The 57,490-nt window shown below is 64.2% G+C and carries 46 protein-coding genes, 3 tRNA genes and 1 riboswitch (1 of these 50 only partly in view); of the genes, 13 read left to right on the top strand and 36 right to left on the bottom strand.

Translation table 11 applies throughout. From position 1 onward, the window contains the following. The 5 genes in view from PS060_RS08460 to PS060_RS08440 are tightly spaced (at most 10 nt apart) and all read left to right on the top strand, a layout consistent with a single transcriptional unit that may run on beyond the window. Window positions 1–1,360, top strand: the 3' portion of a protein-coding gene (locus PS060_RS08460; protein WP_273982402.1) for a restriction endonuclease subunit S. The gene continues 14 nt to the left of window position 1, outside the view; the window shows 1,360 of its 1,374 coding nt (coding positions 15–1,374); its start codon lies beyond the left edge, outside the window; its stop codon occupies window positions 1,358–1,360. Further along, window positions 1,357–1,716 (top strand): hypothetical protein, encoded by a 360-nt coding sequence (locus PS060_RS08455; RefSeq protein ID WP_273982401.1) that lies wholly within the window; start codon window positions 1,357–1,359, stop codon window positions 1,714–1,716. The genes PS060_RS08460 and PS060_RS08455 overlap by 4 nt, the downstream gene beginning before the upstream one ends. Continuing rightward, complete coding sequence (locus tag PS060_RS08450) at window positions 1,716–2,243, top strand: hypothetical protein (RefSeq protein WP_273982400.1); 528 nt, start codon at window positions 1,716–1,718, stop codon at window positions 2,241–2,243. The genes PS060_RS08455 and PS060_RS08450 overlap by 1 nt, the downstream gene beginning before the upstream one ends. Then, window positions 2,243–3,325, top strand: coding sequence for a DUF4268 domain-containing protein (locus tag PS060_RS08445; RefSeq protein ID WP_273982399.1), 1,083 nt, complete (start codon window positions 2,243–2,245; stop codon window positions 3,323–3,325). Before PS060_RS08450 ends, PS060_RS08445 begins: the two co-directional genes overlap by 1 nt. A 10-nt stretch (window positions 3,326–3,335) precedes the next feature. After that, complete coding sequence (locus tag PS060_RS08440) at window positions 3,336–6,425, top strand: type I restriction endonuclease subunit R (protein ID WP_273982398.1); 3,090 nt, start codon at window positions 3,336–3,338, stop codon at window positions 6,423–6,425. A gap of 239 nt (window positions 6,426–6,664) precedes the next feature. On the opposite strand, the gene PS060_RS08435 is transcribed toward PS060_RS08440, so the two are convergent. From PS060_RS08435 to PS060_RS08405, 7 genes are all read right to left on the bottom strand, one after another. Beyond that, window positions 6,665–10,444: a DEAD/DEAH box helicase gene (locus tag PS060_RS08435; protein WP_273986822.1), complete on the bottom strand. Its 3,780-nt coding sequence runs from the start codon at window positions 10,442–10,444 to the stop codon at window positions 6,665–6,667. After that, entirely contained in the window at window positions 10,437–11,864 is a 1,428-nt protein-coding gene (locus PS060_RS08430) for an EH signature domain-containing protein (protein ID WP_337960240.1), read from the bottom strand. Before PS060_RS08430 ends, PS060_RS08435 begins: the two co-directional genes overlap by 8 nt. Further along, window positions 11,861–12,613: an OmpA/MotB family protein gene (locus PS060_RS08425; protein ID WP_273986819.1), complete on the bottom strand. Its 753-nt coding sequence runs from the start codon at window positions 12,611–12,613 to the stop codon at window positions 11,861–11,863. Before PS060_RS08425 ends, PS060_RS08430 begins: the two co-directional genes overlap by 4 nt. After that, complete coding sequence (gene zorA, locus PS060_RS08420) at window positions 12,610–14,577, bottom strand: anti-phage ZorAB system protein ZorA (RefSeq protein WP_273986817.1); 1,968 nt, start codon at window positions 14,575–14,577, stop codon at window positions 12,610–12,612. Before zorA ends, PS060_RS08425 begins: the two co-directional genes overlap by 4 nt. A 295-nt stretch (window positions 14,578–14,872) precedes the next feature. Continuing rightward, the gene (locus PS060_RS08415; protein WP_337960239.1) at window positions 14,873–16,945 is read right to left on the bottom strand and encodes a DUF6538 domain-containing protein; all 2,073 of its coding nucleotides are present in this window, start codon (window positions 16,943–16,945) and stop codon (window positions 14,873–14,875) included. A 141-nt stretch (window positions 16,946–17,086) separates the two neighbouring features. Beyond that, window positions 17,087–17,160: transfer RNA gene (locus PS060_RS08410), tRNA-Gly, on the bottom strand. 122 nt (window positions 17,161–17,282) lie between these two features. Next, complete coding sequence (locus PS060_RS08405) at window positions 17,283–18,257, bottom strand: CorA family divalent cation transporter (protein WP_273986814.1); 975 nt, start codon at window positions 18,255–18,257, stop codon at window positions 17,283–17,285. A 100-nt stretch (window positions 18,258–18,357) separates the two neighbouring features. Between PS060_RS08405 and PS060_RS08400 the strand changes: the two genes are divergently transcribed. After that, window positions 18,358–19,713 carry a M24 family metallopeptidase gene (locus PS060_RS08400; protein ID WP_273986812.1) on the top strand — a complete coding sequence of 452 codons (1,356 nt, stop codon included), beginning with the start codon at window positions 18,358–18,360 and terminating at the stop codon, window positions 19,711–19,713. Here the strand turns inward: PS060_RS08400 and PS060_RS08395 are convergent. Next, a complete protein-coding gene (locus PS060_RS08395; protein WP_273986810.1) occupies window positions 19,710–20,633 on the bottom strand; it encodes an SMP-30/gluconolactonase/LRE family protein in 924 nt (307 codons plus the stop codon). The genes PS060_RS08400 and PS060_RS08395 overlap by 4 nt on opposite strands. 140 nt (window positions 20,634–20,773) lie before the next feature. Between PS060_RS08395 and PS060_RS08390 the strand changes: the two genes are divergently transcribed. The 4 genes from PS060_RS08390 to PS060_RS08375 all read left to right on the top strand — a co-directional run bounded on the left by PS060_RS08390 (window position 20,774) and on the right by PS060_RS08375 (window position 25,144). Next, window positions 20,774–22,267 carry a CoA-acylating methylmalonate-semialdehyde dehydrogenase gene (locus tag PS060_RS08390; protein ID WP_273986809.1) on the top strand — a complete coding sequence of 498 codons (1,494 nt, stop codon included), beginning with the start codon at window positions 20,774–20,776 and terminating at the stop codon, window positions 22,265–22,267. Next, a complete protein-coding gene (locus tag PS060_RS08385; RefSeq protein ID WP_273986808.1) occupies window positions 22,264–23,223 on the top strand; it encodes a polysaccharide deacetylase family protein in 960 nt (319 codons plus the stop codon). The genes PS060_RS08390 and PS060_RS08385 overlap by 4 nt, the downstream gene beginning before the upstream one ends. Then, window positions 23,220–23,708, top strand: a complete 489-nt coding sequence (locus PS060_RS08380; RefSeq protein WP_273986807.1) for a hypothetical protein — start codon at window positions 23,220–23,222, stop codon at window positions 23,706–23,708. Before PS060_RS08385 ends, PS060_RS08380 begins: the two co-directional genes overlap by 4 nt. 122 nt (window positions 23,709–23,830) lie before the next feature. Next, complete coding sequence (locus PS060_RS08375) at window positions 23,831–25,144, top strand: lipopolysaccharide biosynthesis protein (protein ID WP_273986806.1); 1,314 nt, start codon at window positions 23,831–23,833, stop codon at window positions 25,142–25,144. 40 nt (window positions 25,145–25,184) lie between these two features. Here PS060_RS08375 and gcvPB read toward each other — a convergent pair whose 3' ends face one another. Genes gcvPB through gcvT form a run of 5 tightly spaced genes read right to left on the bottom strand, consistent with a single transcriptional unit; the run spans window position 25,185 to window position 30,502 of the window. Continuing rightward, window positions 25,185–26,741 carry an aminomethyl-transferring glycine dehydrogenase subunit GcvPB gene (gcvPB, locus tag PS060_RS08370; protein WP_273986805.1) on the bottom strand — a complete coding sequence of 519 codons (1,557 nt, stop codon included), beginning with the start codon at window positions 26,739–26,741 and terminating at the stop codon, window positions 25,185–25,187. Continuing rightward, window positions 26,741–28,114 carry an aminomethyl-transferring glycine dehydrogenase subunit GcvPA gene (gene gcvPA / locus PS060_RS08365; RefSeq protein ID WP_273986804.1) on the bottom strand — a complete coding sequence of 458 codons (1,374 nt, stop codon included), beginning with the start codon at window positions 28,112–28,114 and terminating at the stop codon, window positions 26,741–26,743. The genes gcvPB and gcvPA overlap by 1 nt, the downstream gene beginning before the upstream one ends. Window positions 28,115–28,148: 34 nt before the next feature. After that, the gene (locus PS060_RS08360; protein ID WP_273986803.1) at window positions 28,149–28,994 is read right to left on the bottom strand and encodes a hypothetical protein; all 846 of its coding nucleotides are present in this window, start codon (window positions 28,992–28,994) and stop codon (window positions 28,149–28,151) included. Then, the gene (gene gcvH / locus PS060_RS08355; protein ID WP_273986802.1) at window positions 28,991–29,359 is read right to left on the bottom strand and encodes a glycine cleavage system protein GcvH; all 369 of its coding nucleotides are present in this window, start codon (window positions 29,357–29,359) and stop codon (window positions 28,991–28,993) included. The genes PS060_RS08360 and gcvH overlap by 4 nt, the downstream gene beginning before the upstream one ends. A gap of 3 nt (window positions 29,360–29,362) precedes the next feature. Beyond that, window positions 29,363–30,502, bottom strand: a complete 1,140-nt coding sequence (gcvT, locus tag PS060_RS08350; RefSeq protein WP_273986801.1) for a glycine cleavage system aminomethyltransferase GcvT — start codon at window positions 30,500–30,502, stop codon at window positions 29,363–29,365. A 164-nt stretch (window positions 30,503–30,666) separates the two neighbouring features. Continuing rightward, window positions 30,667–30,768, bottom strand: a riboswitch (glycine riboswitch). Between the two features lie 140 nt (window positions 30,769–30,908). Between gcvT and PS060_RS08345 the strand changes: the two genes are divergently transcribed. Further along, the gene (locus tag PS060_RS08345) at window positions 30,909–32,108 is read left to right on the top strand and encodes a cation:proton antiporter (RefSeq protein ID WP_273986800.1); all 1,200 of its coding nucleotides are present in this window, start codon (window positions 30,909–30,911) and stop codon (window positions 32,106–32,108) included. Between the two features lie 109 nt (window positions 32,109–32,217). On the opposite strand, the gene PS060_RS08340 is transcribed toward PS060_RS08345, so the two are convergent. The 7 genes from PS060_RS08340 to PS060_RS08310 form a co-directional block, all read right to left on the bottom strand. After that, the gene (locus tag PS060_RS08340; protein ID WP_273986798.1) at window positions 32,218–33,414 is read right to left on the bottom strand and encodes a serine hydrolase domain-containing protein; all 1,197 of its coding nucleotides are present in this window, start codon (window positions 33,412–33,414) and stop codon (window positions 32,218–32,220) included. A gap of 30 nt (window positions 33,415–33,444) precedes the next feature. Then, window positions 33,445–36,057 carry a methionine synthase gene (metH, locus tag PS060_RS08335; RefSeq protein WP_273986796.1) on the bottom strand — a complete coding sequence of 871 codons (2,613 nt, stop codon included), beginning with the start codon at window positions 36,055–36,057 and terminating at the stop codon, window positions 33,445–33,447. 20 nt (window positions 36,058–36,077) lie between these two features. Next, complete coding sequence (locus PS060_RS08330) at window positions 36,078–37,121, bottom strand: homocysteine S-methyltransferase family protein (protein WP_273986794.1); 1,044 nt, start codon at window positions 37,119–37,121, stop codon at window positions 36,078–36,080. Beyond that, the gene (gene metF / locus PS060_RS08325; protein ID WP_273986793.1) at window positions 37,118–38,050 is read right to left on the bottom strand and encodes a methylenetetrahydrofolate reductase [NAD(P)H]; all 933 of its coding nucleotides are present in this window, start codon (window positions 38,048–38,050) and stop codon (window positions 37,118–37,120) included. The genes PS060_RS08330 and metF overlap by 4 nt, the downstream gene beginning before the upstream one ends. Beyond that, a complete protein-coding gene (locus PS060_RS08320; protein ID WP_443112418.1) occupies window positions 38,047–39,027 on the bottom strand; it encodes an ArsR/SmtB family transcription factor in 981 nt (326 codons plus the stop codon). Before PS060_RS08320 ends, metF begins: the two co-directional genes overlap by 4 nt. 83 nt (window positions 39,028–39,110) lie before the next feature. After that, on the bottom strand, window positions 39,111–40,295 hold the full coding sequence (galK, locus tag PS060_RS08315) for a galactokinase (protein ID WP_273986791.1): 1,185 nt from the start codon (window positions 40,293–40,295) through the stop codon (window positions 39,111–39,113). 81 nt (window positions 40,296–40,376) lie between these two features. Further along, window positions 40,377–41,885 carry a sodium:solute symporter family transporter gene (locus PS060_RS08310; protein ID WP_273986789.1) on the bottom strand — a complete coding sequence of 503 codons (1,509 nt, stop codon included), beginning with the start codon at window positions 41,883–41,885 and terminating at the stop codon, window positions 40,377–40,379. A 109-nt stretch (window positions 41,886–41,994) separates the two neighbouring features. Here PS060_RS08310 and PS060_RS08305 point away from each other — a divergent pair, with 109 nt between their 5' ends. Beyond that, on the top strand, window positions 41,995–43,896 hold the full coding sequence (locus PS060_RS08305) for a beta-galactosidase (protein ID WP_273986787.1): 1,902 nt from the start codon (window positions 41,995–41,997) through the stop codon (window positions 43,894–43,896). On the opposite strand, the gene PS060_RS08300 is transcribed toward PS060_RS08305, so the two are convergent. The 7 genes from PS060_RS08300 to PS060_RS08270 form a co-directional block, all read right to left on the bottom strand. Further along, window positions 43,893–44,789 (bottom strand): NAD(P)H-binding protein, encoded by an 897-nt coding sequence (locus tag PS060_RS08300; RefSeq protein WP_273986786.1) that lies wholly within the window; start codon window positions 44,787–44,789, stop codon window positions 43,893–43,895. The genes PS060_RS08305 and PS060_RS08300 overlap by 4 nt on opposite strands. A gap of 4 nt (window positions 44,790–44,793) precedes the next feature. After that, window positions 44,794–46,347 carry a hypothetical protein gene (locus PS060_RS08295; RefSeq protein ID WP_273986784.1) on the bottom strand — a complete coding sequence of 518 codons (1,554 nt, stop codon included), beginning with the start codon at window positions 46,345–46,347 and terminating at the stop codon, window positions 44,794–44,796. After that, on the bottom strand, window positions 46,344–46,727 hold the full coding sequence (locus PS060_RS08290) for a GtrA family protein (protein ID WP_273986783.1): 384 nt from the start codon (window positions 46,725–46,727) through the stop codon (window positions 46,344–46,346). Before PS060_RS08290 ends, PS060_RS08295 begins: the two co-directional genes overlap by 4 nt. Window positions 46,728–46,731: 4 nt before the next feature. Next, a complete protein-coding gene (locus PS060_RS08285; RefSeq protein WP_273986782.1) occupies window positions 46,732–47,421 on the bottom strand; it encodes a class I SAM-dependent methyltransferase in 690 nt (229 codons plus the stop codon). After that, on the bottom strand, window positions 47,408–48,418 hold the full coding sequence (locus tag PS060_RS08280; protein WP_273986781.1) for a glycosyltransferase family 2 protein: 1,011 nt from the start codon (window positions 48,416–48,418) through the stop codon (window positions 47,408–47,410). Before PS060_RS08280 ends, PS060_RS08285 begins: the two co-directional genes overlap by 14 nt. 148 nt (window positions 48,419–48,566) lie before the next feature. Next, a tRNA-Thr gene (locus PS060_RS08275) sits at window positions 48,567–48,642 on the bottom strand. Window positions 48,643–48,695: 53 nt separating this feature from the next. After that, a tRNA-Cys gene (locus PS060_RS08270) sits at window positions 48,696–48,769 on the bottom strand. 181 nt (window positions 48,770–48,950) lie between these two features. On the opposite strand from PS060_RS08270, the gene PS060_RS08265 reads away from it, so the two are divergent. Continuing rightward, a complete protein-coding gene (locus PS060_RS08265) occupies window positions 48,951–49,730 on the top strand; it encodes an acyl-CoA thioesterase (protein ID WP_273986780.1) in 780 nt (259 codons plus the stop codon). A gap of 37 nt (window positions 49,731–49,767) precedes the next feature. Here the strand turns inward: PS060_RS08265 and PS060_RS08260 are convergent, their stop codons facing one another. The 9 genes from PS060_RS08260 to PS060_RS08220 form a co-directional block, all read right to left on the bottom strand. Next, window positions 49,768–51,381 (bottom strand): PepSY-associated TM helix domain-containing protein, encoded by a 1,614-nt coding sequence (locus tag PS060_RS08260; protein ID WP_273986778.1) that lies wholly within the window; start codon window positions 51,379–51,381, stop codon window positions 49,768–49,770. A gap of 13 nt (window positions 51,382–51,394) precedes the next feature. After that, window positions 51,395–53,515, bottom strand: coding sequence for a TonB-dependent receptor family protein (locus PS060_RS08255; RefSeq protein WP_273986777.1), 2,121 nt, complete (start codon window positions 53,513–53,515; stop codon window positions 51,395–51,397). 130 nt (window positions 53,516–53,645) lie between these two features. After that, window positions 53,646–54,062: a DUF2946 family protein gene (locus PS060_RS08250; protein WP_273986776.1), complete on the bottom strand. Its 417-nt coding sequence runs from the start codon at window positions 54,060–54,062 to the stop codon at window positions 53,646–53,648. An 88-nt stretch (window positions 54,063–54,150) separates the two neighbouring features. Beyond that, on the bottom strand, window positions 54,151–54,969 hold the full coding sequence (locus PS060_RS08245; protein WP_273986774.1) for a crotonase/enoyl-CoA hydratase family protein: 819 nt from the start codon (window positions 54,967–54,969) through the stop codon (window positions 54,151–54,153). Between the two features lie 90 nt (window positions 54,970–55,059). Next, the gene (locus PS060_RS08240; RefSeq protein WP_273986772.1) at window positions 55,060–55,455 is read right to left on the bottom strand and encodes a winged helix-turn-helix domain-containing protein; all 396 of its coding nucleotides are present in this window, start codon (window positions 55,453–55,455) and stop codon (window positions 55,060–55,062) included. Further along, entirely contained in the window at window positions 55,452–55,880 is a 429-nt protein-coding gene (locus PS060_RS08235) for a JAB domain-containing protein (protein WP_273986771.1), read from the bottom strand. The genes PS060_RS08240 and PS060_RS08235 overlap by 4 nt, the downstream gene beginning before the upstream one ends. Window positions 55,881–55,938: 58 nt before the next feature. After that, on the bottom strand, window positions 55,939–56,445 hold the full coding sequence (locus PS060_RS08230) for a hypothetical protein (protein ID WP_273986770.1): 507 nt from the start codon (window positions 56,443–56,445) through the stop codon (window positions 55,939–55,941). 4 nt (window positions 56,446–56,449) lie between these two features. Continuing rightward, complete coding sequence (locus PS060_RS08225) at window positions 56,450–56,794, bottom strand: hypothetical protein (RefSeq protein ID WP_273986769.1); 345 nt, start codon at window positions 56,792–56,794, stop codon at window positions 56,450–56,452. A 27-nt stretch (window positions 56,795–56,821) separates the two neighbouring features. Beyond that, the gene (locus tag PS060_RS08220) at window positions 56,822–57,424 is read right to left on the bottom strand and encodes a hypothetical protein (protein WP_273986767.1); all 603 of its coding nucleotides are present in this window, start codon (window positions 57,422–57,424) and stop codon (window positions 56,822–56,824) included. Between the last annotated feature and the right edge of the window lie 66 nt (window positions 57,425–57,490).

Below are 57,490 nucleotides of genomic sequence, written 5' to 3'. Positions count from 1 at the left end.
CTATCCCGAATACAAGGACAGCGGGGTGCCGTGGCTGGGCGAGGTGCCGGTGCACTGGCCCGTGACCCGCCTGAAGAACTCGGTCGCCGATTGCCGCAACGGCATTTGGGGGGATGAGCCACAAGGAGACGAGAACGACATAATCTGCGTGAGGGTCGCAGACTTCATCCGTGAAACCGCATTGGTCGATCTGACATCGCCCACCTATCGAAACGTCCGCGAACAAGATCGCGAAAGCCGTATCGTTCGACCTGGCGACCTTCTCTTGGAAAAATCCGGCGGGGGTGAGAAGCAAGTTGTCGGTGCAGTGGTTCGATACACGCACTCTGAACCTGCGATCTGCTCCAATTTTGTCGCCCGAATGCAGCTTGCACCGAGCATGTGCTCCTTGTTCTGGGCATACGTCCATGCGGCGGCATACGCTGTGCGCTTGAACTACCGATCGGTGAAGCAAACCTCCGGCATTCAGAACCTCGACCAGACCCAGTATCTCGACGAACTAGCCGCATTTCCTCCTATCGAGGAACAAACCGCCATCGCCGCCTTCCTCGACAAGGAAACGGCCAAGATCGACGCGCTGGTGGCGGAGCAGGAGCGCCTGATCGAGCTGCTCAAGGAAAAGCGGCAGGCGGTCATCTCCCACGCCGTCATCAAGGGCCTCAACCCCGACGCCCCAATGAAGGACAGCGGCATCGAATGGCTCGGCGAAATCCCGGTGCATTGGGAGGTGCGCAGCATTGGATCGGTCAGCACCAAGATAACCAACGGCTACGTCGGGCCAACGCGTGACATCCTTGTGGATGATGGCGTCCGCTACCTGCAGTCACTCCACATCAAGCGCAATCGGATCAACTTCCACTCGCCCTATTACGTCACAGAAGATTGGAGCCAGCAACACGCCAAATCCATCCTGAAAGCCGGGGATGTTCTCATCGTGCAGACCGGCGACATAGGTCAAGTAGCGGTGGTCCCACCGGAATTCGCTGGATGCAATTGTCATGCTCTCATCATTGTCAGTCCGACAGACGGCTGGTTGCAAGGGGAGTGGCTGGCATGGGTGTTGAACAGTCCCTATGGGCTGAACTCGTTGCTCGCGATCCAGACAGGTGCCCTTCATCCGCATTTGAACTGCGGCAACGTGAAGGACGTGGCAATACCGTTGCCGCCGATGGACGAGCAAAGTGAACTGGTCGAGCACATCGAACATCAGACCCGAGATTTCGACCGCCTGATCGATGAAGCTCAATCCGCCATCACCCTTCTGCAAGAGCGCCGCGCCGCACTGATCTCCGCCGCCGTCACCGGCAAGATCGACGTGCGCGGGCTGGTCGATGCCTCCGTTAAAATGGAGACGGCATGACAATCGAAGAAGCCGGAACGACCACCGAAACCACGGAGCCCAAGAGCGGCAAAGCCAAATGGTGGCTGATCGGCACAGCTGGCTTCACGGGCCTGTTCTATGCCGTTTGTGGCTTCTACACCGTGCAGCCGATTGGTGCCCTCCCCGAAGGCGCAACCGCCATCGTCTGGCGCAACAGCGGTGAACCCTTCTTCAACTCTGCGGATGCAATCTGCCTCGAACGGACGGGCGGCGTCTCGCTGATGTGCCGCGCCATGGCGATGGGGCAGGCCCCCACAGATCGCATCATCATCCGCCTGCCCTACCTGCACTTCGCCTACACCATGAGCACCGGCGGGAAGGAGTTCGATAGGTGATGGACGTAGGAAAGATCATTGAGGGTCTGCCGCGCAGAACGCCCGCACAGCGAAAGCAGATGCGTCTCAACGCCATCGAGCAATCAGAAAGTGCCGATCCGAAGAAAGCGGCTGAAGCGCAGCAGTTCCTGTCTGCTTTGGGCGAGATGGAGGCCAGCGAGCACGCCGAGCTGATCGCTGAAGTCGCAGGCATGGAGCCGTCGGCACGGGTCATCAAGGCATTCAAGGCAGAGCCGATGACCGACACCGAGCAGAAGCTGATCCAGGTGCTGCTAGACAACCCGCACTCGACATCTGGTGAGCTCACCGAGAAAATCGGCTGGAAGGGCATGAGCTGGCACCTGCACTTCGGCACCATGTGCGCCAATCGCGGGGTCTATCTCGGTCAACCGCCCAAGGCGATGACGCCGAATGGTAAGTTCTACACCGGCATTCTGGCCGACTTCGACGATGCCACAAGCCGCTTCACCATGAAACCGGATGTCGTCGCCGCCTTTGCGCAGCTGGGGCTGAAGGGGAAACACTGATGCCGATTTACGCGCTGACCGAAAATGAACTGGTGCCGGTATCGGCAACGAGCTTCAGTGCGGAAAACATCCATGAGCGCCGACACATCCAGCAGTTGCTGAAGGCCAACATCAGCGTGCTCGACCCCGGCCTGATGGTGATCGCAGAGGAGTTCGGCGACTGGATCGACAGCTCTCGCCGCATCGACCTGTTGTGCATCGATACGGACGCCAATCTGGTGGTGGTCGAGCTGAAGCGCACCGAGGATGGCGGCCACATGGAGCTGCAAGCGCTGCGTTATGCCGCAATGATCTCCGCCATGACCTTCGAGCAGCTGGTCGAGACCTATGCCCGCTATCTGAACCCCGGGCAGCCAGATCATGACGACGCTCTCACCGGCATCCTGCAATTCCTAGGGTGGGATAGCCCGAACGAAGAGCAGTTCGGCCAGGATACGCGGATCATCCTCGCCTCGGCGAACTTCAGCCGGGAGCTGACTACCACCGTTCTGTGGCTGCGTGACCGCAACATCGACGTTCGCTGTGTGCGGCTTCAGCCTTACCGGCTGGCCGATGGCCGCGTGCTGTTGGATGTGCAGCAGCTGATCCCGCTGCCCGAGACGGCAAGTTTCCAGACCCGTATCGGCGTGAAGCGTCAGGCCGAACGCCGGGAACGAACCGAACGCTATGATCAGAGGATCGAATTCTGGTCAGCGTTGCTACCGTATGCGGCGACGCGAACGCCGCTTCACGCCGGCCGTAATCCGACACGCGAAAACTGGATTGCAGCGTCGGCTGGGCGGCAGGGCTTCTCTTACATCTACAATATCCGCCAGCAGGACTCGCAGGTCCACCTGTGGATCGCCGACGACATTCCTGCTTTTCAGGCATTGCATGAGCAGCGGCCGGAAATCGAGCAGGAGGTTGGTCTGCCAATGATCTGGCGGCAGATCGAAGGGCAGATGGGCACGCTGATCGGCATTCAGGTCGCCGGCGGCTACCGCTCCAATCGCGAGGAATGGCCGGAGATTCACAGCAACATGGTCGATGCAATGATCCGGCTGGAAGCTGCGATGGGGCCGCGGCTGGCACGGCTGCGGTGAGGGGGGCAAGATGAGCCTGCACAAGGAAATCAGCTTCGAGAACGAGATCTGCGATTACCTTGGCGCGGCAGGCTGGATTTACGAGGATGGTGCTGCGGTCCGGTATGATCGCGGGCGGGCGCTCTTTCCTGAAGATTTGCGCGAGTGGCTGAAGGAGACCCAGCCCAAGGTGTGGGAAGCGCTGGAGAAAGCGCATGGAGCCGCCGCCCTTGATGTGCTGGGCGACCGCCTGCGCAAACAGCTCGATGATCGTGGCACCCTCGATGTGCTGCGTCACGGGCTCGAACTCATCGGCGTTCGTGGGCTCGTCAGCCTTGCCCAGTTCGCCCCGGCATCAGGCATGAACCCTGAGATTGTGGCGCGCTATCAGGCCAACCGGGTGCGGGTGATCCGGCAGCTGCGTTATTCACGCGCGAACGAGAACAGCATCGATCTGGGGCTGTTCCTCAACGGCATTCCTGTCTCCACCGCCGAGCTAAAGACGGACTTCACCCAGAGCATCGGCGATGCGATCGACCAATACAAGTTCGACCGGAACCCGAAGAACGAACCTCTGCTGACCTTCGCACGCGGGGCACTCGTGCATTTCGCGGTCTCGAACCGCGAAATCATGATGACCACCAAGCTCGAAGGCGGCAAGACGCGCTTCCTGCCGTTTAACCAGGGCACTGATGGCGGTGCGGGCAATCCGGTCAGCCAGACTGGCCATTCCACCGCCTACCTCTGGGAAGAAGTCTGGCAGCGTGACAGCTGGCTGGAGCTGATCGGCCGCTACATGATCGCCAAGCGCGACAAGAAGAAGCAGATCAGCGCGGTGATCTTCCCGCGCTACCACCAGCTGGATGCCACGCGGAAACTGCGTCAGCAGGTCCGCGCCGAGGGCGCCGGTGGGCGCTTCCTGATCCAGCACAGCGCCGGATCCGGCAAGACCAACTCGATAGCATGGTCTGCGCATTTTCTGGCCGACCTCCATGACGAGGCCGACCAGAAGATCTTCTCCAGCGTGATCGTGGTGTCCGATCGCAACGTAATCGACGCCCAGCTGCAAGAGGCGCTGTTCGAATTCGAGCGCACAAAGGGGGTGGTTGCGACCATTACCAGCGACAGCGGCAGCAAGAGCGCCGCGCTCGCCGATGCTCTTGATGCGGGCAAGAAGATCATCGTCTGCACCATGCAAACCTTCCCCTTTGCCCTTGAAGCGGTTCGCGATCGGGCAGCAACCGATGGCAAGAAATTCGCAGTGATCGCCGATGAGGCGCACAGCAGTCAGGCTGGTGAGACTGCCTCTAAGCTCAAAGCAGTGTTGTCGCCGGAAGAGGTGGCCGAACTCGGAGATGGCGGGGAAATCAGCGCCGAAGACGTTCTTGCAGCCCAGATGACGGCGCGGGCTGCGGATGACGGCGTGACCTATGTCGCCTTCACCGCAACGCCCAAGACCAAGACGATGGAGCTGTTCGGCCGCAAGCCGAATCCGACCGCACCGGCAGGCGAGACCAACAAGCCGGCGCCCTTCCATGTCTATTCGATGCGGCAGGCGATCGAGGAAGGCTTCATCCTCGATGTCCTGAAGAATTACACGCCCTACAGTCTGGCCTTCAAGCTGGCGAGCGAGTCTGAGGAGTGGGATGAACTCGAGGTCGAGCGCAGCGCCGCTGTCAAAGGCATCATGCGCTGGGTGCGCCTGCATCCCTACAACATCGCGCAGAAGGTGCAGATCGTCGTCGAGCACTTCCGCGAGAACGTTGCGCCGCTGCTCGATGGTCAGGCCAAGGCCATGGTTGTGCTGGGCAGCCGGCTCGAAGCTGTGCGCTGGCAGATAGCAGTCGAAAGCTACATCAAGTCGCAGGGCTACCGCATGCGCACGCTGGTCGCTTTCTCCGGCGAGGTGAATGACCCCGATCACAAGGGCGAGACATTCACGGAGGCCAGCGCCAGCCTCAATCCCGGCTTGAACGGCCGGGACATCCGCGCGGCCTTTAACGACGATGATTGCAAGTTGCTGCTGGTGGCGAACAAGTTCCAGACCGGCTTTGATCAGCCCCTGCTGTGCGGGATGTATGTCGATCGCAGACTGGCCGGGATCCAAGCGGTCCAGACGCTATCGCGCCTCAACCGCGCCCACCCCGGCAAGGACACGACCTACATCCTCGACTTCGTGAACAGCTCGGAGGAGATTCTCGCGGCGTTCCGGCAATATTACGAAACCGCCGAGATCGAGGCCGCGACCGATCCCAACCTGGTCTATGATTTACGCCAGAAGCTCGATGGCCAAGGCTACTACGACCAGTTCGAGGTGGACCGGCTTGTGGCGGTCGAACTCGATCCCACCGCGACGCAAGGCCAGTTAATTGCCGCAATCGAGCCGATAGCCCAGCGCATGCTCACGCTCTTCAACAATGCGCGCGATCGCCACAAGGCAGCCACCGAGCGCAAGGATATGTCGGCAGCAGGCGAGGCCAAAGAAGAGATGGATGCGCTGCTGCAGGCGCGCGGCGATATGGCAGCGTTCATCCGGATATACGCGTTCCTGTCGCAGATCTTCGACTACGGCAGCACCGAGATCGAGAAGCGCAACCTGTTCTTCAAGCGGTTGGTTCCGCTACTGCAATTTGGCCGCGAGCGTGAAACCGTGGATCTGTCCGGCGTCAAGCTTACCCACCACAGCTTGAAGGATCAGGGCTCGCGTCAATTGCATCTCAGCGATGACAAGGTGCCCCTCCCCGCCATCACGGGGGTAGGATCGGGATCGGTGCAGGAAAAGGAAAAGGCACTGCTGGCGGAGATCATCGCCAAGGTGAACGACCTGTTCGAGGGCGAGCTTACCGATGGCGATCAACTCGTCTATGTAAACAACGTCATCAAGGGCAAGCTGCTGGAATCCGAAGAGCTTCGCGCCCAAGCCATCAACAATAGCAAAGCGCAGTTCGCCAACTCACCCACGCTCGCCGAAGAGTTGGTCAACGCCATCATCGATGCCATGACCGCGCACGAGACAATGAGCCGCCAAGCCTTGAATTCAGCGAAAGTGCGCGAAGGCCTGCGCGATGTGCTGCTGGGCCCTGGCCAGCTTTACGAGGAACTGCGCAAAGGAGGCAAATAGCATCTGTCCCGCAATTTCGATCTTCTTCTAGGGGGCGTAGAGGTAGGAGTTTAGCCTCACTTTGTTGAAGGCTTCACGCATTTCAGCGCCATCAAATATGGGCCGCGCGGCGGCCGGTTCATCCGACCCGCCCGGGCCTTGGGGGATATATTTAGGCTCAGAACTCACTTTTGAAGCTGAAAGACGATGATCGCCCGGATCAACGGGGAACACATGAAGTTGTAAGCTTGCAAACTCGTTCAGCCGGCACCCGGAGGAGCGTAAGTCACCGTGCATTGCCTGCGGTCATTGTAGAGCGCTTCGATGCCCCTGCCTATCGTCAGTTCATGGCGTTTGACCGCACCTCCCGCGTGACGAACGTCCACTTCGATGAAGCGATCGTGGAAATCATCATCCCTAGACCTCTTGCTGCGACGCGCCAGTGCCAGGCGAGGTGCCGCGCCGGCGAAGCTAGTTGAATAGCTGGAGCCAAATTCGCGGCGGCAAGCTACTTCATCGACATCACCTTCAACCTCAGGCGCATACTCAATCACGACGCTCTCAACCGTGCCCGCCACCGACTTGAGGGACTGCAAGAACGCTATCTGCGAACTACGAGCGGAATGGGTGGCAATCGCATATGGATCACGGATAGTGACTTGAGCGATATGGCGACCAGCAAATAGCGCCAGAATTTCGTCGGTTGGTCTCGGTTCCCCTGGGGCTCTGCGCCAGAGCCTTATCTGGGCATCGGCGAGGGCATTGGGCAATGACAGGACACGTCTCGGCTCTACCCTGTCATCAGCCTCAGTCTGTCGCGGCCCAGCGTCTTCTTGATCATTGTCCGGCTCAGCCTTTGCATCGCGTGGGGCGAAACTTTCTTGTTCTGAGTTGTCGGTTACGTTTTCGCTCGGCGTCGGATCAAAGGAGTTCGGCTGCTCCTGCTTCGATGCTTCCTTATCAGATGCCGAGGGCTCGATCCGACTCGGCTCTTGATTTTCTTGGAGGATCTCACGCTCAAGTGAGACCTCGCGGAACAGGTCGCCCAGCTCACCATCGCTGGCGTCAGGCGGAAAGAACAGATCTCGGGTGAGTTTGCGCTTGCGCTCAATGAGCGCGTTGAGACGCAGGTCAAAACTCGACGGTGCAAGATCCGGGTCAGGGTGCACTGCGATAGGCAGATAGACGTGCACATCACGTGTTTGACCGATCCGAAACACACGATCGGTCGCTTGATCCTCTACCGCAGGGTTCCACCAGCGCGAGAGATGTATGACGTGGTTCGCCGCAGTGAGCGTAAGACCTACCCCGCCTGCCTTGGGAGACAGGATCATCACGTCGAATGTGCCGCGGCGCGACTGGAACGCTTCGACCAGCGCCTGGCGCTTGGGGCCTGGAACCGTGCCATTGATCCGTGAAGGGCGAGATGACAGTCCAAATCGGTTGGCTATAAGGCTGGCCAACCTATCCTGCATGGCGAGGTCTTCGACAAAGATAAGTGCTTTCTCTTTTGCTGCGGCGACTTTTTCTAGGATCAAGAGTGCCTGAGCGAGCCGGGCCGAGTCCTCCGCATAAGCATCGAGATCATCTGGTGCATATCGGGGGTCGACGGGATGGAGTGATACGCCACGCATGTTCGCTAGCGTGGTCAGCATCCCACCCTTGCCGAGGTTGCCCGCCGCACCAGCAGCGGCCGCACGTATCACGAGGTCCCGGTAAGCTGCGGCCTGTATGGGCGGCATTTCCTGCTCGAGAACATGCACGGTTTTCGTCGGCATTCCGTCGAGCACCTCCCCCTTCATGCGGCGCAGCATGTAAGGCGGACGGCCAAGGACAGCATCGGTCAGCTGCGCTTTCAGCCTGGCAAGCGCTTCGTTGTCGTCGGATGGATGTCTTTTTTCGAAATCCCGACTGGCACCGAGAAACCCTGGTGCCACGACGTCCATAATCGACCACAAATCCTGAAGGCGGTTTTCGACGGGCGTGCCCGTCATTCCGAGAGTGAATTCGGAATTGAGCGCCTTGGCAGCGCGTGTCATCTGACTGCCCGGGTTCTTGAGCTTCTGAATCTCATCGTAAATGATCAGCCCGAACCGTGTGCGGGCGAAACTGAAGTGATAGTCGCGCAGTGTCTCATAGGTTGTCAGGACCACGCCTGCGTCGCGCCAATTCGCAGCATCGAGGGAAGCCTTGCCCGTCTCGATATCGCGTGCGGCGAAGCTATCTTCGTCTCTCAGAAGCTTGAGGTTGCCACCAAAAGCTGGAACCAGCGGGCCCAGATGAGGCTCGTGAAGATGCTTTTCTATTTCCGTGCGCCAAGTCCCCAGAAGACCGGTCGGGGCCACAATTAGGAAGGGCGCGCGAGACCTCCTTCCAGACGCCGCTTCAGCCTGTAGCCATGCCATGAAGGCGATGGCCTGTATGGTTTTCCCAAGCCCCATATCATCGGCAAGCAATGCACCTGGCCTGCCTGCGAGGCAGCTCTGTGCCAGCCACGTCAGGCCTTCAATCTGGTGCGATTTGAGCGTCGACCGAAGCAAACCGGGAGCTTCAATCGAACGAGTAGGTTGGCTGCCCAATTCCCGGGTCAAACCTGCCGGCGCGTAGTCGACCTCTTCGAAATTGTCGCGAACGACGAGAAATAGCTTGCCTTGCGTCGCCGCGTTCCAATCTGCGTCGTCGGCACTCGCTTGGGAGTCATCGGTAACGTCGCCCTTACTGACGAAGGCTGCTAGACTCGCCAGTGCATCGCGGCTCTGATCATTGACAGGAAGTTTTTTGGGCGGCGGGAGCCCATTTTCGGTCGCGGATTCTAACAATCCCTCGACGTTGACATCGGGCAGATTGGCGTTTGCAGCATCCTCGAGACGTCGGGCGACTTCCGAAATGTTCTCAACGGGTAGGGAGAAATAGTCCTCTCCGATACGCAGCCCGAACCGCTCCGGTATCCAGCTGTTTTTTTGTGACTGGACGATCCATGGCAAGACCGGAGCACGCCATACATCAACGCCAGCAACCCGCGCCGAGAACTGTTCTGTCTCGATGAACAGGTTCTCGAGGCCAATTGCCTCAGACTCGTCTTCCCCGAGTGTTTCGCGCATGACTTTGCGCGGATTGAGAACGAAGGCCCGGCGTTGTGCCTCAGGCGCGTCCTGAAGCTTGCGCACCACATCTAGGGCTGGGCGCAGAGACGGGTCAATGAACAGATATTCGCCGTTCCTAAGGACGTAAACGGGTCGCGCGCCCGACTCACGACGGAATCTGTCACTCGCAAAGAGCCTCTGGGCCGAAGGTGAGAGGATGCTGTCAGCTTCCTCATCGAGCCCTACCCCCTCATCCATCGCAACTGAGACTGATCTTGCACTAAAGAGGACTGGATCGAAATCAGTGCGATCGGGAGTTAACGCCTTAAGCTTGAGCGACAGGCTGGCTGCATAGTGGACCCGAAGGTCTTTGAGATAGGAATCGCTCTCGATGGGAAGCTGCGGATCGTCGGGCCAGTGCTCCCGCAGCTTTGCGAGCGCCTCGAAACGATCGGAACGCTGTAGCGACCGTGTCAGCGGCTCGGCTGCGTTATGCAGCGACCAAAGCGGCTCCGGCACTCGCCGTGGTCCAGTGTCAGTCCAGAGCAGCGCGCCTCGCAGCTGCGATCGAACTGGTTGCCCTCCTGGACGAACCCATCTTACGTTGAGACGAAACTCGTCCTGGTCGATCCGGTTTTGCGGCGACAAATCAAGGGCGAGGGGTGTCGGGGCAGGAAGGCCAATAAGCGCAGCAGTGCTTGCGTTGAGGGAGGCAACAGCACCGGGCTGCAATCTCAGATGATCTTCCTTTAGCAGAACTCCAGCCGAGCCTTCTTCATCGCCCTCATGTGTCGCCTGCAACGAAACTAAAGTTGCTGCAACATCAGGACGAAGACGAACCCAATCAGACAAGGGCACCCTCGTCTTCCCGCGATTGAGGGTGATTATGAGGTCGTCGCCGTCTTCCTGCCAGGCGAAGCCTGGCTGATCTTCCTTACGAAAGGGGTTCTTAAACACCCGATGGCCTCCACGATGGCTTCGGAGAAAAGAAGTTCCTCCCCTCGATTATCTTGGCGAGGTTCTTCTGCCACGTGAACGTGCGCGGTGATGAATGGCTTCCTTGGATTGGAGCGCTGTAGAGCTCGCCATAGCGATAAGCGCTTCTGAAAAGCTCCGGATGGCCCTTATGCTGCCTTTGCCAAACTTGGAATTTCGCGTTGTGGCTCCAATCCACGATTGTGAGGTCCCCAATCCGCAGGATCAATGCGGCGTGCTGGGGGGATTTGTCGAACTGTTTCCCAAACGCCGTGAATGACTTATCTCCGGTCTCTCTGGCAACCTTGCGGGCCAAACTGGCTCCGTCATCGCCAAAGGCGACCCACGCTGCATCGATGCCCGGAGTTGAACCGTCGCTAAGCAGATAAGACATCCAAAAGGCGCGGCGGTATGACCACATAAGTTTGGAGGCGTAGTCAGGCATGAGACGATCGACTATGTCGAGGAACTGAAGGACTGACGCCCGCGTAAGCCAGCGCATTAACACGGCGTATGCGCCCGGCGCTTCATCCATTATCGTGCGCCAGCGGCCCGGCACTGCACGCGGATCTCCGCCACCGAAGCGCTCCAGCATACCAAGTAGTGCCGATTTATGGGCCTCGCTTGGCTCCTCGATTTGCCAAGGGATCAAGCTGGCCTGCACAAAATCAGGCCATGCCCGTTGATAACCGAAATCGCCTGCCTCGTTGCGCGCCCACTCAATCAGGATACGCTGCCCTGACACCGCATCCTGCCCCTTCATCTTCTTCACAAGGTTGCAGGCGAACCGAAATGCAGCTTCGACCAGACCGCCGAAACGACGCCCTGCCGTGTCGAGTCCGGCAGTTCGCAAAACATCAAAAGGTTTGTCTCCGCTTGCAAGGATGCGCCGCGCGAGAACTTCGGGCGAACGAGCGGGATCGAGGAGCGCGAACTCCGTAATCCTATCTGGCCAGTTGTCGTTGTCACGCCAAGGCCATCCAGCGGCAAGAGCTTGAAGGCGGCGGGCGAGCGAAACAACTGCCGAGCTGTCGCGGTCGAACCCGTCGAGATAGGCATCAATCACCGCAAAGAAGGCGGCCCGGCGTCGGTTCCGCTCCACTTCACCCAGCAATCGATCAATGACGGTATCATCCTCAGCTAGCGGGTGTGGGGGATGCAGCACAGTCCGGCATCCATTACGGAGGTCTCTTCGGGCCAAGGGCGGAAGAGGGGGGGCCTTTGCCCATCCAATAAGGCGTTGCTGGAGTTCGCCTATCTGCTCGACTTCGCCCAAATCGGAGGTCCCATTTTGTGAGATTTTCGCGACGCTGCGCCGCAACTTTTCTGGTTGAGTTGCGCCTACGCGCAACCTTGCAGATAGCAGCTTTGGGTCAGCGACTAGGTTGGCAAGGTGGCTCATCGCTTCTTAAGCCTGTCCTCAAGCGATTGCTTTGCTTTACCGTCGTCGGGCGCCATCATGATCAGGCGCAGGTCGATGCGGCGATTTTGCCGCTTTCTTTGCTCCTCGTCTCCCTGTGAGTTGGGAACTGGCCGCATTTCACCATATCCGCTAACGCTCAATATTGGTTCGCAGCGGCCATGCTTGGGAGCGCATAGGTCAATGAGTTCCGGTTCGAACTCAAGCAATGCCCGGAACGTATTCGTCGCACGGACTACGGATAAGTCCCAATTGTCTCGAAGCGTGCCGGAACCTCCGTAGGGATCACTATCTGTGTGCCCCTCCACGTAGACTGACTCGATTAGATGGTTGCTCTCTGGGCACCGGCTGTCGCGGTTCAACCCTTGGCTATAGCAAGGAAGGACGTCGCGAAGCGCATCTGCAAGAGCACTGACTTTCTCCCTACCGTCAGTCTTGATCTGGCTTTGCCCACTGTCAAAAAGAATCGAGTCAGGCAAGCGGAGGACACCATTGTCGCGATCAATGATCACCTCCACGTTTCTTGCCTTTAGCGTCTCCTGCAACTGCTCTAAGATTTCGCTCCTTGTCTTGTCGGATTCGGTCAGCTTCTTTGTTTCCTCTTGAAATTGAAGAGCAAAATACATCAGGAGGATGATGAATATGAAAACCAGACCGACCATTAGATCGGTCATGGAGACGAAATAGTTCTCCTCGTCAGCCAGTTGCTCGTGGACTTCCTCCAAGATCATTCAGCTGGCTCCGGCATGTTCCGCGTCAGCTCAACGAAATCGTCAAGGGATTCAGCATACTCTTCGATCTGCGTGAGGGTATTGCTCAGCCGGCCTACTGCTGCCGCCATTTCTCGGTCCGTTTCCTGTGCGAACTTCCGGAACTCTGTCAGGCTGTCGCCAAGGGTCTCAGCAAGCTTTTCGGTAGCTACAGAGAGAGCGCGATCGACACCCTCGAAACGGGCGCGATAATCATTCCAAGCCGCTTCGGCAGATTGCTGGGTGGTGCGGATTGCTTCCGCTAGTGACCTCATCTCACCGATTGCCGCCACCGCTGCCGCTCGGTCTGACTCAACCGTATCAGCAACTCGCCGCGTAGCTTGATCAATCGAACGTGCGGCCTCGGCGACCGGCCCTGCAGCGCTAGCGAACCCTTGCGCCGCGTCGGTCATGGAGCTTGCCACCGTCCTTGCGCTATCGGTGATACTGCGCATCGCTTCGGCTGTCTGGGCTGCCCTGTCGCTTGACTGACCGAAGCCAACACTTGCACGCTCGACCTGCTGCGCAGCCTCGCCCACTGCCGCGCTAAGTTTCTGGGTGGTCTCTCGTAGCTCTCCGCTTGAGGCCTCGATCGCCTTGCGGAAGGTTTCGCCGCTTGCTTCCACGCCCGTCTTGAGAGTCTTTTCCACTTCCTGCCGAAGGGTTCCAGCAGCCTCGGCTCCCGCATTTTGTAATGTAGAAAGCATCGTCGTCAGCATTGCGGTTGAGCGGCCTTGGGCATCTTCGATGCCAGCCAAGATATCCGCAAGCGCCGCTTGCTGAGCGGCCTGCGCCGCATCGCTTTGTTCGGTCATGCGGGTTCCCATCCCGTCAACCTGTGCTGTGAGGCGATCAAAAGCATCACGGATATCGGAGGCAGCCTTAGCGAAATCCTCCCCCGCAAGTCGGATTTGGTTGGCAGCGTCAGCCCCGCTGTTGCCGACCGATTGGCCGATGGTATCAAGCTTGCTGCGCAGCTCGCCCAGTGTGTCGCTAAGGCCCCGCAACTGTTCTCCACTGACCTTTTCAATCGCTTCGCGGGCACCCGCACCGATCCCCTGAGTGACAGACGTCATATTGTCATTCAGTTGACTAAGTGAGGCAGCAACTGGGGCAATCGCTTGGGTGAACTGGACGCCGATACGTTCCGAAAGTTGTAGAGCTACATCGGTGTTGAAGAATTTCAGCTGGTCGCGTTGTTCGCGCATGACCTCAAGCTGCTCAACAGCCAACCTTTGCGGCGACACATAGAGCAACCCGCGCTCGAGCAGCTCGCAGATCAAATCCAGCTCTCGGCGGATCCTCTTGCTGAGGTTGTATTCTGTGAAGCGTAGCCAGATGGATGCGCCAAGACCCGCCACGGAAGTGAAGAACTTTGCGCCCGCGACGGTCAAGAGGTCTCTGAGCGACCCTTGTGCAGCGGCGACATCTGCCCCCATGTTTTGCGCTGCAGTGTTCAGCGCGACGATCAAACCGAGAAACGTAAGGATGAGCCCCGCGCCGACAAAAATGTTTGAGGCGAAGTGAAGGACCGTCAGCTTTGGGGCTGACCGGTTAAAGAATGCGCTGGGACGATTGGTGTTCCGCACTGGCGAAGCGGTTTCATCGACCATCGACTCCTGGAATTCGCGCCATGCCTGCACAAGATGATGGGCGCCTATCTGGTCAGCTGCCATCGCACTTGCGACCCGAATGTAATTTTCGGAAAAAGAGCGCCTCTCGGCCTCAGGGTCTTTATCGTCACCCAGAGCTGCCTGCAGTGCGTCAACGCGTTCTCGGGCAGCCGCGAGGAAGGGGATAACACTCGCTCGCGCCCGGTGCCGCACAAAGAGCGCAATGGCAAACATGCCTGGCACGAAGACGAAGGGCACGACCCAGCGCTCGCCATAGACGAAGTTCAGGAGGCCCAAGATCGCATCGAGAAGTTGCTCGAGGATTCCGCTCATATCTCTCCAATCGAAAAGCCGCTCTGGAAGCAGTCGTGTGACTGAACTTCTTCGCCAAGCCCGATGGGCTAAATGACTGCCAAACGGTTCAAAAATCAAGCTTGGGATTGGCTAGCCGGTTGCAATGGCTACCCAATCCCGGATGGCCGACATCAGCGGCACTCTCTTCGCCTTATCAGCATGATGGCCGCCTTCACCACAAGTCCAATTCATTGTCGCGCGGGCATAATCTTGCAGGCCTGCGGCTCCAGTCTATGAACGGGTATCGAGCGGTCACCATATCCTTAGCCACCTATCATTGGCAGAATTTTCGCTGCGCGTCGCGCCCGGGGGCAGATCCGACGCGAGAGCGGTGCCGAATATGCAGTAGTTGCACTGTCTTCTGGCGCGGGATGTGCGCAGTTACGATCGGCATTTCGCGCACCATGATATCGAGCCGCTCACGCAGCTCTTTGACCTCACCGAGTGCGAGAGCCCGGCGATCGTATTTTCTGGGCCCAGTCCCCTCACGCGCGTGTCCCATGTGCATGGCCAAGATCTTTTCTGCGACGTCTGGAGCGGCGAGGACACTCTGATTATAAGTGCGCTGCGAGTGATAGTCGGCTTTCTTGCCATCACGCGTTTCGGGCAACGGCATCAGGGCGTGAGTGGCGTCCGCGATATAGCGCCAAGCGATAGCGTAAAAGCGCCTGCCACCTTTCGAGGGAACCTTCTTACCTCCGCCATGATACTTGGCGTCGTCACACCAAAGCTCCGGGAAGACGGGAGTGCATACCCCGGGCACGTGTTTCTGCTCCTTGGCGATCGCCTCGACATACCTCTGCAGGCCCAGGTCGAGTAGCTCAGGATGGAGAGGCATGACCCGGGCGCGCGACTTGTTTTTCAATCGACGTAGCTCGTTCTTTTTCACCACCACGTAGGGCACCTCGCAGTCGAAATTGAAGTCATCGACTTCAAGCCCCGCTCCTTCCTCGCGACATAAGCCTGTGTAGCTCCCGATAAGAGGAAGCCAGTAAGCGGCGTCCATATAGATGATCGGCCGGTTGCTCGGCTTGAGGCGGGCAATGTTGCCTCCGCCACCCTGCCAGAGCGGCAGCGAATACAGAGCCTGCAGATGCTCCGGCGTCCACGGCATCCGGTCTGGATTATCAGGATCATCCTCAACCCGGATGTTGTAATCATTGAAATTCACTTCGAGCCGATCGCCATACTTCAGGCGCCAATGTGTTTTTGCCAGGCGCTGGGAGACGTTCTGGAGGATGCTCAAATCACGATTTATGGTGCGCACGTTACGCTCCTTGCCCGTGTTCGAGGGAATGTTCTTCTCATCGAACGGAATGGCCATCGCACCGCTCTTGTTGAGCTTCCCCCATTTGAAATCGCTGGGAAATTTCGCAACCGTCTTGGCGAAATATTGCGCATCAGCCGCGCTCCAGTCGCGCAGCCTCTTGTCCCCACAGATCCAAGCGGCTCTTTCGCAGACGGCCTCGCGCTGGCCATTGTCCTTCGCCCAACCTCTTTCCGTCTCCAATTCAGCCAGCACTTCGTGCATCACTTCGCTGAAACGCAGATCGCTAGGGAAGGCGTAAATGCTTTCTGGCGCAGACTGATTTGCGGCTGGAGCTGTTGCCGTGACGGGTTGTGGCGCCGGAGTTGAGGAGACTTGTGGCCTATTGCGCTCCATTGATGCTCGTCCGACGATAGCGTCATCCAGAAGCGCCATTATCCCACGCCCGGAAGCATTCACCTCCTCACTGTCGAGGAGCGTGGAACGTCGGTGGGCCTCGGCGTATCCGCTTAAGATCTGCGAACGCGCCTCACGGATCGTGCCTTCGTTCAGCGGCCCGCCGAGTTCCTGAAGGGCCTTTTGGGCTTCGATCCCGCTTACACTCATCGGCGTTACGAGATGTTGCAGCGTCTTACATAGCAGGGCGAATTCTTCACCGCCCCAAGTTTCATCGGTCTCCGCTTCGATCGTCTCGAGATCAATCGCGGCAGCATCATGCGGCACGCGGGCAACGATACGATAGGCCGCCTCCATGATCCGATGCAGCCCGGCGTGCGGCTGTGCGGAACCCATCGGAGCCCTCACATGCGCGGTTGCCCGCGCGAGCTCATCTTCCAACCCTTTGCGGAAGAGGGCCTCCTGCTGGTGGATGGTCAGGTGACCTCGCTCAATTTTCGGCGTCATTAACATGTTCAATTCGTCCCATTTCACGGCCAGCCGCCGGACGAGGCGACGTGCCTCGACAGGGTCGGATGTGCCCAACGCAATGCTTATAGGACGACTACATTTGTAGACGGCAGGCTTTCTTCGCCGAAAATGATACCGGGCTCCGCGGCGCACAAGATAGCTGTGCTGGCCCATGTCAGCGGACCCCTAGGCCAAACGCGTTCGGCCGGATGCCTCCCGTGCCCGGCCTGTGAGAAGCCATGTGAGAAGCTATGGGTGAAGGTGAACGCATTACCGCCTCCGGAATGGCGGTTTTCTGCTGTTTTTTCAGGATTGTGGAGCGGGTGAAGGGAATCGAACCCTCGTCGTAAGCTTGGGAAGCTTCTGCTCTACCATTGAGCTACACCCGCATCGCGCGCTGGTCTGGGATTTTGCAGCGCGGCGGGCCGGTGGGAGGGGTTGCGCCTCGCGATCCGGCAGCGCGCCACTGCCACGATTGCGGCCTTTGGGTCAACCCTGATCTGGTGCGCGGTCAATCCTCCAGCCAGTGGCGACGGGCGAACCATGCCATCACTGCGCCGCCGATCACCACGCAAAAGGCGACCACGCCCCAGAACGCCCAGGGGTCACGCGCGAAGGGGATGCCCTCGACATTCATGCCAAGCAGGCCCGTGACGAAGGTCAGCGGCAGGAAGATGAAGGCCACCACTGCGATCCCGAGGCTGCGCTGATCGATCATCTCGGCGCGCAGATCTGTCAGCTGTTCGTGCAGCAACGCCGCCCGCTCGCGCACGGCCTCCAGCTCTTCGGCCATGCGGGCAAAACGGTCCGCCGCCTCGCGCAGATGCATCCGGTCTTCCCGGCTGATCCAGTCGAAATCGAGCTGCGCCATCTGGCCCAGAGCATCGCGATCGGGCGCAACGAAGCGGCGCAGCACGATAGCCTGTGATCGCAGCGCGGCGATCTTGCGCCGCAACGCGTAGATGTCGCCCCCATCGAGCATCCGCTCGCAATCATCGAGCTGGTCGCCGAGATCGGCGACTTCGGGGTCAAGCTCGGTGCTGATCGCCTGCGCAAGGATCGAAACGAAGTCGCCCCCGTCAATGATCTTGCCCGCCCGCGCCAGCGCTTCGACCTTGGCAAGCGCGGCGAGCCGGTAGCGGCTGACCGATGTCACGCGCGCGCCTTCGACCCAGACGCGGATCGACACCAGCCCGTCGCTGCCATGCGCCGCATCGCGCGCGGTGCCGCGCAGGTTGATGAGCACCGCATCGTCGACTTCATCGCAGCGCGGGCGGGTCTCGCTCGCCAGCAGTGCGCCGGCGGCCATGCGCGGGACATAGGCGGGCAGGTGCATGGCCTCGGCCGACCCGGTGCCCTCGGCATGGAGCCACACGAACCCCGGCCCGGCATAGCTGGCGACCGCATCTGCGGAAATGTCGGACACCACGCCGCCTTCGACAAGCAAGGCCTGAAGGGCGAGCGGAGCAGGATCGGGCGCTGACATCGCCGCTGGTGTTAGCCGCCTCCCCCCCTTTGCCGCAAGCGCTTGATCCGGAGGGCGCGCTCGGCCAGTGTCGCGGGCGAAACGCTAGGGGTTGATGGACATGATCGGACGGGTTTTGGTTTCCTGCGCGATGGCGGCGGCGCTGGCGGTTCCGGCGCTGGGGCAAGCGGCGCCGGGCCTGAGCCAGACCGAAGCAGACGCCCCGGCCATGCCGGCGATACTCGGCCCCCGCGGGCGGGCGGAGCTTGAAAATCGCATTCTTGCCGAACGGCTCGACACCCTCATCCCCCAGATCATGCGCGCCGAGGGGATCGACCTGTGGCTGCTGATGGCGCGCGAATATTTCGAAGAGCCCGTGGTCGCCACCATGCTCGATGCCGAGAATATGCACGCCCGGCGGCGGACGATCCTGATCTTCTTCGACCCCGGCAATGGCAAGCCGGTCGAGCGGCTGACGGTCAGCCGCTATGGCCTTGGCGGGCTGTTCGCGCCTGCCTGGGATCCCGACAAGCAGCCCGACCAATGGCAGGCGGTGGCCGAGCTGATCGCGGCCCGGAACCCGGCAAAAATCGCGATCAATTCCTCCGATCTCTACCAGTTCGCTGACGGGATGACGCTGAGCCAATACGACAAGTTCATGTCGGCCCTGCCTCCGGCACTGCATGAGCGAGCGGTGAGCGGAGAGAACCTTGCGATCCGCTGGCTGGAAACGCGCACGCCGGCCGAGATGGAGCTCTATCCCACCGTGGTGCGCATCGCCCATTCCGTGATCGGCGAAGCGTTTTCGCGCAAGGTCATCACGCCGGGCGTCACCACCGCCGAACAGGTGCAATGGTGGTATCGCGACCGGCTGATGGCGCTGGGCCTGACCCCGTGGTTCCACCCCTCGGTCGCGATCCAGCGGCAGGGGGTCAAGGGAATGCTGGAGGGCGATACGGTGATCCAGCCGGGCGACCTCTTGTGGACCGATTTCGGCATCACCTATCTGCGCCTCAACACCGATACCCAGCACCTGGCCTATGTGCTGAAGCCGGGCGAGACAGAGGCACCGGCGGGCCTTCGGGCGGGGCTGGCGGGGAGCAACCGGGTGCAGGATTTCCTCACCCGCGCCTTCAAGGTCGGCATCAGCGGGAATGACGCGCTCGCGCAGGCGCGGGCGGATAGCATCGCGGCGGGGCTCGATCCCTCGATCTACAGCCATCCCATTGGCCACCACGGCCACGGCGCGGGGCCAAGCATCGGGTTCTGGGACAATCAGAAGGCCGATCCGCGCGGGAGCGGCCCGATCCGGGCCAACACCGCGTGGTCGATCGAGCTGACGTCTTACGCCGCCGTGCCCGAATGGGGCGGCCAGCGGGTCGATTTCCGCACCGAAGAGGACGCCTTCTTTGATGGTACAAAAGTGCGCTACATCGACGGGCGCCAGACCGCGATCACGCTGATCCCGTCAGACTAACGGCTCGACGAACCCACGCCCCTCGCCCGCGTCTTGACCCGGTACACGTCGGTCAGCGCGGTGATGTAGAGCTCCGAAAGATCGGCCCCGCCCCATGCGAGGTTGGTTGCGCGCTTGGGTGTGGCGAGGCGTTCGATCACCTGCCCGCGCACGGGATCGACCACGCAAATGCCGCCGGGGCAGGTGAACCACACGCGCCCTTCACTATCGACCCGCACCCCGTCGACCCGGCCCGGCTTGCTCTCGTCGGTCACATCGACCACCAGCCGCTTGCCCGAGGCGGTGCCATCGGCGGCCAGATCATAGGCCCACACCGTCTGCGTGGCAGTGTCGCCGACATAGAGCACCCGCTCGTCGGGCGAGAGCGCAAGGCCGTTGGGGCGGCTCAAGGCATCGTCGATCAGCACCATCCGCCCGCTCGTCTCGTCGTAGGCAAAGACACCGGAGAAACCCACCTCGCTCGCCCGCTGGCCGAGGCCATAGGGCGGATCGGTGAACAGGATCAGCCCATCACTACGCACCACCACATCGTTGGGGCTGTTGAGCCGCTTGCCCTCATAGGCGGAAACGATCACCTGCCGCCCGCTCTCCGGCGTCCAGCGGGTGAGCGCGCCGCTGCCATGCTCGGCATTGATGAGGCGGCCTTGCCGGTCGAAGGTGTGGCCATTGGCATTGGCAGACGGGGCATAAAGCTTCTGTGCCGCCGCCTCGCCCGGCACCAGCACGTGCACCGCGTCACCCGGAATGTCGCTGAAGATGATCCGCGCCCCGTCCCATGCCGGCCCTTCGGTGAAGGTGTAGCCGGTGGCGGCCAGTTCGAGCGTTGCGGGGAGGATCAGCCCGCCGCTGTCCTCGGCCAGAGCGCCGCTCGCCATCCATGCTGCTGCCAGCAGCGCCAATCCTGCCCGAAGCCTGCCCATTATCCCCGTCCCTTGCCGTGTCTGGCACCCACCGTGCCCTGCCGCGCCCCGCCGCGCCAGCACTTTTGAGGGGAGCCGCAAGGGTTGCATGGCGCGCCCTCGGGGGGCATTGGGACGGCAGAGACAGGAGACCCCATCCCATGCGTCAGATCGACCACTTCATCGTCGGCGATACGCCTACCCCCACCCGCAAGCACGCCATCTGGAACCCCTCGACCGGCGAAGTGCAGGCCGAGGTCGCGCTGGGCGATGCCGCGCTGCTCGCCCGCGCCGTAGAGACCGCCAAGCGCGTCCAGCCCGCCTGGGCCGCGACCAATCCCCAGCGCCGCGCGCGGGTGATGTTCGCCTTCAAGGAACTGGTCGAGACTAATATGCAGAGCCTCGCCGAAATGCTCTCGTCCGAACACGGCAAGACCGTCCCCGACGCGCGCGGCGATGTGCAGCGCGGGCTTGAGGTGATCGAATATGCCTGCGGGTTGCCGCAGATCATGAAGGGTGAATACACCCACGGCGCGGGCCCGGGGATCGACGTCTATTCGATGCGCCAGCCGCTCGGCATCGGCGCGGGGATCACCCCGTTCAACTTCCCGGCGATGATCCCGATGTGGATGTTCGGCATGGCCTGCGCGGCGGGCAATGCCTTCATCCTCAAGCCCTCCGAGCGTGACCCGAGCGTGCCGGTGCGGCTGGCCGAACTGTTCCTTGAAGCGGGCGCGCCCGAGGGCCTGCTGCAGGTCGTCCACGGCGACAAGGAGATGGTCGACGCGATCATCGACCACCCGGATATTGCCGCGATCAGCTTCGTGGGTTCCTCGGACATCGCGCAGTACATCTACGCGCGCGGCTCGGCCAACAACAAGCGCGTGCAGGCCTTCGGCGGCGCGAAGAACCACGGGATCGTGCTGCCCGATGCGGACTTGGATCAGGTCGTCACCGATCTGACCGGGGCGGCCTTCGGCTCGGCGGGCGAACGCTGCATGGCGCTGCCCGTGGTGGTGCCGGTGGGCGAGGAGACGGCGGAGCGGCTCAAGGAAAAGCTGCTGAAGTCCATCGCGGGCCTCAGGATCGGCGTGTCGAACGATCCCGACGCGGATTACGGCCCGGTCGTCACCCCCGAACACAAGGCGCGGATCGAACAGTGGATCACCACCGCCGAGCAGGAAGGCGCCGAGATCGTCGTCGACGGGCGCGGGTTCACGCTTCAGGGCCACGAAAAGGGCTTCTTCGTCGGCCCGACCCTGATCGACCACGTCACCCCGCAGATGCGCTCCTATCAGGAGGAGATCTTCGGCCCCGTGCTCCAGATCGTCCGCGCCGCCGATTTCGAGCACGCGCTGCGCCTGCCCAGTGAGCACCAGTATGGCAACGGCGTCGCGATCTTCACCCGCAACGGCCACGCCGCGCGCGAATTCGCGGCGCGGGTGAATGTCGGGATGGTCGGGATCAACGTGCCGATCCCGGTGCCGGTCGCCTACCATAGCTTCGGCGGGTGGAAGCGTTCGGGCTTTGGCGACATCGACCAGTATGGCGTGGAAGGCCTGCGCTTCTGGACCAAGAACAAGAAGATCACCCAGCGCTGGCCCGACGGCGGCGGCGATGGCTCGAACGCCTTTGTCATCCCGACGATGGGGTGAGCGGGTTGCGTGCGATCCTGCTGATGCTGTGGGCGGCCCTGCTCGTGCTGGCCGCCCCGGCGCTCGCACAGGAGAAGCGCATCGCCCTCACCTTCGATGATGTGCCGCGCGGGGCGGGGGCGTTCTTCACGCCTGAGGAACGCACCCGGCGGCTGATCGCCGCGCTCGAACAGGCGGGGGTCGAACAGGCGGCCTTCTTCGTCACCACCGGCAACCTCGCCCATCCCGACGGTGCCGGGGGCGAGGCACGGATCGCGGCCTATGTCGCTGCCGGGCACGTGATCGCCAACCACAGCGACACGCACCTCCACCTCGATGCCACCCCGGCAGAGGATTACCTCGCCGATCTCGACCGCGCCGCGGCGTGGCTGAACGGGCGCCCCGGCTTTCGTCCGTGGTTCCGCTTCCCCTTTCTCGACGAGGGCGGGCGTGATGCAGGCAGGCGCGATGCCTTGCGCGCCGGGCTGGCAGCGCGGGCCTTGCGGAACGGCTATGCCACCGCTGACGGGTCGGACTGGCACCTCGAGCAGCTGACCCTTGATGCCAAGCGGGCAGGCAAGCCGATGGACATGGCGGCGCTGCGCAAGCTCTATCTGCAATCACAGCTCTCCGGCATCGCCTATCACGAAGCGCTCGCCCGCCGCACGCTCGGCCGATTGCCGCCGCAAGTGATGCTGCTCCACGAAACCGATTTGGCCGCGCTGTTCATCGCCGATCTGGTCGCCGAACTGCGCAAGGACGGCTGGACGATCATCACCGCCGACCAAGCCTATGCCGACGCCGAGCTTGCCGCCGCCATGCCGATCGTGCCCCACACCTCGGGCACGCTCACCGGCATGATGGCGTGGGAACGCGGTGTGCAGCCGCCACTTGCGCCGCTATGGATGAGCACCGCAATGATGAGCTGGCTGTTCGAGACGAGGGTGCTGGCCGCGCCCGGAGAGGACGGACAATGACGACCAAGGCTTCGCTGATCCTCGCCCTGCCCCTGCTGGCGCTGGCCGCCTGCGGGGGCGAGCCGCAGCAGGGCACGCCCGATCCTGCCACCACCGCCGCAGCGATGCCGGAGCCAGCCCCTTCTCCCGAACCCACCCTCGCCGCCAACACCATCCCCGCGCGCTTCCACGGCGTGTGGGATGCCGAGACGGGCACCTGCGATCCGGCCTCCGACCTCCGGCTCGAAATCGGGGCGCAGACGATCGGGTTCTACGAAAGCCAGGGCACCGTGACTGCGGTGGATGCCAGCGATCCCGATGACGTCAGCGTCCAGCTGGCGATGGAGGGCGAAGGCGACCAGTGGACGCAAGGCATGGACCTTGCGCTCGAAGGCGAAGGGGCTGATGCTGTCCTCTATGTCCGGCACCAGCCTGACGAACACGACATGGAAAAAGGCACGGCGCCGGGAGGCGTCGCGCTGCCCCTGAAGCGCTGCCCGGCCTGATCCGACCCGTCGTTCCACCGCATTTGTTGCGTAGCGCGCGCCATCAACGCTTGGCGAGTTGCAGGCTTTGCGGCTAAGGCGGCGCCCTATGGTTAAGTTCCCGGCCCGCGCCTGATCCACGCATGAAGCGGGTTTTCGCCAATATGGGCTGGCTCCTGGGCGGGCGCGGGTTCAACGCGGTGCTCAGCCTTGTCTATCTCGCCATCGCCGCGCGCACGCTGGGGACGGAAGGCTTCGGCTATTTCGCGCTGATCATCGCGCTGGGGCAGGCGGTCACCGGCTTTTCCAGTTTCCAGACCTGGCAGTTCATCGTCCGCTGGGGGGCCGATCCCGACAAGCCCGGCGTCGATCTGGGCCGCGCGCGCGAGGCGACCGGCTTTGCCGTGGCGCTGGACGGGCTGTCAGTCGCGGTCGGAACGCTCGCTTCGGCCGTGCTGGTGCTGACCGCGCCGCTATGGCTCGACGTGCCGCCTGACCTGTTGTGGCTGACCTTCTGGTATTGCGTCGTCTCGCTGCTGACGATCCGCACCACGCCCACAGGGATGCTGCGGCTCCACAATGAATATGGCCGCGCGACCTGGGCCGAGGCGGTGCAGCCGATCATTCGCGCGGGCGGTGCGGGGCTGGCGTGGCTCTATATGCCCAACGTGACCGGCTTCATCCTCGCCTTTGCCGCCTCGGAAGTGGGCACGGCCATCGCCTTGTGGATCGTCGCCGCGCGGGTGCAGCCGGTCAGCCTTGCTTCGATCAGCCTCAAGGCGATTCCGGCGCGGCACAAGGATGCCTGGCGGTTTGTGCTGTCCACCAATATGTCGGGCAGCCTTGCGGTGGCGGGCAAGCAGGTGATGATCCTGCTGGTCGGCACCTTTGGTGGGGCTTACCTCGCAGGCGGCTTCAGGATCGCCAACCAGCTGGGCGTGGCGCTGATCGCACTGGCGCAGACGATCTCCAAGGCGATCCTGCCCGAACTGGTGCAATCGCGCGACAGCGCGGTCGAGATCGCGCGGCGCATGGCCAATATTGCCGCAATGGCCGGGGTAGCGGCAGTCGGCAGCGCGATCCTGTTCGGCCGCCCCGGCATCGCCCTGATCGCGGGCGAGCAGTTCACCGGCTTCTACTGGGCGATGATCATCCTCAGCATCGCCGGCGCGGTCGAGCTGGTCGGCGCGAGCCTTGAAAGCCTGCTGATCTCGGCCGGCAAGGCCCACATCGCCTTCCTCGTCCGTCTGTTCCCGACGATCCTTGCGCTGGTGATGCTGCAAATGGCGATCGACTGGAAGGGCGCACAGGGCGCAGGCTTTGCGGTGCTGGGATCAAGCGTGCTGACGGTGGTCGGCTTCTACCTCGCGATCGTGAACCTCAAGCAGTTCCGGCTGGTGGTGGACGACACCAATGAAGAAGGGGCGGACACACGGCCCGCCCCTCCGAAATCATAACGCATCGCCTGCTTTTCCCTTCCCCTTGGGGAAGGGGGTTTCATCCCTCGTAAGCCAGCTTGGGCTTGCGCGCCGCTGCCGTTTCATCGAGCCTGCGCCGCGGCGAGTAGTAGGGCGCGGCCTTGAGCGCCTCGTCCCCTGCCAGCGCCCGCGTCACCACGCCGCGGAAGGCGGTGATGAACTGGTCGATCGCCGCCTTGCTCTCGGTCTCGGTCGGCTCGACCAGCATCGCGCCGTGGACCACCAACGGGAAATAGACCGTCATCGGGTGATAGCCCTCGTCGATCAGCCCCTTGGCGACATCGAGCGTGGACAGGCCATTGGTGAAGTCCTTGTCGCCAAACAGCGCCTCATGCATACACGGGCCACTGGCGCCGAACGGCGCGTGGAGAATGTCCTCCATCGAACGCAGGATGTAGTTGGCGTTGAGCACCGCATCCTCGGCCACCTGCTTCAACCCGTCCGCCCCGTGGCTGAGGATATAGGTCAGCGCGCGGGTGAACATCCCCATCTGGCCGTGGAACGCGGTCATGCGCCCGAAGCTCGGCCCGCGCTCCTCGCGGTTTTCCTCCTCGACGAGATAGAAACCGCCCGCATCGTCCTTGCGCACGAAGGGCAGCGGGGCAAACGGCGCAAGCGCTTCCGAAAGAACCACCGGCCCCGAACCCGGCCCACCGCCGCCGTGCGGGGTGGAGAAGGTCTTGTGGAGGTTGATGTGCATCGCATCGACGCCAAGATCGCCGGGGCGCACCTTGCCGACGATGGCGTTGAAGTTCGCCCCGTCGCAATAGACGTATCCGCCCGCCGCGTGGACCGCATCGGCGATCTCGCGGAAGTCCTTCTCGAACAATCCGCAGGTGTTGGGGTTGGTGATCATCACCGCCGCCACATCCGGCCCGAGCCGCGCCTTCAGCGCCGCCACATCGACCCGGCCTTCGGGGGTCGCGGGAATATCCTCGACGCGGTAATTGGCGAAGGCGGCGGTGGCAGGGTTGGTGCCGTGGGCGCTTTCGGGCACCAGCACCACTTCGCGCGCATCCCCGCGCGCCTCATGCGCGGCGCGGATCGCGAGGATCCCGCACAGCTCGCCATGCGCGCCGGCCTTGGGGCTCATCGCCACGGCGGGCATCCCGGTCAGCTTGCACAGCCATTCGCCCAGTTGGCTGATGACTTCGAGCGCGCCCTGCACCGCGTTCTGGGGTGCAAGCGGGTGGATGTCGGCAAACCCCGGCAAGCGCGCCATCTTCTCGTTTAGACGCGGGTTGTGCTTCATTGTGCAGCTGCCGAGCGGGAAGAACCCAAGGTCGATCCCGTAGTTCTGGCGGCTGAGGCGGGTGTAGTGGCGCACCGTTTCGGGCTCGGTCAGGCCGACGAGGCCGATGGCTTCGCTGCGGGCGAGACCGCCGAGACGGCTCGCGGCGGCAGGATCGACCGGCGGAAGGTCAACCCCGGTCACATCTGCGCGGCCGATCTCGAACAGCAGCGGCTCTTCGAGCATCAGGGCGCGGTTGCCGGTGGTGGTCGCGGGGCCACCGAGGAACCCGTCCTCTGCCACCTGCATTTCGGGCTTCCAGCCGCTCTTGTTGGGGGCGTTCATCACACGGTCTCCTTGATGCTGGCTTCAAGCTCGCAGGCGAGGCGCTCGATATCGTCTTCGGTGGTGGTCTCGGTCACGGCGACGAGCAGCGCGTGTTCGAGCGCCTCGACCCCGGGGTAGAGCCGGCCCAATGACACCCCGCCCAGCACGCCCCGGTCAGCCAGATCGCGCACGATCTGGCGCGCGGGCTTGCCGCCGAGCATCAGAGTGAATTCGTTGAAAAAGGCGGTGTTGAGCACTTCCACACCCGGCACCTTGGCCAGCCGGTCGGCGGCAAGGCAGGCGAGACGGTGGTTCTCGGCGGCGAGTTCGCGCAAGCCCCGCTCGCCCAGCAGCGTCATGTGGACCGAGAAGGCCAGCGCGCACAGGCCGGAATTGGTGCAGATGTTGCTGGTCGCCTTCTCGCGGCGGATGTGCTGTTCGCGGGTCGAGAGCGTGAGCACGAAGCCGCGCTTGCCCTCGGCGTCGGTGGTCTCGCCGCACAGCCGGCCCGGCATCTGGCGCACGTGCTTGGGATCGCGCACGGCGAAGAGGCCCAAGTAAGGCCCGCCGAATTGCAGGCCGACGCCCAATGACTGGCCCTCGCCCACCACGATATCCGCACCCATCTCGCCGGGGCTCTTGATCGCGCCGAGCGCCACAGGCTCGGTATTGACCACCACCAGCAATGCGCCCTTGGCGTGCGCGGCTTCGGCGACAGGGGTGAGGTCGGAAATGCGCCCGAGGATGTCGGGATATTGCACCACCACGCAGGCGGTGTCCGCGTCGATCCGGGCGATCAGACCATCAAGATCCGGCTCCGCCGTGATCGCGGGCAGGGCGTCGGCGATGGTGTCGCCGGTGAAGTGCGCCATGGTCTTGACCACCTGCGCATAATGCGGATGCAGCGCGCCCGAGAGCACCGCGCGCTTGCGGCGGGTGACGCGGGTCGCCATCGCCACCGCCTCCCAGCAGGCGGTCGACCCGTCATAGAGCGAGGCATTGGCCACCGCGCAGCCATAGAGCCGCGCCACCTGCGTCTGGAACTCGAACAGCACCTGCAACGTGCCCTGCGCGATTTCGGGCTGATAGGGGGTATAGGCGGTCAGGAATTCGCCGCGCTGGATGATGGTGTCGACGCTGGCGGGCACGTGATGGCGATAGGCGCCCGCGCCGAGGAAAAACGGCACTTCGCCGGCGACCAGGTTCTTGGCGGCCAGCGCCTTCATATGGCGTTCGACCGCCATTTCGCTCGCGTGCATCGGCAGCCCGTGGATCGGGCCGTCCAGGCGGGCGACTTCGGGCACGTCGACGAACAGATCGTCAATGTTCGATGCACCAATGGTCGCCAGCATCGCCTGCCGGTCGGTATCGGTAAGGGGGAGGTAGCGCATGGGAGATGGCTTTCCGTGGCTGGGGGTGAGGGGTTCAGGCAGACGGCGTGCCGGTCAGTGCGGCAAGATCGGGCAGCGCGCCGGAAAAGCGCGCAGGGCCGGTGTGGGTGGTGCGCATCCAGGGTGCGAGCCAGATGCGATAGCCCGCATCGCGCACCCTGCGGCAGAAGGCGAAATCATCGGACATCAGGTGGCCGCTGTCGGGATCGATCATCGGCTGGAACAGCGCGTGGATATCCTCGCCCACCAGCCCGCTTTCACGGTCGAGCGCGTCGGGCTTGTAGCGCAGTTCCGGATGGCGCGCGCACAACGCCTCCACCACATCGCGGCGGATGATCATCAGCCCGGTGCCGACCCGCAGCAGCTCGATCGGCTGGTCGAGCCGGAACTGCCCCTTGGGGTCGAGCGGATCGAGCGCGAAGACGCCCGAGAACCGCTCCAGCAGCGCCGGGTTCTCCGCCGCCAGCCCGCGCGATGCGGCGGCGGCGACCAGCGCCCAGTTGACCATCCGCTTGGGGCACGGCGCGCCCACCACCGCCAGCGCCGGATCGGCCTGCATCCGCGTGAGCAGATCGAGCACATCCTCGGGCGCGAAGCCGATATCGGCATCGACGAACATCATGTGCGTCGCATCCGATTGCAGGAAGGCGGCGGTGAGCACGTTGCGCGCCCGGCTGATCGAGGCATTATTGCTGAGCCAGGCGAAGGAGCAATGCACCCCCGTCCGCTCGGCTGCGCCCGTCAACCCCACCACGGCGCGCAGATAATCGCCCTGCGCGCCGTCATAGAGCGGGGTGGCGACCAGCAGCCGCTTGCCCCCCGCGCTGTTGCCGGTGGGGGCGCCGATCGGCGTGATGGTGACGGGCGGAACGGTGGTCACAGTCCCTCGAGGAATGCCTTGTAGCCGTCTTCGTCCATCAGGCCGTCGAGCTCGCCCGGATCGGCGATGGTCATCTTGAAGAACCAGCCGCCGTCTTCCGGGGCCGAGTTGACCAGCGCCGGGTCTTCCTCCAGCGCGGGGTTCACTTCGGTGATCTCGCCAGTGATCGGGGCATAGACATCAGAGGCGGCCTTGACGCTCTCGACCACGGCAGCGTCCTTGCCCTGCTCGATCATCGCGCCGACTTCAGGCAGTTCGACGAACACGATGTCGCCCAGCTGGCCTTGCGCATAATCGGTGATGCCGACGGTCGCGACATCGCCCTCGACCTCGATCCATTCGTGTTCGTCAGTGTAGTAACGCATGGGTCAGTTCCCCCTGTAGTAGCGGTGCGGGACAAAAGGTGTGGGCGCGACAGTGGCGGCGAGGCGCTTGCCCCGGACTTCGACCTCAAGCGCGGTGCCGATGGCGGCGTTTTCGCTCGCCACGTAAGCCATGGCGATGGGCGCGCCGAGCGTCGGCGAGAAGCCGCCGCTGGTTACCACCCCGATCTTGTCCGCGCCGCTGAAGACTTCCGCACCCTCGCGGGCGGGCAAGCGGCCAGCGATTGTCAGACCGACCCACTTGCGCGCGGTGCCTTCCACGATCTCGCGGTTGATCCGCTCCGCGCCCGGATAGCCGCCTTCGCTGCGGCGGCGCTTGTTGATGCCGAAGATGAGGCCCGCTTCGATCGGGCTGGTCTCGGGCGAGAGGTCGTGGCCGTAGAGCGGCAGCCCCGCCTCCAGCCGCAGCGAATCCCGCGCGCCAAGGCCGATGGGCTTCACCTCGGGTTCGGCGCAGAGCAGGTCGGCGACTTCCGCGGCGGCCTCGGCATCGAGCGAGATTTCAAACCCATCCTCGCCGGTGTAGCCCGCGCGCGCGATGGTGACGTCGTGGCCCGCAATCTGGAACCGCCCGAACTTCATGAAGGTCAGCGCGCTCAGGGGATATTCGCCGGTCGCATGGCGGGCCAGCGCATCAGCCGCCTTCGGCCCTTGCAGCGCCAGCAAGGCGCGCTCGTCGAGGTAGTTCATGGTGATGTCGTCGGGCAGCGCCTCGCGCAAGGTGCCCATGTCGTCCCACTTGGTCGCACCGTTGACGACCAGATAGAGCGCCTCGGGCCAGCGCGAGACCATCAGGTCATCGAGCACGCCCCCGTTCTCGTCGAGCAGCAGGGAATAGCGCTGCTGGCCAAGCTTCAGCGTCGAAAGGTCAATCGGCAGCACGGCTTCGACCGCCGCGTCGAGATCGGGGCCGGACAGCACCAGCTGGCCCATGTGCGACACGTCGAACAGTCCGGCGCTCTCGCGCGTCCAGTTATGTTCGGCAACGATCCCCTCATACTGGATCGGCATTTCATAGCCCGCAAAGGGCACCATCCGCGCACCGCGTGCACGGTGCCAGGCGTCAAGCGGCAGGGCTTCGAGCGGGATGTCTTCGAGATGGTCTTCGGTATCGTGATCGGTCACTCGGAAAATCCCCGGCAGAATACGGCAGTCCGGCAGCGCCAGCGCGCCGCCACATAACTGCCCCCTCTGTCGGGTGACCTGAGAGCTTCGGCAGACCACAAGCGCGGCCAGCCTCCCCTTCGGTGGCCGCCAGCATGAAGCCGGAGGCGCTTTCCAGAGTGTCATGCAGCCGAGCGGTCCGGTGGCCTGAGAGTTTCCGGGGCGGTTGCTCCTTCGGCGCCGTTGCCCCCGGTGAAAGGGGCATCGGGCTCTCCCGCTCGCCTGCCCGCGCCAGAATCGCTTCTGTCGCGGAAGACGCCCCCGCCCTGCCCCGAATGCTGCATCGCGTCAATCGGGCGAACACCGGATTTCCGCGCGAAAATCACATTTGCACCCGGTTTGGCGGAACATTAGAACACGCGCCGGGATGAACCTCACGGAAATCTATCTGATCGCGCTGACGATCATCTTTGCCGTGCCCTGGCTGGTGTGGCGCGTGGGCCGCACCGATCACTGGGCGCCGCTGGTGGTGGTTCAGATCGTGGGCGGCATTCTGCTTGGCCCGGGCGTGCTGGGCGCGGTGTTCCCGGACTATTACGCCTTCGTATTCCGGCCAGATGTGATCATCGCCCTCAACGGCGTCGCGTGGTGGGCGGTGATGCTGTTCGTATGGATTGCCGGGATCGAGCTCGACTTGTCGCAAGCATGGCGGCACCGCGGCGAAACCGGTCTCACCGCAGGGCTGGCGCTGGGGATGCCGCTGCTGGCGGGCACGTTGGCCGCCGCGATCATTCTGCAATTCCCCGGCTGGCGCGGGCCAAACGGCGCCTATTGGCAGGCCTTGCTCGGCATCGGCATGGCCTGCGCGGTCACCGCGCTGCCTATCCTCGTGCTGCTGATGGAAAAGCTCGGCATCCTGCGCGAACAGCTTGGCCAGCGCATCCTGCGCTATGCCAGCCTTGACGATATCGCGATCTGGGGCGTGCTGGCGATCATCCTGCTCGATTTCGACCGGCTGGCGCGGCAGGGCATATTTGTCGTCGGCTTTGCGCTTGCCGCATGGCTGATCCGCCGCGTGATGGCGCGCCTCTCCGAGGCAGATCGCTGGCCTGTCGGCCTGATCTGGCTGGCGGTGTGCGGGCTGGCGGGCGACTGGTCGGGACTCCACTATATGGTGGGCGCGTTCCTCGCGGGCGTGGTGCTGGATGCCAAGTGGTTCGGCCACGACGCGATGGACCGGTTCCGCAACATCGTGCTGCTGACGGTGATGCCGGTGTTCTTCCTCTCGACAGGCCTCAGAACCCAGTGGGAGGGCGGCGGGTTGGCCGTCTTCGGCGTCGCCGCGCTGCTGCTGGCAGCGGCGGTCGGGGGCAAGCTGCTGGGCGTGCATATCGCCGGCAAGCTGCTCGGCTGGAGCCGCACCGAGGCGAGCCTGATCGGCTGGCTGCTCCAGACCAAGGCGCTGATCATGATTATCTTCGCCAACATCCTGCTCGACAAGCAGGTGATCACGCCAACGACCTTCACCGCCCTCTTGCTGATGGCGGTCGGCAGCACGATGCTGACCAAGCCCTTCGCCACGCCTCTGATCGCAAAGCTGGGCGATCGGGTGAAGGCGGAGGCATAGCGTCAAAAAGCACCGTTCGCCCTGAGCCTGTCGAAGAGCCGTTCTTTCTTCGAGCGCACCGCCAAACTTCAGGAACGACGGTGCTTCGGCAAGCTCAGCGCGAACGGTACTATCTGCTCCCGGCCAGCTCCAGCGCCCGCTTCATCAGCGCCTTTTCGCGCGGGTCGGAAGCAGAGGTTTCGACCTCGCCCTTCGGCGGGGGGACTTCGGTGGTGAAATAGGCAAAGCTCATCGCCTTTTCGAACGACAGCCACAGGCCCGACCGCAACCCATAGGCCTCGCCCCCGTGGCCGATCCGGCCAAAGCCATCGCCGAACAGATCATCGACGCACGGCGTCTCGTCGACCACCGCATAGGCCGCCAGCCCATAGCCGCAGAAGGCGACATCAGTGGCGTCCGGTTCATAGTCGCCGGCAGCCGCCGCCATCTCGCCGAACCAACGGCGCATCGCAGCATCCGAGAAAAAGCCGTTCTTGTTCATCAGCAGCAAGGCCTGGCCGATTTTCGCCAGATCGACCATCCCGATCCGCACTCCGCCTTGGGGTGAGAAGATCGAGGCATTGGTGCCGGGCACATAGCTTCCGAGATCGCAGGGCACCCCTTCGGCCACGGGGATCGTGCAAGCGGGCGGCAAGTCCTCCGGCGCATCGCGCGCCACCTCGCCCGTGTCGCGGTAGAGCGTGACGGCGCGGGCCTGCATATCGGCGTCACAACCGATCCAGTTGAGGCAGGCCTTCACGCCCAAGGGCTTGAAGACAAGGCGCTCCACCAACCGGTCGTAGCGCTCGCCGCTCGCCGCTTCGAGCACGGTCGCGACCAAGGGCGAGCCGAGATTGGCATATTCGAACGCAGCCTTGCCTGGCGCGCCGGTGTCGCGCCACGCCGCAGGGTCCGCGAACTTGGCCTCAAGGCTTTCACCCAGCGGGATGATGTAGCCTGCCTTGTCGGACAGCCCTGCCCGGTGGGACAGTAGGTGAGTGAGCGTCACCTTGGCATCCGGGTGGTAGGGCGAGCGCACCTTCCACCCGAGATAGTCGGAGATATCGCGGTCCAGATCGACCTTGCCTTCGTCCATCAGCCTGAGCGCCGTCAGCGCCATCACAAGCTTGGAGATCGAGGCGATGCGCACCGGATCATTGGCTTCGAGCGCGCGGCCCGTTTCCTTGTTCGCCAGCCCCTCGACGATCAGCGGCTTGATGGTCTCGCGGTCGAAGGCGACCACCACTGTCGCAGGCGGCGCGGGCTCCTGTGCGGCGGCGGGGACAGCGGCGATCGCCAGAGCGGCGGCGGTGAGGCGGCGGATCATGCCACCATCATCGCCGCCCCGCTGCGCGCGTCAATCGAGATTCGGCCTGAGCCAGCGCTCGGCGGTCGCAAGGTCGACGCCCCGGCGCTGCGCATAGTCCTCCAGCTGATCGCGGCCCACGCGGGCAACGCCGAAATATTCGGCTTGGGGATGCCCGAAATAGAAGCCACTGACCGCCGCTGTCGGCCACATGGCGAAGCTCTCAGTCAGCGTCAGGCCCACATTCGCAGGTGCATCGAGCAGGTCGAACAGGATCGGCTTCAGCGAGTGATCGGGGCAGGCGGGATAGCCCGGCGCGGGGCGGATGCCGCGATATTGCTCGCGGATCAGCGCCGCATTGTCGAGCTGCTCGCCAGCGGCATAGCCCCACAGCGTGGTGCGAACGTGCTGGTGCAGCGCTTCGGCAAAGGCTTCGGCAAACCGGTCGGCCAGCGCCTTCAGCAGGATGTCGGAGAAATCGTCCTTGTCGGCAAGGAAGCGCGCCGAGTGCGGCTCGATCCCGTGGATACCGACCGCAAAACCGCCGATCCAGTCGCCCGAAGGGTCGATGAAGTCGGCAAGGCACATGTTCGCACGGTCGCGCGACTTCTTCACCTGCTGGCGCAGCATGGGGAGACGCACGCCATTGTCGAGCACCACATCATCCCCGTCGCGCCCGCAAGGCCACAGCCCCGCAACGCCGCGCGCGGTCAGCCATTTCTCGGCGATGATCTGGTCGAGCATCGCATTGGCATCGGCGAACAATTGCGTCGCGGTTTCGCCCACCACTTCGTCGGTGAGGATCGCGGGGTAATTGCCGTGGAGTTCCCAGGCGCGGAAGAAGGGCGTCCAGTCGATGAAGTCGCGTAAGGTTGCGAGGCTCCAGTCGTCGAACACGTGGAGGCCCGGCTGCGCGGGGGCATCGGGCTTTTCCGAAAGGTCGATCACAAAGCCATTGGCGCGCGCATCGGCCAGCGGGAGCAGCTCGCTCTGCCCCTTGCCGGCCCGCGCATCGCGCACAGCGACATATTCGCCCGCGACTTCGGTCACGTAATCATCGCGCTGGGTGTCGGAGAGGAGCTTCGAGGCCACCCCCACCGCGCGGCTCGCGTCGAGCACGTGGATCACCGGGCCATCATAGGCCGGGTCGATCTTCAGGGCGGTGTGCACCTTGCTAGTGGTCGCCCCGCCGATCAGCAGCGGCATCGTCATGCCCGCACGCTGCATTTCCTCGGCGACCGTTACCATCTCGTCCAATGAGGGGGTGATGAGGCCCGAAAGCCCGATCATGTCGGCCTTGTTGTCGTTCGCGGCAGCGAGGATCGTCGGCCAGGGCACCATCACGCCCAAATCGATCACGTCATATCCGTTGCACTGGAGCACCACGCCAACGATGTTCTTGCCGATGTCGTGCACATCGCCCTTCACCGTCGCCATGATGATCTTGCCCTTGGCCTTGCGTTCCTCCTCGGGGAGCAAGTCCTTCTCGGCCTCGATGAAGGGGATGAGGTGGGCAACCGCCTTCTTCATCACCCGCGCGGATTTCACCACCTGCGGCAGGAACATCTTGCCCGAGCCGAAGAGGTCACCGACGACGTTCATGCCGTCCATCAGCGGGCCTTCGATCACTTCGATCGGGCGCCCGCCCTTGGCCGCGATGGCGGCGCGCATCTGTTCGGTATCGTCGACGATATGCGCGTCGATGCCCTTGACCAGCGCGTGTTCGAGCCGCTTTTCGACCGCCCAGCCGCGCCATTCCTCGGCGGCCTTTTCGTCCGCGACGTTCTTGCCCTTGAAGCTTTCGGCGAGCGTGATCAGGCGCTCGGTCGCGTCGGGGTCGCGGTTGAGGATCACGTCCTCGCAGGCTTCGCGCAAGGTGGGGTCGATCTGGTCGTAAACGTCCAGTTGCCCCGCGTTGACGATCGCCATGTCGAGGCCCGCGGGGATGGCGTGGTAGAGGAACACCGAATGCATCGCGCGGCGCACCGGCTCATTGCCGCGGAACGAGAAAGAGAGGTTGGACAGGCCGCCCGAGTAATGCGCGTGGGGGCACAGCTCGCGGAGCTCGCGCACGGCTTCGATGAAGTCGACGCCGTAATTGTTGTGCTCCTCGATCCCGGTCGCCACCGCAAAGATGTTGGGATCAAAGATGATGTCCTCGGGCGGGAAGCCCTCCTTGACCAGCAGATCATAGGCGCGCTTGCAGATTTCGACCTTGCGCGCCTTGGTGTCGGCCTGACCGACCGTGTCGAAGGCCATGACCACCACCGCCGCGCCGTAATCCATGCAGATGCGCGCGTGGTGGAGGAAGGCTTCCTCGCCCTCCTTCATGCTGATCGAATTGACGATCGGCTTGCCGCTGACGCACTTGAGCCCGGCCTCGATCACCTCGAACTTTGATGAGTCGATCATCACCGGCACGCGGGCGATGTCGGGCTCGGCGGCGATCAGCTTCAAAAAGGTCGTCATCGCGTGGACCGCGTCGAGCAGCCCTTCGTCCATGTTAACGTCGATCACCTGCGCGCCGTTCTCGACCTGCTGGCGCGCGACTTCCACCGCGGCGGCATAATCGCCCGCCATGATCAGCTTCTTGAACGCCGCGCTACCGGTGACGTTGGTGCGCTCGCCGATGTTGATAAAGCGGGAGGATGAGGGTTGGGTCACTTATGTTCTCTCGAATGTAATCAGGCCGCGAAGAACGCCTCAAGCCCTGCCAGCTTCATCGCCGGTTCGGGCGTCGGCACGGCTCGCGGCTCGGACTTGGCGACCGCCTTGGCAATCGCGGCGATGTGCGCAGGGGAGGAGCCGCAGCACCCGCCAAGGATGTTGACCTGGCCGTGATCCGCCCAATCCTTCACCAGCCCCGCGGTGGTATCGGGCATCTCGTCATATTCGCCCAATTCATTGGGCAGCCCGGCATTGGGATAGATCATCAGCAGCGTATCGGCGATCTGCGACAAGACCTTGACGTGCGGGCGCAATTGCTCCGCCCCGAAGCTGCAATTGAGGCCGATGGTGAGCGGCTTGGCATGGCGCACGGCATACCAGAACGCCTCGACCGTATGGCCCGAGAGGTTGCGGCCCGACAGGTCAGTCAATGTCATCGAGATCATCACCGGCACTTCGCGGCCCAGCTCGCGCTCCAGCTTCTTCACCGCCATGATCCCGGCCTTGGCGTTGAGCGTATCGAACACGGTCTCGATCAGGATGAAGTCCACCCCGCCTTCGACCAGCGCACGGGCCTGTTCGAGATAGACGTCGACCAGATAGTCGAAGTCGATCTCGCGGAACCCTGGGTCTTCGACATCGGGGCTGAGCGACAGGGTCTTGTTGGTCGGCCCGATCGCGCCTGCGACAAAGCGCGGGCGGCCATCCTTGGCCTCGAACTCTTCCGCCAGCTTGCGGGCGAGCTGGCCGCTTGCGACGTTGATTTCGCGCACCAAGCCTTCCGCCGCGTAATCAGCCTGCGAAATGCGGTTGGCCGAGAAAGTGTTGGTCGAGACAATATCCGACCCCGCCTCAAAGTAGGCGCGGGTGATGTCGCTCAGCACATCGGGGCGGGTCAGGGCGAGGATGTCGTTATTGCCCTTCTGGTCGGCGGGCAGGCCCAGATCGCCCGCATAATCCTCTTCGGTCAGCTTCCTGAGCTGGATCTGTGTCCCGAAGGCGCCGTCGAAGATCAGCACACGGTCACGCGCGGCGGCGAGGAGCTGGTCACGCTTGCTCATGCGGCGTTCTCCGAAACGGGGCGCTTCCCGAGCATATGGCAGATCGCATAAGCCAGTTCGGGGCGGTTCAGGGTGTAGAAGTGGAAGTCGCGCACCCCGCCCGCATAGAGGCGGCGGCACAGTTCAGCCGCGACTGTAGCGGCGACCAGCTGGCGCGCGGCGGGCTTTTCGTCGAGGCCTTCGAACAGCCCGTCCATCCACGCCGGGAACTCGGCCCCGCAGGCGCTGGCGAACTTCCTCGCCTGCGCCACATTGGTGACGGGCAGGATGCCCGGCAGGATCGGCGCATCGATCCCGGCAGCGGCGCACTTGTCACGGAAGCGGAAGAAGGTTTCGGCCGAGAAGAAGAACTGGCTGATCGCCCGCGTCGCCCCGGCGTCAAGCTTGCGCTTCAGATTGTCGATGTCGTCCTGGGCGCTCGCCGCATCGGGGTGCGTTTCAGGATAGGCGGCGACGCTGATTTCGAACGGGGCGATGGCCTTGAGGCCACTCACCAGTTCGGCGGCGCTGGCATAGCCTTCGGGGTGCGGGGTGAAAGGCGCGCCCGGTTCGCCCGCATCGCCGCGCAGCGCGACGATGTGGCGCACGCCTGCTTCCCAATATTGCTCGGCGACTTCGCGGATCTCCGCCTTGCTCGCCGCGACGCAGGTGAGGTGTGCAGCCGCCGGGAGCTTGGCCTCGCCGATGATCCGCGCGACCGTTGCGTGGGTGCGTTCGCGGGTCGATCCGCCCGCACCATAGGTCACCGAGACGAAGCTCGGCCCCAGAGGCTTTAACTGCGTCACCGCGTCCCACAGCTGCTCTTCCATCTTCTCGCTCTTGGGCGGGAAGAATTCGAAGCTCACCGCGACATCGCCCGGCAGGCCGGAGAACAGCGGCGTGTCGGTGGCGGTGCGGTATTCGTGAAGCTGATCGAGGGTCGGGGTCATTGCGCGGATTCCAGAGCGGGGGACTTGGGAGAGGCAGCGGCGCGGCGCTCGGCCGTCCAGATCTTGACGACCAGCGCACCACCTTCGAGCGCGGTGGGAGGGCTTGCGATAAAGCCGGCGCCTTTCAGCAGTTCGGCCATCTGACGGTCGGAAAAGCCGAGGCGGACGTGCTGGTGGCGGATGCGCAATTCTTCGTGATCGTGGCTGGCGAAGTCGACAATCGCGATCCGCCCCCCGCCACGCAGCACCCGTGCGGCTTCGGCCAGCGCCGGGGCAGGATCGGGGGCGAAGTGCAGCACCTGATGCAGGATTACGGTATCGAAGCTGGCATCGGGGAACGGCAGATCGCCGAAATCGCCCTGCACCAGTTCGACCCGCGCGGCGGGCAGATGCTGGAGCTTGGCGCGGGCGACCCTCAGCATTTCGAGGTTCTTGTCGAGCGCCACCACCCGTTCGGCCTGATCGGCGAAAAGCTCGGCGATCCGGCCCGTGCCGGTGCCGATGTCGAGCAGGTGCCCAAGCGGCGCTGCGGCAAGGGCGGCGGCAAGGCCGGTCTCGACCTCGGCATCCGCACTGTGGAGCGCGCGAAGCTCGTCCCATTCTCCGGCGTGGCGGGCAAAATAGCTTTCCGCCGCCGCCTCGCGGGCATCGCGGATCGCCGCGAGTTTTCTGCGGTCGGCCTCGCACAAGGCGGCAAAGCCCGGCTCCTCCGTCTCGGCCAGCGCGAGCAGGTGCTGCACCGCTTCGATCAGGGGGCCGCGCGATTCGCTCTGGCGCAGGAACACCCAGCTGCCCTCGCGGCGGCGTTCGGCAAGGCCGGCATCGCACAGGATGCCGACATGGCGCGAGACGCGCGGCTGGCTTTGCCCGAGCACCTGTGCCAATTCGCCCACGGCCAGCTCCATCGCGCCGAGCAGGCGGGCGATGCGCAGCCGGGTCGGATCGCCCAGCGCCTTGAAGATGTCCTCGATCACCATGATGACCGGGATCATATAAAGATATTTTTATATCTGTAAATCGTCTCTGATGGCGGGCGGCGCGGATTCAGGGGCAGGCCTCATCAACCTGCCGCGACCGGCCCGGCCCCGCCGACCGCGCGGAAGACCTCGACCCGGGCGGGCCAGTCGGCATCGCGGTTGTAGCGGCCCACTGCGGTGTCGATCGCCCCGGTCGCCTCCTTCGCGCAGACTGCGACAAGGCACCCGCCAAAGCCCGCCCCGGTCAGGCGCACGCCCCCGGCCTCGCCCAGCGCCTCGGCAAGGATTGCAGCGAGCCGATCGATCGGGGGTAACGAGACCTCGAAATCCTCCGACAGCGAAGCATGGGCCTCGCGCATCAGGGTGGCCAACTGCGCTGTGTCGCCAAGCGCCATCGCCACGCCCACAGGCTCGACCCGTTCCATTTCGGTCACCACATGACGCGCGCGGCGGAACAGCAGCGGATCGAGATCGGGTTCGGCCAGCAGCAGGCGGGTGCTGTCGAGATCGCGCAGCGCTGTGACACCCAGCGCCGCTGCCGCCGCCTCGCACTCCGCCCGGCGCTGATTGAACGCACTCTCGGTCAGGCTGCGTCTGAGACCGGTGTCGATCACGGTGATCGCAAGGCTCGGGTGGATCGGGATTGCCATGTGCTGGAGCGTTCGGCAATCGAGCAGCAGCGCGTGCCCCTCGGTGCTCACCGCTGCCACCATCTGATCCATGATCCCGCAGGCACATCCGACGAAATCGTTCTCGGCCAGCTGTGCGACCTTGGCGAGCATTTCAGGCACCAGGCCAAGCCCGGAAAACTCAGAGACCGCCAACGCCACCGCCACGCCGAAGGCCGCCGAGGATGATAGCCCCGCTCCGATCGGCACATCGCCCGCAATCGCAATGCGCATCGGCTTGACCCTGTGGCCATAGCGTCCCAGCGCCTGCACCACCCCGCGCACGTGGTTCTGCCAGTTGTTCTCCCCCGGCCTGACCGGCGCGTGCAGATCGAAACTGTCGCGGGCGCTCGCCATGTCGCCCAGATCGAGCGCCACCGCTTCAAACACCGGCTGTTTGGCTTCCTGCGCCGGTGGGCCGAAAGCGACGATAGCCTCACGGTCGATCGCGCAAGGCAGGACGTACCCCTCGTTGTAGTCGACGTGTTCGCCAATCAGATTGACCCGCCCCGGCGCTGCCACAAAGCGCGTTGGCTCAACCCCATAGGCCAGCCGGTAGCCCTGCCGAGCGCGGGCAATCAGTCTGCTGCGGCGATCCATGATCCTTGTGCGAGCCCCCTACACCCGGCCATCATGCACCAAGGTATTGGCAAAGCGCAATATCTTCCGCTTGCGCGGACATCACTTGAACACTTCCTCGGCGTCGGATCGCAGCGCCAATTGGGCAAAGACCTCGCGCGGCGCAAACCGCGCCCGCCCGCCCAGGACAAAGCGGTTGAAGGCGAGCGCCGCGATCACGCTGGTCGCCAGCGTCACCACCATCACATCGATATAGTGCAGCCCGACCAGCGCCATCGGCTCGGCAACGAAGCTGAACAGCGCATAGAGCACGAAGCCCCACACCACCCCGACAATCGCCGCCCGGCTCTCCACGCCCGTAAACAGCAGCCCGACGATGAAGGCCGACAGGATCGGCATCGAGCTGAGGCCGTTCAATTGCTGGAGCAGATTGATGATGCTCTGCGCGTTCTGGAACACGGGCACCAGCGCAATCGACGTCGCGGTGAGCAGCACGGTGACGATGCCGGACAGCCGCCAATGGCTCTCCACGCGCCCCACGAACTTCTCGTGAAAGTCGACCGCATAGAGGCCGACGGCCGCATTCATCACCGCCGCCGTGTGCGCGATCACCGCGGCAGCGATGGCGGCGGCGAACACGCCCGACAGCCACGGCGGCAACACCGCGCCCACCAGCTTGCCGTAAGCCGCATCATCGACATCGCCGAACAGCTGGAAGGCGACCACGCCGGGGATCACCACGATCGCAGGGATGATGAGGATGCGCACCACCGCCGCCGCCAGCACGCCCTTCTGCGCCTCGCGCACATTGGGCGCGGCCATCGCCTTCTGGGTGATCGGCTGGTTGGTCGACCAGTAGAAGATCTGGATGAAGATCATGCCGGTGAACAGCGTGTGGAACGGGATCGGGCTATCCGCCGCCCCCACCATCGTCAGCCGCTCGGGCGGAACCCCGCGCGCGATGTCCCAATCGACCGCGTTCAGCGCCAGCACCACGATCAGCACCGCAATCGCCAGCACGCCAATGCCGGAGTAAGTCTCCATCACCGCCACCGCACGCAGGCCGCCGGTCATGGTATAGGCCGCCGCGATCACCCCGAGGAAGCCCGCCAGCACCAGCAGCGGCAGATCGATCCCCGATGTCTGGAGGAACAGCGCGCCCGAATAGAGCCCGGCAGGCAGATAGATCAGCACCATCCCGAACAGGAACAGCGCCGACACCAGCGTGCGGATCCCGCCCCCGCCGTAGCGCTGTTCGAGCAGCTCGGTCACGGTCGTCACCCGCGCGCGGTAATAGATCGGCACGAACACGAAGGCGAGGATCAGCAGGCCGACAAACCCGCTGATCTCCCACCAGGCCAGCAGCAGCATCTGATTGCCGTTCATGCCCACCAGCTGATCGGTCGACAGGTTGGTCAGCGTGATCGCGCCCGCCACGAACAGCCAGCTCAGCTTGCCCCCGGCGAGATAGACGTCCTTCTTCGATCCGTCATGCGCCTCGCGCCGGAGCGTCAGCCAGGTCGCCAGCGCAATCGCCGCCGTCAGCCCGAGGCACACCGCCAATTGCACCATGCTCGCGCCGTCGCCCCCCGCGGGCATGGGATTGGTCATTGCTGTGGCTCCCCTCTCTTATGACGCGGGTTACAGCGCATTGGCGCTTGCCCGGCAAGCCTCGACGCGACATTCATCACCACCGCCGCACACAACAGGGATCGCGCGAATGAAGCTGGGCTGCTGTTATTACCCCGAACACTGGCCCGAAGACCGCTGGGCTGATGATGCCGCGCGCATGGCGGCAATGGGCCTGTCGCTGGTGCGGATCGGCGAATTCGCGTGGAGCCGGATCGAGCCTGAGCCGGGCCATTTCGACTGGGGCTGGCTCGACCGGGCGATCGCAACCCTGCACGGCGCGGGCCTCGCAGTGATCCTTGGCACCCCCACCGCCACGCCGCCCAAATGGCTGGTTGACCGGATGCCCGACATGGTCGCCATCGACGCGGACGGCCGCCCGCGCGGCTTCGGCTCAAGGCGGCATTACTGTTTCAGCCACGAAGGCTACCGCGCCGAGTGCCGCCGCATCGTGACGGCGCTGGCGCAGCGCTACGGGCAGCACCCGGCGGTGGTGATGTGGCAGACCGACAATGAATATGGCTGCCACGACACGGTGCTGAGTTTCTCCGATGCCGCCGCCAGCGCGTTCCGGGGCTGGCTGGCCGCGCGTTACGGCACGCCTGAAGCGCTCAACGCTGCCTGGGGCAATGTGTTCTGGAGCATGGAGTATCGCTCCTTCGCCGAAGTCGATCCGCCCAACCTGACCGTCACCGAAGCCAACCCCGCGCACTGGCTGGATTATCGCCGCTTCGCCTCCGATCAGGTCGCCCACTTCAACCGCGAACAGGTGAACATCATCCGCGCCCATTCACCCGGGCGGGATATCACGCACAACTTCATGGGCTTCTTCACCGAGTTCGATCACCACGATGTCGGCCGCGATATCGATGTCGCGACGTGGGATTCCTATCCGCTGGGCTTCCTCGAACAGTTCTGGTTTTCGCGCGACGAAAAGGCCGCCTACCTCAGGCAAGGCCACCCCGATATCGCTGCCTTCCACCATGATCTCTACCGAGGGTGTTCGGGCGGGCGCTGGGGGGTGATGGAGCAGCAGCCGGGACCGGTGAACTGGGCCCGCTTCAACCCCGCGCCCTTGCCGGGGATGGTGGCCCTGTGGACGCTGGAGGCCTGCGCCCACGGGGCCGAGCTCACCTCTTATTTCCGCTGGCGGCAGGCGCCCTTCGCGCAGGAGCAGATGCACGCCGGGCTGCTGCGTCCCGACAGTACCGAGGCCGAGGCCGCGCCCGAGGTTCGCAAGGCGGCCGCGCGATTGGCCGGGATCGGCCCGCAGGTCACGGCAAGGGCACCGGCCGCGCTCGTGTTCTCTTACGAAGCGGCCTGGGCCGTCGGCATTCAACCGCAAGGGCAGAGCTTCCGCTATCTGGAGCTGGTGTTCGAATGCTATTCGGCGCTGCGCGAGCGGGGTCTGGACGTCGATATTGTCGCGCCGTCGGCTGATTTGTCGGGCTACCGGATGGTGCTGGTGCCGACCTTGCCAATCATCCCCGATGGCTTTGCCGAGACGCTGGCCGGGCTCATCAGCCCGGTTCTGATAGGGCCGCGATCAGGCAGCAAGACGGCAAGCTTCTCGATCCCCGAAGATCTCGCACCCGGCGCGCTGAAGGCGGCAATCCCGCTCGCCGTGACCCGGGTCGAATCCTTGCGTGACGGCATTGCCGAGCCCGCAGAGGGCTTTGCCGTCACCCGCTGGCGCGAGGATGTGACATCGGGGCTTTCTCCTGAGATCACCGACGGCGCGGGGCGCGGGGTGGTCTATCGCCACGGCCCGATCCGCTATTGCGCAATCTGGCCCGACCGCGCGCTGCTGCGCCTGCTCGTCGAGCGCATGGCGGGCGAAGCGGGTGTCGACCTCTTTGACCTGCCCGAAGGTGTCCGGGTGCGCCGCACAGGCTCCCACGTCTTCACCTTCAACTATGGCGCCGAGCCGGTGGCCGTCCCGCATATCGGCGCAACGCTCGCCCCCGCCAGCTGCCACATCGCCCCGCGCTAACTCTCCGCGAGCAACAGCCGGTAATGGCCCTCGAGCGTCTCGCTGCCGAATTCGGGGGTGAGGTCGGCGGAGTATTCGCCTGTGGCCGGATCAAGCAGCAGCATTGATTCGGTCGCATAATAATGCGCGATCCGGGCATATTCGGCCTTCTCGGCGCACCACGCGGAAACCCCCGCCCCCAGCCCGATGACACGCGCTGCGGCGGTGAAGATCGCCGGCGACACGGATTTGAAGGTCGGCTCCTTGCCCGCTGCCGCAAACAGCAACGCTCCTGCATCGCGCAGGGATAGCGCCGGGCCGGGGCCGCCGATGGGAAGCACCTTGCCCAGCACCTCGGGGTTGTCGATGCACCCGGCGATGAACCGCGCCAGATCATCATCGCTGATCGGCTTGCAGCGGGTCAGGTTGCCATCGCCGAAGATCAGGAACGGCTTGCCCGCCTTGACCCGCGCGACTTGCCCCGAGAGCGATTTGAAAAAAGCCGTGGGCCGCACAATCGTGTGGGCGATCCCGCTCGCCGTCAGCGCCGCCTCGAACTTGAGTTTGGCGTGCTGGAAAGCGAGCCGCGGCTTCTGCACGCAGATCGCCGACAGCAGGATAAAGTGCCCTGCCCCTGAACTCTCGGCTGCTGCCAGAAGGCGCATATTCGCCGCGTAATCGACTGCTTCGGCATCCTTGGGCGCGCCGGAGCGTGAGGCGATGCACGAAATCACCACCTCTGGCTGTGTCTCGGCAAACAGGTCTGCCAAGCCCGCCCTGTCCGCCAAGGCAGCCCGCGGCACCACGGTGACGGCGTGCCCCTCTGCTGCAAGCTGCCGCGCCGTCGCCGCCCCGATCGTGCCGCTCGCCCCGGCGAGGGCAATGCGGCGCGATCGAGGGACGGGAGCCGTCATGCCCTCAGTCTTGCTGTTGGGCCGGGGCGGGGGGATTGGCGGCAAACAGCAACCCGCTGCCTGCATCGGGCACCGCGACATAGCCGGGCGGGGGCGGCACGATATTGTCCTGCTGGCCGACGATCCAGATATGCGTGAACACCCCGCGCGGCAGGCTCGCCAGCGCGCCCGACAGCCGGGGGCGGTTCGACCCCGTGCAATCGTCCCGCTCGACCAGATGCGACGGATCGCGCACGAACGGCTCGGCGGCGGGGAAGCTCACCTTCAGAGGGTTCACCCCCGGCGCCTGCCACTGGTCGTTCACGAAGGCATCGCGCCGCGCCATCGCCGCTCCGGCGAGGTGATCGAGCGGCGCGACCGCCCACAGCGTGCGGCAGCGCTTGACCGAGAAGAAGGCGACCCGCGCCCCCATCGGCAGCTTCTCGACCGCCGGGAGTGCGGCCTGCACGGTGCGATCCTGCGCCATATAGGCCTGCCCGGTGGTCACCTGACGCACCCCGAAAAAGCCCAACGCCACGATGCTCGCAGCGATCAGCATCTTCGCCTCAAGCCGCACCGGGCGAATGGCCACGAGCATCAGCGCCATCGCATAGGGCAGCAGCCGCATATCGGCAAAGGCCGATCCGAACACCCGGAATGGCAGCGCGAAGAAGAACAGGAAGCACAGCAGCGCGGCAATTCCCGTCCCGTGATCGAACCGCACATTGCGGCTGAAGATCGCCCAAACCAGCACAGCCGCGATCACCGCGCTGCACCACAGGTCGAAATCGCGCCAATAGGTGCGTAACGGCGACATCAGCCAGCTGAGCTTGTAGCTATAGGCCCAGCCCGACATCGCTGCCCCGGCGGACTCCGCGCGCCAGATCACCATCGGCACGATCGGCAGCAGCAGCGGCCAGCACGCCGCCAGAATCCGCCGCACCGCCGCCACCGGAGGGGTGCGCGCGGCGAACACCTCAGCCAGCATGGTCGATCCGCACAGCAACCCGAGGAACGCCCAGCCATAGGTATGGCTCACCCAGATCGCCGCGCCCGCCGCCGCCAGCCATACGCCGGCCATCAGCCCACGCTCGGCCCGGTGCAATCGCAGCCAGACGACATAGGCCAGCAGCGCCAGCGCCATGCTCAGGGCGTAATTGATGAAGCCGTAATTGAAGGGATAGCCATAGAGAAACGGGATCGCCGCGGCCGCGAAGGGGGTGATCCGGCCATGCACCTCGCGGCTCACGGCCAGCAAGCCAAGCGCGCCCAGCAGCTGCGTGACGATCACCATCACCCGCACCGACAATTCAAGCCCGAGCAAGGGATAGAGCAGCTCGACCAGAATATCCCCGCCGAGGTTGCCGATCAGCTTCCATTCGTACGTGAAATAAGGCTGCAGTCCCGGCCGCCCCGCCAGATCGGTCTGCACCGCATAGCGCCCCAGATGGCCGTAGAGATCGACCAGCGGCGGCAGATCGACCACCAGCAGGGGGCCGATCGCCGCAAGGCAGATCAACAGGACGACCGGCCAGCGATCAAGCCAGCCTGGCGCCAAAGGCGTGTGCGAAAGGGTCATTCGGAGAGTGTCGGCCTGAAGACGTAGCGTTGGGAGAGGACGAAAAAGAGCAGCACATAGGTGGCAAGCGCAGGCAACTGCGCCAACGGATGATCGGCACCGATTATCGCTTCGGCGGTCAGCAGCACAGCGACATTGGCCCCGTAGGCGATGGCGAAGGCTGTCATGAACCGCGCCACTTCGCGCACCGACACCACCCCCGTCACCCCGAACACATAGCGGCGGTTGAGGGTGAAGGACAAGACCAGCCCCACGGCATAGCCCGCCGCGTTGGCCGCCAGCCCGCTCATGCCTGCCCACAGCCCGCCAAAGATCACCGCCCAGCCGACCGCGGAATTGGCAAGCCCGGTCAGCAGGAAACGGAACAGCCGCGCCAGCATCGGCTCAGCGGGCGACAAGCATGTATTGCGCGCCCGCCGGCAGCCAGCCCATCGCGCGCTCGAGCGGTCGCAGCGCCGCGAGGAAGCCGGGGAAGAACAGCGTCCAGCGCAGAGCCACATCCTCGAACCCGGCTGCGCGGAACCGGCGGCGCATTTCGGGCGCGCTGATCAGCACCGCATTGGCATCGAACGGACAGGTTGCCACCGCATGGCGCGTTGCCGGGTTCCAGGGGTTGTGCTCGAACAGGACAAAGCGTCCCTGCGGGCTCAAGGCGCGGCGGATCTCGCGCAGCAGGCGGATATGATCGGCCTCGGGGATGTGGTGGAACACGCAGGCGGTGAAGATCAGATCGAACTGTGCATCGCCAAACGGCAGCGTCTGCCCGTCATAGCACACCGTCTCGATCGGGCGGATCGCACGCGCCGCGCAATGGGTCAGCGAGCGGGCCGACACGTCGAGCGCGGTGAGCGCCGCAGCCGGGAACGCGCGTTGCAGATGCGCGATGCAATTGCCCCGCCCCGCGCCGAAATCCATGATCCGCTGCGGCGCAAGGCCCGCCGCCGCCATCACGCGAGCGGCTTCCTTCGCCTTGTATTCGGCAAAGAAATCGGGGTCTTCCCCGCTCAGCCGGACAGAGGCGGCGTGCTGGGCTTCGTATTCATCGACATAGGCGTCGAATTCAGCCTGCGACACGGATGTCCTCACGCGGTTCGGGGTCGGTTGCAGCGACGACCGCAATATCGGGCACCGCAATCTCGGGCTCGGCATTGGCGGCGACCGGGTGGCGGCGGATCTCGGCGACGATCGCCAGCGGGCGCTGCTTGGCTTCCATGTACATCCGGCCGAGATATTCGCCGAACACCCCCAGCACCAGCAATTGCACGCTGCCCATGATGAGGATCAGCGCAGCCAGGCTCGCCCACCCCTCAACCGTGCCGCCGCGCATCCACACCCACACGATCCCGACCAGCGAGGTCAGACCCGCCAGCCCGAACAGCATCCCCAGATGCGAGGCAAACCGCAGCGGCGCGACCGAGAAGCTGGTGATCGCATCCACCGCCAGCGCCATCATCTTGCGCAGCGGATAATTGGTCTCGCCCGCAAAGCGCGGATCGCGTTCATAGGGGAAGGCGGTCTGGTTGAAACCGATATAGCTGACCAGCCCGCGGATGAAGCGATAGCGCTCGGGCATGGCGTTGAGCTGGTCGACCACGCGCCGCGTCATCAGGCGGAAATCGCCGGTGTCGCGCGGGATGTGGGTGTCGACCAGGCTCGCCAGCATCCGGTAGAACAGCGAGGCGGTGCCGCGCTTGAAGGCGGTCTCGCCGTGGCGCTTGATGCGCTGGCCATAGACCACGTCATAGCCCGCGCGCACCTGCTCCAGCATCGGGCCGAGCAATTCGGGCGGGTCTTGCAAATCGGCATCGAGCACGAAGATCAGCTCGCCCCGGACATGGTTGAGCCCAGCGGTCAGTGCCAGCTGGTGGCCATGATTGCGCGACAGGTTGATCGCGACGATCCGCGGATCACGCTCGGCATGGGCACAGATCCCGGCCCAGCTGCTGTCCTTCGAGCCATCGTTGACGAGGATCAGCTCATAGCGATTGCCAAAAATCGCCTGCGCAGCCGCCGTCACCCGCTCGACCAGAGCGTCGAGCCCGGCCTCTTCGTTGTAGACCGGGATCACCACTGATAGCGGAAGCGTGCCTGCCCCTGTTTGCGCAACCTGCAAGTAACCAGTCCTCCTGATGCCCGGGATGAAGCTAGCGCAAAATGGTCAATGGCGCATTACGGCCCCACGATGCCACACCAAGCCCCGCGCGCATAGGCCATGTGGGTGGTGCCGCTTACGTGACTCGAACACGTGACCCCATCATTACGAATGATGTGCTCTACCGACTGAGCTAAAGCGGCATTCCGACCTGCGCGACCTAAGCCTTGCGGCAAGGTCACGCAATCGCAAAAGGTGGAGGCCCGAGCCGGAATCGAACCGGCGTATACGGATTTGCAGTCCGCTGCGTCACCACTCCGCCATCGGGCCGAGCCTTCCGGGGCTTACGCTCCGGACGGAAGCGGCGCACTAGCGATTCGGCGCAGCAAAGGCAATCTGTGATTGCGTGCTGGCCCGGATGGTGCAGGCGCGCGCGGCCGCATGGCAGGGGGACAACCCTTCCCTAACGTCAGTCTGGACGCGGGGCTGCGCGCGCGGCAAAGCGCGTGCCATGACTATCGCCAGCCTGCTCGAACCCGTCACCGGCCAGCCCGGCCCGGCCCGCCTCGCCCATGCCGCCGACTGGATGCAGGGGCGCACGCTCTATGGCGGGGCTTCGGCGCTGGTGGCCTATACGATGGCGACCCGCGCCTTCTCTGACCTGCCGCCCTTGCGCGCCGGCCAGATCGCCTTTGTCGCGCCGGTGGGCGAGGAGATCGACCTCAGGGCCGAAATCCTGCGGCGCGGGCGCAATGTCACGCAGGTGCGCAGCGAAATCCTGTGCGAGGGGCAGGTTGCGCTCTCGGCGGTGTGGCTGTTTGCCGAAGGGCGCGAGGCCAATGCCGTCCTCCCTGCCGCGCGGCCCGAGGACTGGCCCGCAGCGCCCGAAGCGCAGGACATCGTCACCCATGAATTTGCCCCCAGCTTCGTCGCGCGCAATTTCGAGCTGCGCCGTGCGCCGTCCGCGGGGGGCAGCAGGCCCGGCACGATCCGGCGCTGGGCGCGGCTGACCGAGGCGCATGATCTCGACCCGGTCGCCACGCTGGTGCTGATGGGCGACGTCATGCCGCCGGGCGCGATGAAGGCGATGCAGCGGCGCGGGCCGATCAGTTCGGTCAACTGGTCGTTCAACGTGCTCGACACGCAGAGCCGCTCGCCGGGAGGCTGGTATCTGGCCGAGAACGCCAGCCAGCACGCCGATGCCGGCTATTCCTCCGAGCGGCTGCGGCTGTGGGACGCGGACGGCAAGCAGGTGCTCGACGGGCAGCAATGCGTGGCGGTGTTCGGGTAAGGGGGGCGCCCCGCCGCAGCGAGCGGGGCGCGATGGGTTACCGGCCAGCCTTGCGCATCCGGCGGCGGCGGGCAAGGTCCATCTTCAGGCCTAGCACGGCGGAAAAGCCGATCAGCGCGATCACGAACAGGCCGACCACCACATTCAGCCCCAGCCGTCCGATCGGGAACAGGAAGTTCCACTTGTGGATGAAGCTGAAGGCGAGGCGTTCGGGCTTTTCCCAGTCCGCGACCTTGTCGACCAGCACGCCTGCGCCGGTATCGACGAACAGGCTGGCCTTGACCGGCGCACCGTAATCGACCCGCCACACCGGCAGGCGCTTGTTGCGGAAGTCGTAATCCGGGCCAAACCGGGTCACCAGTTCCATCCCCGTGATCGCGCTGTCAGGAGCGCCGGTGAAGCGCCCCGCGATGGCGCGGGCCAAGTCCTTGTCGCCGGTCGGCACAGGCGCGCCGGTGGCGGCATCGAGATAGATCGCCGGGCCATCGGGCTTGATCCCGGCAAAGCGCGCCTCGCGGATTTCGGCATCGGTCGAAGGGGTCTTCGCCTGCGCCGCCATCATCGCCGCATGGTCGTGCCCTGCCATGCCGTGCGCCGGAGCGGTCTCCGGTTTGGCCGGGCCATGATCATGCTCGCCCCCGCCCATGCTGCCCTTGGGCGGGGCGAGGCCGATGCGATAGAGCGGCTGGCCCGCCGCGCCCTCGACCAGCGCGACCGAGGCGATGTCGCGCCCCTTGGCGATCAGCGGCCAATCGGCCTCGACCGGCCATTGCCCGCCCGCCAGCTGCAAGGGGCGGCCCATCGCCAGATTGCTCTGCGGCGGCACCAGCGCCGACTGGACAAGGTGCCAGATGCCGGACACCGAGAACATGATCAGCGGCAGCGCCAGCACATAGCCCGCGACCCGGTGCCACCCCCGCGCGCCCGGCTGGCGCTTCTTGCGGCGCACCGTCACCAGCATCGCGATCCCGGTCAGCGCCAGCGCGAGTAGGCTTGCGACCATCACCCCGATCACTGCCACCCGCAGCCACTCCATCCCCGGCGGCACCCACTCCCAGGTGTGCAGCGCACGGAACACCGATTGCAGCGCGGTCTTGGTGGTGTTGTTCACGCCCGCAAGGCTGGAGGTTTCGGTGTGGACATAGGCGGTGAGGCCATCGTCCCCGGCAAACTCCAGCTTCCAGACGGGAAGCAGGCGGTTGACCCAGGGGTAATCGGCATCGAACTGCGTTTGCAGGGTGGCCGAGGCGATCGCCCTGTCAGTGCCGAGGTAATGGCGGGCGAGGAATTCGGCCTGCGCCTTGTCCCCGCCTGCGATCTCCGCGCCATCGGCGGGGCGGAAATAGCGCCGCTCCGCCAGCGGATCGCCCGTCACCTGCCACACCACCCCGCCGCCGGGGGCGGGGACGGTTTTCACCGCCACCGCCTGTGTGATGCCCTTGTCGGCCAAGGTTGCGGCGATGGGCCGTGCGCCTTCCAGTGCCACCGCAGCAGGCGGCGGCATGAACTGCGCCTGCTGCGGGCCGAACAGCACCATCGCGATATGGGTGAGGCCCGACAGGCCCCACACCAGCAGGCTTATCCCGCCGACCAGCCCCAGCCAATGGTGCTTGGAGAACGACCAGCGGGCGGTCTTGTTTGTGATGCTCATCGCCGCACCCTCCTCAGAACGCCGCGCGCAGGCCGCCGAACACGGCGCGCCCTTGCCCGGGGGTGTAGAGCGCCTCGTTCGTCAGGCGCTGGTTGGCGTTGGTGGTGACGTTGGCGATGAACACCTCGTCGAACAGGTTTTCGACCGATCCGAACAGTTCGATGCCGTCCGCCAGCGTTACCCCGGCGGTGATCTGGACGGTCTCGTATCCCGGTGCGCGCTCGGTATTGGCATAGTCCGCCCACGGGCCGTCGGGGATGTAGCGCAGGGTGGTGGAGAGGTAGAAGTTGTCCACCTTGTCGAACCGCGCCTCGGCAATCAGCACATGGCGCGGCACACCGGCGAGGCTGTTGTTGCCATAGGTCGCATCGCCATCGAAGCTGAAGTCGTTGAGCGTATAGGCCGCGCTCAGCCGCAGAGCCTGACCCCTCGCTTCCAGCGTTTCCTTGAACGGCCGCACATCGACGCCGAATTCGAGCCCCTGATGCACCGTCTGGTCGGCATTGGCCGTCACCGTCACCAGCCCGCGCGCGCCCGGCACCGCGAGGTCGAGGAACTCGTTTTCGAGCTCGGCCCGGTAGAGCGCAATGTCCCACGAAAGGATGCCCGCCTGCCCGCGCGTGCCCACTTCGAACACGGTCGCGCGCTGGGGATCGAGCGGGGCGAAGGGGAAGGCCCCGCCGCTGGTGAGGTCGGCAAGGCTGGGGGCTTCGAAGCTGCGGCTGATATTGCCGAAGAATTGCACGTCGGGGGTCGCATCGATCAGCAGGCCGATGCGGGGGTTGAACTGGTCATACTCCCCCCGGCCCGTCACCGACGCGAGGATCGCGGTGACATCGCGCACCGCGCGCGCATATTGCCCGCCCGCGATCAGCGTGACCTGCTCGGTCAGACCGAGATCGGCCTGGCCGTAGATGCTCAGCGTCTGCGAATCCTGATCCGCCCGCGTCCGCAGCGCGCCGCGCGCGCCTGCATTGTTGGCGAAGGTCTTGGCGTCATTGCTGGCCGCAGCGTAGATCGCGCCCAGCTGCCAGCGGCTCTGATCGGCAAGGATCGGCAGGGTGCCGGCAAGGCGGGCCGAGACGCCGACCTCGTCCTCGCCCTGCACGATAATCCCGGCAAAGCGGGTGATCGCATGGTCGAGATTGCGCCGCGCATACCACGCGCCCAGCTCCAGATCGGTGCTGCCAAGTTCGATCACGGTGAGGTTGGAGACGCGATACACGTCGAGATTGCGGTCCCAGTCGTCCGCCACCGGGCCGGGATCGAGCACCACTGGCCCCGCCGTCACAGGTCGGCCCGCCGCGCGCGGGTTGGCGAGCGCATCGGCAAGGCGAAGGCTGCCTGCCAGTTCGAAATTGTCGGACAGGCCGGTGACGTAGAAGCGCGTCTCGATAGTGTCCGACACCCGCCAGCCGAGGTTGGCATGGCCATACAGGCTGCGCACATCGCTGTGTTCGCGGTAACCGTCGCTGGTGAGGCCGGTGATCCCGCCCCAATAGTCAACATCGCCGCTGGTGCCCGACAGCGCGGCATTGGCGCGGAAGGTGTCGAAGCTGCCGCCCTCGGCCCGAAGGCTGATCGGCGCGCGCGCGGTGCGGCCGGTGGGGCTGACGATATTGACCGCCCCGCCCAGCGATGCCGCGCCATAGCGCAGCCCGTTGGCGCCCTTGAACACCTCCATATAACGCACAGTCAGCGGGTCGACCTCCTGAAACTCGGTCGCGCCCGATGCGCGGCTGATCGGCACCCCGTCACGTAGCACGGTGAGGCCGCGGCGTTCGAAGCTGGAGTTGAGCCCCGATCCGCGCACCGAAATGCGGCTTTCGCGCGGGGCGCTGGTGTCGGCGAACACGCCGGGGGTGAGTTCGAGCGCATCGCCGATCGACTGGGCGAAGATGTCGGCAAAGCCTTCATCCTCGACCAGGCCGGTGGCGCCGGGAACGCGCTCCAGCTCGGCGCGGGCGGCTTCGGGGGTGGGGGCGGTGGGTGTGCCCTGACGGGCGGCGGTGACGATGATCTCGTCCTGACGCTGGCCGATGCCCTGAGCATGGGCGGTGGCAGGGACGAGAGTGGCGGCGGCAGCACAGGTGGTGGCGCACAGCAGAGCGCGCCGGAAAGCGATGGTTTGCATGATAAAAATCCAGAAATCCCGCAGCGCGCGAGGCTTGAGCCACGCCGCCGCCGATCCGGACGCACCGGATCGATTGACGTGTTCGATCCGCCTGCACGAGCCCGTCAGGCCCGCCAGCGGATCGCAGCGATTAGTGGGACAGCTGGGGCGGCCCGCGCAGCGGCGGGCGCAGGTAGGGGATGCCGCGCAGCGGCGGCGCGGTGAGCGGCGCAAGGCCGGTCAGAAGGATGAAGACGAGTGCGGCCGCCAGCAGCAGCGGGTCGGCACCGCTCAGCATCGCATGGCCCAGCCCGGTAAAGGCACAAGGCGCGCCCTTGTCAGCCGCTTCGGCATGATCGGCCTTGGCGGCATCCTTGCCCGGCAGCGCGATCTGCATCTGCTTGGGAACGCCGGTCGCATCGGAGCAGACCGTGACGGTTATGAACCGCTCGCCGTCGCTTGCGATCATGAAGCCCGCGGGCAGCGCTGCCTTGACCGCCAGCACGACGGCCAGCAGCACCAGCGTCAGCCGGGCATGGTCATGGATCAGGGCGCGAAGGCGGGTCATGTGCGCGCGCCGTTAGCGGTTGGTGGCGGGCTTGTCACCGCTCAGTTGCGCATCCGGCATTGCTTTTGGCGCAAGACGCGAGGTGCGCTCAGACGTCTTCGAAGTTGGGCTTGCGGCGCTCCATTTCGGCCATCACGGCTTCCACCTGATTGCGGCTGCGCATGATCGCGTGCTGCTCGATGCTCTCTTCAAGCAGGATTGCATCGGTCTCGCGCTCGAACATCCCGGCCTGCAGACGCTTGGCGGCGCGGATCGCATGGGGATTTTTCAAGGCGATCTGGCGCGCGATGGCGAGCGCACGGTCGCGCGGGTTGTCATCGACATAGGTCGCCAGACCCAGCGCCTGCGCCTCGGCCCCGTTGAATTCGCGGTTGGTGTAGATCAGCTCGCGCAGCACATCGTCACGCACCAGCCCGCGCCACAGGGCATAGCCGCCCATGTCGGGGACAAGACCCCACTTCATCTCCATGATCGCCATGCGGGTCTCAGGGTGGACGATGCGGATGTCAGCCCCGCTGGCAATCTGCAAGCCGCCACCAAAGCACACCCCGTGGATCGCGGCGATGACGGGCACTGGAAGCTTGCGCCACTGCATCGCCACCTGCTGCGGGCGGTTGGCATTGCCATAGGTGCGCTCGGTAAGAGGCGGCTCGTCCTCGGCGGGCTTGCGGGCGAAATTGGACAGGTCGAGCCCGGCGCAAAACGCCCGGCCCTCGCCCGAGAGCACCACGGCGCGCAGGCCTTTCATCCGCTGAAGCGCGTGACCGGCCTCGATGATGCGTTGAAACATATCGTGATCGAGCGCGTTCATCTTGTCGGCACGGACAAAGCGGACTTCGGCGACACCGTCCTCGCCCAGCTCGATCGAGACGCGGTCGTTGGCGATGGTGGTGGCAGTGGCGGACATGGCTCTTGCATCCCTCGGGTTCGTGAATTGGCTGCGAGATTGGCCGATCCGCCCTGCCCTGTCCAGAGCCGCCGGGCGCGAGAAAACGCCTCAGCCGGCGCTGCGCCGCGCCAGCACGCACAGCCCGGCAGCAGGCGGGGCATCGAGGAAGCAACCGCCGTCCGAATCGGTGGCGATCAGTCCGGCCAGACCAAAGGGTTCAAGCCTCGCACGCACCCGCGCGACATGAAGGGCGAGGCTGCTGCCTTCGGGATCGGGGTGGGCGGGCCACACGTCAGCCTGCCACTGCTGGCGGGAGAGGGGCTCGCCCGGTGTCTCGGCCAGCCGCCACAACAGCGCGAACTCGCGCGGGGGCAATGCCAGCCAGCAATCATCGACCCGCCCGTCGCGGTGGAACAGGTCGAGCGTCACGTCCCCCGCTTCGCGAAAGCGCGGCAGCACATTGTCTTCGGCGGGAAACTGGCCATGGGCCGGTATCGCGTTCACAGCAGCCCTCCTGCACGCATCGAATAGACCGCGTCGGTGGTGAAGATCAGATGATCGACCAGCACGATATCGAGCGCTCGGGCGACATCGGCGAGGCGGCGGGTGGCGGCAATGTCGCAGCCGCTCGGGCGGCAGTGGCCGGAGGGGTGGCTGTGCGCGAGGATCAGACCGGCTGCATCCAGTTGCAGCGCCTCTCCCAACAATGTCCGCATCCGCAAGCTCAACGCGCTCATGGTGCCGATTCCGCAAGGCGCATCGCCGATCCACGCGCTGTTGGCATCAAGGAAGATCGCATGGCCACGCTCGTGCCTGACCGGCGGGGCAAGCACCAATCCGCGCAGATAGGCAATCATCGCCCCTGCCCGCTCCTCGGGGCAGAGCACCCGGTGACGGTGTTCGGAGCGGGACAGTGTGAGGATCGGCATAAGGGCCAGGCTCCGGTTACGCGGGCTGCAGCAGGCATCGCGACAGCCACGCTGCTGGCTAGGGTCTCAGCCAGGCGAGACTGGGCGGGGAGAGGCGCCATTCACGATACTGCCCGTAGCGCCGCTCGCGGAACCGGTGCCGCCAGAACCCGATCGTCAGCACGATCAGCGCGCCGTAAGACGGCCCGATCACCAGCACCGCCAGCGCGAAAGGGTTGATGGTATCGACCAGCGTGCCGGAGAGATGGGCGACCACCGATACCAGCTGGAGCCCGGCGATCCACAGCGGATAGTTGCGATTGGCGTGCAGCGCGAGGAGCAGATAGAGCCCCACCGCCACAACATCGATCACGAAGTACCACAGGTCATAGGACCCATCGGCGTATGATTGCCCGCCAACCCACCAGATGACGTAGATCGGCAGCACCATCGTGGCGAGGAACACCCCGATGGTCCAGCGTTCCGGGCCTGCACCCCAGCGCCAGATCGCGCCTGCCAGAGCAAAGGCGAAAAGGTGCTGGATCAGGACCCGGTAACTGTTGAAGAACTCGAGCAGGTCGATCATCCGATCACGCCGCAACCCGCTCCTTGCGCACAGGCTCGGCGGCAAGCGCGGTATCGGGCACCTTGGTCGGGATGCCGGGATCGCCCGAGGCGTGAACCTGAGCGACCTTGCTCAGTTCGTCGTGCACCCGCAGCAGGTTGGTCGACATCGACAGCGCCAGGCTCTCCGCCTCGGTCAGCCGCATCAGCGCGCGCTGGCCGGTGTGGACTTCGATTTCAGGGTTCTGGCGCGCTGCCAGCATGGCCTGCTTGAGACGGGCCATGGCGATGATCGATTCGTCGGCCAGCGCTTCGGCTTCGCGGATCAGCTTCTTCAGATTATGGGCATCAGCAATAATTCGAGCGTCCATTGGTCAATTCTCCAGCGGTGCCGGTGCTCAACCGGCTACCATCGGTCCCTCTGCGGCATAGGTGGCCTTGCCCTCCGTGGCTTCGCTGAGTGTACGGGCGGCTGTCACGCCGAGGATCACGGCGGCAAGAATGCCTGATGCGATCCCCACGACAGCCCCGAGACGAAGCAGGACGGCATGCTCACCATCGAGCATTCCGGGGACAACCCTTGGCTCACCCGGCTTCAGCCACGGCGCCTGTTCGATCAGGGGCATCGCGTCACCAAGGACGAGCTGACCTGGGTCATCCCGTCCGGTGAAATCAGCCAGATCAGCAACCGGGTTAATCTGAGAATTTGTGTATGCAGCTTCACTGAAGGGCTTCAGCAAATCTGTATCCGTGGCGGTGCTTAAGTCATTTTCCGCAGACGCTTCAGCGGCTTCAGGCGAAAGTGTAGCGCGGTAATTCTCGACGAGGTCGCCGAGGCTGAAGGCTGCGTAAAAGTCCTTGAGTGCGCGGATGTGCTGGTTGATCCGGGTTTCGGATACGCCCAGTTCCTGCGCAATCACCTTGATCGGGACGCGCCTGTCGATGCGTTCCATCACGGCGCGCTGTCTGTCGGTCAGCCGACGTGCGGCACCGGCCCCCATCTCGCTCTCCTTTGGCATTGACCCCAAAATTACACACAAACTAACGCAAATCGGACAGGAATTCTT

The organism is Erythrobacter sp. BLCC-B19 (genome assembly GCF_028621955.1).
Lineage (GTDB): Bacteria > Pseudomonadota > Alphaproteobacteria > Sphingomonadales > Sphingomonadaceae > Erythrobacter.
The sequence above is the reverse complement of the archived record's forward strand: the minus strand, read 5'-3'. Positions and strand labels throughout refer to the sequence as shown.

What these genes read in the sequence shown, in the direction of transcription:
- PS060_RS08455 (WP_273982401.1), top strand. Translation starts at nt 1,357, where the DNA reads ATGACAATCGAAGAAGCCGGAACGACCACCGAAACCACGGAGCCCAAG.
- PS060_RS08450 (WP_273982400.1), top strand. Translation starts at nt 1,716, where the DNA reads ATGGACGTAGGAAAGATCATTGAGGGTCTGCCGCGCAGAACGCCCGCA.
- PS060_RS08445 (WP_273982399.1), top strand. Translation starts at nt 2,243, where the DNA reads ATGCCGATTTACGCGCTGACCGAAAATGAACTGGTGCCGGTATCGGCA.
- PS060_RS08440 (WP_273982398.1), top strand. Translation starts at nt 3,336, where the DNA reads ATGAGCCTGCACAAGGAAATCAGCTTCGAGAACGAGATCTGCGATTAC.
- PS060_RS08430 (WP_337960240.1), bottom strand. Translation starts at nt 11,864, where the DNA reads ATGAGCCACCTTGCCAACCTAGTCGCTGACCCAAAGCTGCTATCTGCA.
- PS060_RS08425 (WP_273986819.1), bottom strand. Translation starts at nt 12,613, where the DNA reads ATGATCTTGGAGGAAGTCCACGAGCAACTGGCTGACGAGGAGAACTAT.
- zorA (WP_273986817.1), bottom strand. Translation starts at nt 14,577, where the DNA reads ATGAGCGGAATCCTCGAGCAACTTCTCGATGCGATCTTGGGCCTCCTG.
- PS060_RS08415 (WP_337960239.1), bottom strand. Translation starts at nt 16,945, where the DNA reads ATGGGCCAGCACAGCTATCTTGTGCGCCGCGGAGCCCGGTATCATTTT.
- PS060_RS08405 (WP_273986814.1), bottom strand. Translation starts at nt 18,257, where the DNA reads ATGTCAGCGCCCGATCCTGCTCCGCTCGCCCTTCAGGCCTTGCTTGTC.
- PS060_RS08400 (WP_273986812.1), top strand. Translation starts at nt 18,358, where the DNA reads ATGATCGGACGGGTTTTGGTTTCCTGCGCGATGGCGGCGGCGCTGGCG.
- PS060_RS08395 (WP_273986810.1), bottom strand. Translation starts at nt 20,633, where the DNA reads ATGGGCAGGCTTCGGGCAGGATTGGCGCTGCTGGCAGCAGCATGGATG.
- PS060_RS08390 (WP_273986809.1), top strand. Translation starts at nt 20,774, where the DNA reads ATGCGTCAGATCGACCACTTCATCGTCGGCGATACGCCTACCCCCACC.
- PS060_RS08380 (WP_273986807.1), top strand. Translation starts at nt 23,220, where the DNA reads ATGACGACCAAGGCTTCGCTGATCCTCGCCCTGCCCCTGCTGGCGCTG.
- PS060_RS08375 (WP_273986806.1), top strand. Translation starts at nt 23,831, where the DNA reads ATGAAGCGGGTTTTCGCCAATATGGGCTGGCTCCTGGGCGGGCGCGGG.
- gcvPB (WP_273986805.1), bottom strand. Translation starts at nt 26,741, where the DNA reads ATGAACGCCCCCAACAAGAGCGGCTGGAAGCCCGAAATGCAGGTGGCA.
- gcvPA (WP_273986804.1), bottom strand. Translation starts at nt 28,114, where the DNA reads ATGCGCTACCTCCCCCTTACCGATACCGACCGGCAGGCGATGCTGGCG.
- gcvH (WP_273986802.1), bottom strand. Translation starts at nt 29,359, where the DNA reads ATGCGTTACTACACTGACGAACACGAATGGATCGAGGTCGAGGGCGAT.
- PS060_RS08345 (WP_273986800.1), top strand. Translation starts at nt 30,909, where the DNA reads ATGAACCTCACGGAAATCTATCTGATCGCGCTGACGATCATCTTTGCC.
- PS060_RS08340 (WP_273986798.1), bottom strand. Translation starts at nt 33,414, where the DNA reads ATGATCCGCCGCCTCACCGCCGCCGCTCTGGCGATCGCCGCTGTCCCC.
- PS060_RS08330 (WP_273986794.1), bottom strand. Translation starts at nt 37,121, where the DNA reads ATGAGCAAGCGTGACCAGCTCCTCGCCGCCGCGCGTGACCGTGTGCTG.
- metF (WP_273986793.1), bottom strand. Translation starts at nt 38,050, where the DNA reads ATGACCCCGACCCTCGATCAGCTTCACGAATACCGCACCGCCACCGAC.
- PS060_RS08320 (WP_443112418.1), bottom strand. Translation starts at nt 39,027, where the DNA reads ATGGTGATCGAGGACATCTTCAAGGCGCTGGGCGATCCGACCCGGCTG.
- galK (WP_273986791.1), bottom strand. Translation starts at nt 40,295, where the DNA reads ATGGATCGCCGCAGCAGACTGATTGCCCGCGCTCGGCAGGGCTACCGG.
- PS060_RS08310 (WP_273986789.1), bottom strand. Translation starts at nt 41,885, where the DNA reads ATGACCAATCCCATGCCCGCGGGGGGCGACGGCGCGAGCATGGTGCAA.
- PS060_RS08305 (WP_273986787.1), top strand. Translation starts at nt 41,995, where the DNA reads ATGAAGCTGGGCTGCTGTTATTACCCCGAACACTGGCCCGAAGACCGC.
- PS060_RS08300 (WP_273986786.1), bottom strand. Translation starts at nt 44,789, where the DNA reads ATGACGGCTCCCGTCCCTCGATCGCGCCGCATTGCCCTCGCCGGGGCG.
- PS060_RS08295 (WP_273986784.1), bottom strand. Translation starts at nt 46,347, where the DNA reads ATGACCCTTTCGCACACGCCTTTGGCGCCAGGCTGGCTTGATCGCTGG.
- PS060_RS08290 (WP_273986783.1), bottom strand. Translation starts at nt 46,727, where the DNA reads ATGCTGGCGCGGCTGTTCCGTTTCCTGCTGACCGGGCTTGCCAATTCC.
- PS060_RS08265 (WP_273986780.1), top strand. Translation starts at nt 48,951, where the DNA reads ATGACTATCGCCAGCCTGCTCGAACCCGTCACCGGCCAGCCCGGCCCG.
- PS060_RS08260 (WP_273986778.1), bottom strand. Translation starts at nt 51,381, where the DNA reads ATGAGCATCACAAACAAGACCGCCCGCTGGTCGTTCTCCAAGCACCAT.
- PS060_RS08255 (WP_273986777.1), bottom strand. Translation starts at nt 53,515, where the DNA reads ATGCAAACCATCGCTTTCCGGCGCGCTCTGCTGTGCGCCACCACCTGT.
- PS060_RS08250 (WP_273986776.1), bottom strand. Translation starts at nt 54,062, where the DNA reads ATGACCCGCCTTCGCGCCCTGATCCATGACCATGCCCGGCTGACGCTG.
- PS060_RS08245 (WP_273986774.1), bottom strand. Translation starts at nt 54,969, where the DNA reads ATGTCCGCCACTGCCACCACCATCGCCAACGACCGCGTCTCGATCGAG.
- PS060_RS08235 (WP_273986771.1), bottom strand. Translation starts at nt 55,880, where the DNA reads ATGCCGATCCTCACACTGTCCCGCTCCGAACACCGTCACCGGGTGCTC.
- PS060_RS08230 (WP_273986770.1), bottom strand. Translation starts at nt 56,445, where the DNA reads ATGATCGACCTGCTCGAGTTCTTCAACAGTTACCGGGTCCTGATCCAG.
- PS060_RS08225 (WP_273986769.1), bottom strand. Translation starts at nt 56,794, where the DNA reads ATGGACGCTCGAATTATTGCTGATGCCCATAATCTGAAGAAGCTGATC.
- PS060_RS08220 (WP_273986767.1), bottom strand. Translation starts at nt 57,424, where the DNA reads ATGGGGGCCGGTGCCGCACGTCGGCTGACCGACAGACAGCGCGCCGTG.